This window comes from Massilia frigida (genome assembly GCF_011682175.1).
Taxonomy (GTDB): domain Bacteria; phylum Pseudomonadota; class Gammaproteobacteria; order Burkholderiales; family Burkholderiaceae_D; genus Telluria_A; species Telluria_A frigida.
This window is the reverse complement of sequence record NZ_WHJG01000028.1, coordinates 1-57671: the sequence shown is the minus strand read 5'-3', so window position 1 is coordinate 57671 and position 57671 is coordinate 1. Positions and strand designations below refer to the sequence as shown.

Here is a 57671-nt window from a genome sequence, read left to right as displayed (position 1 = left end):
GCATGAAGCCGGAGATCGTGCGCACCTATAAAGTGGTGCATACCTGGGTCGGCATCGTCAGCGGCGTGATGCTGTTCATCGCCTTTTACGCCGGTGCGTTCACCATGTTCAAGCCCGAGATCGGGCGCTGGGCCGAGGCCGTCCCGAGCGCGCAGCAGGGCGCCAGTTCGCCAATCGATGCGCTGGCCCGGGCATTTTTCGCCACGCGCGACGACGCCATCGGCAGCGCGGTGCTGGAGCTCGACCGCGAGCGCCCGGGTTTCGGCCGCATGCGCTATGCCGACAAGCAGGGCGCCAGCTGGCAGGTGACGCTCGATAATGACGGCCGGCTCCAAACGAGCGCCGCGCAAACCGCGCCGGCCGGCCACTTTGTGGACGAGGTGCACCGCAACGGCGGCTTGCCGCTGGCCGGCGCCGTGGCCGAGCCGATCATCGGCCTGGTGGCGCTGCTGTACGCGCTGGCGCTCATTTCCGGCGTGGTCATCCTGCTGCCGTCGCTGCTCAAGGATTTGCTGCTGCTGCGCATTACCGCCAACGTCAAGCGCTTCTGGCTCGACGCGCACAACCTGATCGGCATCACCAGCCTGCCGTTCCACTTGGTCATTGCCCTGACCACGGCCGGCTTCTGCCTGCACGACTGGGTCTACGACACACAGGACGCCACCATTCACGCCATCGGCAAGCCAGCCGGAGCGGCGCCGGGCGCCAAGGGCAAGGCCGCGCCCGGCGCCAGCGCAGACTGGGTGACGCCATCGCGCCTGCTGGCCAATGCGCGGGCCCAGTCCGCCAGCTTCACGCCGACCGAACTGACCTACCGTGGCCTGAACAGCCCGAAACCGCAAGTGAACATGGGCGGCGAAGACTGGAGCGGCCACATGCGCGCGCCGCGCGCCGGCTTCATGAACTTCAATCCCGCCACCGGCCAGCTGAACAAGGGCATCAGCTTGCTGCCACGCCAGCAAACCAATTGGGAAGCGAGCCTGTCGGCCATCTTCTCACTGCACTTTGGCAGTTTTGGCGGGGTGCCGGTGCGCCTGGCGTATGCCGTGATGGGCGTGCTGGGCGCGATCCTGTTCTACACCGGCAACCTGCTATGGATCGAATCGCGGCTGAAAAAGAACCGCCAGCTGGCCGTTCCGCTCGCACAGCCGCGCCACGTGCGCTGGGTGGCCGCGCTGACGGTCGGGCTGTGCCTGGGCGCCGTCATCGGATTGCCGCTGGGGCTGGTGGCGCTGCGCTGGCAAGCCAGCCTGGGCCTGGACATGGCCGGCATTGGCCTGTCCGTCTTCAATACCGCGCTGGCTGCCGGCCTGCTGGCGGCGCTGGTGAAGGGCGCGGCCTGGGCCGGCTACCGGCTCACGCTTGCCGCCGCGTTGGCGACCCTGCTGGTGCCCGCGACGAGCCTGCTGGCGGGCGTGTTCCCCGGCATGCCGATCGGCAAGCCGTACGTTACCGATTACCTGTTCATCGACGCCCTGTCGCTGCTCGGCGGCCTGGCGCTGCTGTGGATGGCGGCGCGCGTGCGCCGGCGCGGCCGCTCCGGCGAGCTGCACAGCGTCTGGCGCGAGCCGGCACCGCTGGCGCTGTCCCCGCAAACGAATTCAAGCCAAATACCTTCTAACCAAATGGAGCAAATGTAATGCGAGTTGTCCCTGTGTGTGCTTTCCGTGCAATTCCCATGGCCTGTATGACCATGATCGCCACCATGGCCCTGCCGGCCATGGCCCAGGCGCCTGTCGAAACCATGAAGGAAATCACTGTCAAGGCCGCTGCTGAAACAGCCGACAGCCTTCCAGCGGCCGCGCCCGGCGGCAAAGTGGCCAAGGGCGCCCGTCTCGGCGTACTCGGCAACGTGAGCGTGATGGACACGCCGTTCAACATCACCGCCTACACCTCCCAGACCATTGCCGACCAGCAGGCCCAGACCATCGCCGCCGTGCTCAAGAACGACCCGTCGGTACGCACCACCACCAACGAAGGCCACATCGTCGAGAACTTCAATATCCGCGGTTTCGGCGTGAGCGCGGGATCGATGGCGATCAATGGCGCTTACGGCCTGGCGCCTGAGCAAAACACCCCGACCGAACTGTTCGAGCGCGTCGAAGTGCTCAAGGGGCCCGGCGCGATGATGATGGGCCTGCCGCCAGCGGGCGACGTGGGCGGCGCGGTCAACCTGGTGCCCAAGCGCGCCGGCGCCACCCCGCTGACGCGCGTGACGACCACGGTGTCGAGCAAATCGAACGTCGGCGTGCATGCCGACGTGGCGCGCCGCTTCGGCGCGGACCAGGCCCTGGGCGTGCGCGTCAACGGCGTGCTGTCCGGCGGCAAAACCTGGCTCGACCACCAGACCAAGAAGCGCGAGATCGGCCATGTGGCCGTGGACTACCAAGGCAAGGGCTGGAACGTCGACATGGACGCCTATTCGCTGACCAACAAGGTGCGCAAGGGCGCACCGATGCAGCCGATCATCACCGGCTGGACCAGCGTGCCGAAAGCGCCGCATGGCTCGACCAACTTCTTTTACGGCGACGATGTGTACGGCAACACCGAAACCCAGGGCTTGATCGTGCGCGGCCAGGTCGAACTGGGCGCTGGCTGGAGCGCGTTCGCCTCGGCCGGCACGGCCAAGCACTCGTATGACGGTTTCATCTTCGGCACCCGTCCGGTGCTGCCGGTGTCCGGCGGCGACAGCGGCAAGGCCACCGGCACCGCCTACAACTCGTGGGGCGAGTACGAAACCACCACCTTCGAGACGGGCGTGCGCGGCCAGTTCGCCACCGGCGCCATCGCGCACAAGGTGACCGTGGCAGCCAATGTCATGAATTACGAAGGCGGCAGCCGCGGCAACGGCACCGCGCCGATCGTCAGCAACATCTACAATCCGACCCCGATCACCATGCCGGCCGGGAAGGATGCATCGACCTACAGCCAGTTCAACGACGACGTGATGAGCGCCGTCAGCGTGGCCGATTCGATGTGGTTCGCGGACGGCAAGCTGCAGCTCACCATCGGCGCGCGCGCCCAGAAGGTGCACCAGAAGCTGAGCAACTACGAGGAAACCGCCGTCACGCCGCTGGCCGGCGTGGTAGTCAAGCCGTGGGGCGAGAATGTGTCCCTGTACGCCAACTACGTCGAAGGTCTGAGCGCCGGCACCACCGTCAAGGCACCGTATGCCAATGAAGGTGAAACGTTCAAGCCGTACAAGTCCAAACAGGCCGAAGCTGGCGTGAAATGGGCGATGAATACGCTCACCCAGACCTTGAGCCTGTTCCAGATCAGCAAACCGGCGCTGATCGAAACGAACAACCGCATGACGACCGACGGCGAGCAGCGCAACCGTGGCGTGGAGTGGAATGTGTTCGGCAAGGCCGGCAAGGACATCACCTTGCTCGGTGGCGTCGCGTACACCAAGGCCGAGCAGACCAAGACCGCCAAGGGCCTCAACCAGGGCAAGGCGCAATTTGGTATTCCGCGCCTGACGGCCAACATCGGCGTCGATTACGCGGTGGCGGCGGTACCGGGGCTGGAACTGAGTTCGCGCGTGAACTACACAGGTTCGCAGTGGCTGGCGTCGGACAATTCCCTGAAGCTTGATTCGTGGACGACGCTGGACCTGGGCGCGCGTTACGCGACGCGCTTTGGCGCAATGCCTGTGGTGCTGCGTGCCTACGTGACCAATGTGGCCGACAAGGAGTACTTTGAAAGCGCGTGGGGAACGGGGCGCGTGAACCTGGGCGCACCGCGTGCCGTGCGTTTGTCGGCGGCGTTCGATTTCTGATAACGTATGCTGGTGCCACGCCCTGTTGCCGTCTGGTAGACGGCAACAGGGCGTGGCCAGGTAGTCAGGCCCGCCATGCAGCGGGCCTTTTTGCATGTTATCTATCCTCAGTCGAAAGGGCTGGCGCCATGGATGCGAAAATCGAGTTTGTCAAAAATTGGTCGGATGACGACATGTCGCAATTGACGATATCGATCTGCGACGGCACGTCCCGATTCCGTCACGAGGTGTATGTCGGCCATCAGCGCTTGCGCGATGCCGTGCGCGCACTGGATGGTTTCAAGGACGACGTGTACGGCGGAGTGTATGACCTGCGTTTCGGCGTCTTCGGCCCTGCCTATGCCGCAGGCGCGTTCCATGCGCGCTTTCAGTTCGATCAACATGCGGACCTGCTCATCACGGTGCATGCGCAATCGCGGTTCGTTGCGTTCCCCGTCAATGAAGTGGCAAGTGAGGTAACGCTTTACCTCACGGCGCTGCCCAGCCAGCTCGACGATTTTGTCCGGGCCTTGCGCGCCGTGAGCGATGGCCATTCCGATAGCGCCACCCTCGACGCCACCGGGCCCTGTTATTGACACTGCGGGCCCTGCCGGCACGAGGCTGTTGGCGAGTGCGGGTTCCAGCTTCTCCCGTTTCGTTTTCATCAGAAAATCACCAGCAACGCCAGATTCAGCATTGCCGCCACCTATCAAGAAAGAATTTCATGCTCCCTCTGTACTCCCTCATACCCTTGCTGTTTGGCATGCCTATGGCCATGGCTGCCATCCCCGTGGACATTCACGTTCCAGCCATTGTCCAAGCCTGTACGAATGCGATACCATGCCCAGTAGCAATCCTTAGCCCGGGATATGGATTTTCTGGTTCGGATTACTCCTTCGTCACCAATTATCTTAACGGGAAGGGTTATTTGGTTGTCGCCCTGCAAGACAGTGCCGGCGGCGTAAAAATGGACCCGAACGCCCCAGTGTCGAAGCAAGTACAAGCATTGGCCCGGGTGGCCTCGCGGTCGATCTCCACCGCGATCGACGACATCGCGCTACGGTATCCCCAGTTCGATTGGCGCCACCTGCTCCTCGTCGGGCACTCCCTTGGTGGAGACAGTTCGGCTCAGTTCGCCGCTGACTACCCGAACCGCGTTTCCAGCCTGATCAGCCTGGACAGCCGGCGGGTCGCGTTGCCCCGCTCAGCTGGCATCCACGTCCTGACAATTCGTGCCAGCGACACCACTGCGGACCCCGCTGTCCTGCCGAACGAGGAAGAGCGGAGCCGCTACGGTACCTGCGTGATCCGCATCGAAGGCTCCCGCCACAACGATATGCACGATGCTGGCAGTGAACAACTCAAGGCCAGAATGACATCCGCCATCGATACTTTCCTCGCTCCAGCGCCGTATCCGAAATACGCCTGTGGCCAAGACTCCAAGCTGGAATGACGGGCACCCAGTGCGGGAGCGTGGCATGGCATCGATGCCTGCTCCCTCCTGTATTGGAGGTATGTCGAGAGGTTTGCTCAGGCGCGCTTCATCGCCGCCACCGCGCGCCCGAAGCGCCTACGCCTGGATGTACACGAACTCCCCATGCGCAACCCCGACCTCGATGTCGGCCAGTGCGCTGCCTTCCATGGTCCGGGTGAGGAACTGGCGGCTGATATCGGGCAGCATCGAGTTGGTCAGGATCGCATCGATCATGCGGCCGCCCGACTCGCTCTCGGTACAGCGCAGCGTCACCAGCTCGACCACCGCATCGCTGTACCCGAACCGGATCCCGTAACGCTGCTCGACCCGCGCCTTGATGCGGTCCAGCTGCAAGCGGATGATCTGCTCCAGCATGGCCGGCGCCAGCGGATAATAGGGAATGCTCACCAGCCTGCCCAGCAGCGCCGGCGGGAACACGTGCAGCAGCGGGCCGCGCAGCGCCGCCGCCATCGCATCCGGCGACGGCCTGGCGGCGCCGTCGCGGCAAAGCTGCGCGATGGCGTCGGTGCCGGCATTGGTGGTCAGGATGATCAGCGTATTCCTGAAATCGATGACGCGGCCTTCGCCGTCTTCCATATAGCCCTTGTCGAACACCTGGAAGAACATTTCGTGCACGTCGGGGTGGGCTTTCTCGATTTCGTCGAGCAGCACCACGGAGTAGGGCTTGCGCCGCACCGCCTCGGTCAGCACGCCGCCTTCGCCGTAGCCCACATAGCCCGGCGGCGCGCCCTTGAGCGTGGACGCGGTATGCGCCTCCTGGAACTCGCTCATGTTGATCGAGATGAGATTGTGCTCGCCACCGTACAAGGCCTCGGCCAGGGCCAACGCGGTTTCGGTCTTGCCCACGCCCGAGGTCCCGGCCAGCATGAACACGCCAATCGGCTTGTTCGGGTTATCCAGTCCGGCGCGCGAGGTCTGGATGCGCCTGGCGATCATGTCCATCGCATGATCCTGCCCGATCACCCGGCGCGCCAGCACGGACGCGATGCCCAGCGTCGTCTCGAGGTCGTTTTTTGCCATCCGCCCGACCGGAATGCCGGTCCAGTCGCCCACCACAGCGGCGACGGCCTGGTAGTCCACCGTCGGCAAGATCAGCGGCTGCTCGCCCTGCACGGTCGTGAGCTCCTGTTGCAGGGCCTTGAGCTGCGCCGTCATCGCATCGCGTTCATTCTCTCCGGATGGTTGCGCGGCGCCGTCGCGCAAGGTGGCGCGCAGGGCCAGCAGCCGGTCGACCAGCGCGCGTTCGGCGCCCCAGCGTGCCTCCAGCAGCGCCAGCCGATCCCGTTCAAGGCCGAGCAGGTCGTTGGCGCAGTTGGCGCGCATGCCAGTGTCGATGCCGATGGCGCGCTCGCGGCCCACGATGGCCAGTTCCGTCTCCAGCGCTTCGATGCGGCGGCGGCTGTCGTCCACCGCCGCCGGCGTTGCGTGCAGGCTCATCGCCACGCGCGCGCAGGCCGTGTCGAGCAGGCTGACGCACTTGTCGGGCAGCTGGCGCGCCGGAATGTAGCGGTGCGACAGCTTGACCGCCGCCTCGAGCGCTTCGTCCAGGATCTGCACCCGGTGGTGCGCTTCCATGGTTGCGGCCACGCCGCGCATCATCAGCAGCGCGCGCGCCTCGTCCGGCTGGTCGACCTGCACCATCTGGAAGCGCCGCGTCAGGGCTGGGTCCTTTTCGATATGCTTCTTGTACTCGGCGAAGGTGGTCGCGCCGATGGTGCGCAGGGTGCCGCGCGCCAGGGCGGGTTTGAGCAGGTTGGCGGCGTCGCCGGTGCCGGCCGCGCCGCCCGCACCGACCAGCGTGTGCGTCTCGTCGATGAACAGGATGACCGGCCTGGCGCTGCCCTGGATCTCGTCGATGACGGCGCGCAGGCGCTGCTCGAATTCACCCTTCATGCTGGCGCCGGCTTGAAGAAGTCCGACGTCGAGCATCAACAATTGCACATCCTTCAGCGCCGGCGGCACGTCGCCGCGCGCGATGCGCTGGGCGAAGCCTTCCACCACGGCGGTCTTGCCGACACCGGCCTCGCCAACCAGGATGGGATTGTTCTGGCGCCGCCGCATGAGGATGTCGACCAGTTGGCGGATCTCGTTGTCGCGCCCGACAATCGGGTCCATCTTGCCGTCGCGCGCCTGCGCGGTCAGGTCGACGGTGAATTTTTTAAGCGCTTCGTTCTTGCCCAAGGGGCCGGGCGCGATGGCGCCGCTGGTGACGCCCGGCGCCACGTCCACGCCATTGCTGGTGGTGAGGTGCGCCTCCGGCGACTGCGCCAGCAGGCTTGCGAAGGCATCGGCCAGGTCGTCGGCGCGCAGCTTGTCGAACTGGCTGGAGATGGCCAGCAGCGCGTGGCGCAGGTTGGCGGTCTTGAGCATGCCGATGAGCAGGTGGCCGGAGCGGATGTGCGTGTCGCCGAACAGCAGCGTGCCGTAGACCCAGGCCCGTTCCACCGCCTCGTCGAGCCGGGACGACAGGTCCGTCACCGACGTGGCGCCGCGCGGCAGCCGGTCCAGCGCCGCCGTCACGTCGCGTGCCAGGGCCGCCGCATCGAGATCGTCGTGTTCCACGATGCGGCGCAGGTCGCAGTCCTGCTGCAGCAGCTGATGCAGCCAGTGGACCAGTTCCACGTAGGGGTTGCCGCGCAATTTGCAGAACACGGTACTGCTCTCGATCGCCCGGTAGCACAGGGAATTGAGCTTGCCAAACAAGGCAACGCGGCTGATGTCGGCCATGAATTTTCCTTCGTCGGAGTCAGCCCGCGCGGGGCTGGGGGTTGATAAGCAGTTGATCAGGATCGTGCAGGGGCGTGGCGCTGGTGACATAGCTGGTCCAGCCCAGGCGCGTGGCCGCACCCAGGCGCAGGCCCGGCACCTCGTCCCTGGCAAGGATCAGGCGCACGTCCCAGTCGGGCACCGTGCCGGCGTACAGCCTGACCCAGTCGGACAGGCGCCGCATGCTGTCGCCGCCCGGGAGCATGCGTTGGTAATCGTGCAGCGACAGGGGACCGAATACGATGCGGAATTTGTGCTGGCAATCCCACACCTGGCGCCCGAGCACTGTCGACTGCCCCAGGCGGTTGCCGCGTTCGGGCGCGCCGATGCGGGTCTGGCTGTCGTCCGGCAGCGGCATCCAGTGGCCGACGAACTGCTCGATCCGGACCGGCAGGCCGAAATAGTCGTGCAACAGCGTCACCAGGCCGGCCGCCGGACGCGCGCGATTGGCCAGCAGGCCGGCCGCGTGCAGCTTGGCGGCGTCGTCGATGCTGTCGCGCCCCTTCATGGCGGGTGAACCGATGCCGCACAAGCTGCCGACATAATCGGCAAAGCGGTCGCTCTGCGGCCGGTCGAAACCGACCACCGGTTCGGCGCAGGCGCGGGCGCGGTAGAACAGGGCGAGCATCCGGTGATGAAACAGGTCGGCAAACGCCGCCAGGGTGGTATCGCCAGCATTGCGCGCGCGCTCGCGCGCGTGCTCGGTCAGGTGCAGGGGCAGGGCGCCGCCGGGACCGAACATGCCAAAGAAATTGACGGACAGGCGAGGCAGCACGCGCGCACGCGCCGGAACGTAGGCGCCGACGGCGCTCGCCTGGAATGTCAGCACCGGGTCCTGGCCGAAGCGCACCGCGTCGTCGCCGGCGCGCAGCGAGGCGCCGATGCGTGGCTTGTCCGGATGGGCGTTTTCGATCAGGCGCAGGATCTGGAAGAACTCCATCCCGCGTACGCCCGCCTGTAACCGGGCGTCGAGCGCTACAGGATCGCGCATACGCCGCTGCTGGCGGGCCAGCGCATGATCTCCCCGCGCGCCACGGTGCGAATGACCGTTTCGGTGAACGAATTGATCGACACATACTGGGCAAAAAAGCGGTTCAGCACCGCGCCGAGCAGGAAGGCGCCGCTGCCCTCGAATGCGGCGTCGTCCAGCGTCACCGTGATTTGCAGGCCGCGGCCGAAGGCGATGGGGCCGGGCGCGGACAGGCGCCGCGTGACGGTGGCCGTGCTCACCGAACGCAGGCCCTCGATCTGGCGCTGGCCTTGCAGGTCGCCCGGCTGGCAGTACAGCGACAGCAGTTCGCGCAAGGCGACGGCGCCATGTTCGGGATCGCTGTCGACCAGCGACAGGTAGTTCAGCGACAGGTGGTTCATCAGGCGCCAGGTGGTGCTGCCTTCGGCGAACGAGGGAAACGGCCGGCTTGGCCCGGCCACCACGCGCGCCGCCGTCACCGGCGCATCGGTATCGGCCACCAGGTCGGTTTTTCCTAGTCCCAGCGGCATCGACAGCGGCAGGTCGCGGTTGGTGCACCACAAGGTCAGTCCGAGCTGGCGCAGATCGGCGCGGTAGGGCGCCTCGGCCGCATCGACAATCGCGATGTACGTTTCGCTGCCGATGTAACTGGAACGTGGCCCGTACTGCTGTTGGCGCTGCGACAGCGTACGTCTTTCGCGCCGGATCTGGAAGTATGCGCGGCCCTCGCCGCCGCCATCCTTGGCGCAGTAGAAGGGCAGGAAGGCCTGCTCGGCGCCGGCACCGCTGCCGTACCCGGTGACGCGCTCGACGTGGTGCACTTCGTAGTCGAGCGGGCGGGTGCGGTCGACCAGCACGTGGTATTCGAACTTGTCGTCGGCCACGTTGATGCGGTCGGCGCGGCGTGGGAACAGGTTGGCGGCGGGCGTGCAATTGAGTGCGAAGTGGCTGGCGTCGAGCGCTTGCTCAAGGTGGGCATCGGTCCGGTTGAGCAGCACGATGATTTCGATCTCGGTGTCGTCGCAGGAGCGCAGCGCGCCTTGCAGCTGGCCGATTTCGACGAAGTGATAGCGCTGCGGGAAGGCGAAATACTCGCGCAGCAGGCGAAAGCCGTCGAAACTGCGGCCGCTGCCCGGCAGCAGCGCCTCGTCTTCTTCCATTCCCAGCGGGCGCAACGCACTTTTGGGCAGCAGTTTGTGCCAGCGCGCCGGGCGGTTGGCGGGCAGCACGAGGATGCCCTCGATCCCGGCCAGCATCGCTTCGTGAATGCGGGCCGGCATGGCGTCGCTGCCGCGCAGATGCAGCGCCAGGGTGTCGAGCGCCAGGTCCTTGAAAGCGACGCCGCCCGTGGTGCGCAGGCGCAGGCGGATGCCGGCCTTGACGCCGGCCGGCAGCGCCACCTCGGGCATGCCGCTGTGCGTGAAAAAATTCGCGGCCACCAGTTCGATCGGCCACAGGGTCAGCGCATGGGCGCTGCGGTATTCGCAGGCGGTGGCGTCGCCCTTGCCAAGCACGCTACGCATGGGCGTGCCGCGCGCCACCGTCACGCCGGCGGCGAGGGCAGGGTGGGACAAATCGGGCTGCATCTGTACCACCGCCATCGACGGCGTGGGGGCCAGCAGCTGCGGGTACACCAGTTCGGCCAGGTGCTGGGTGAAGCGCGGGAATTCGGCGTCGATCTTCATCTGCACGCGCGCGGCCATGAAGCTAAAGCCTTCCAGCAGGCGCTCCACGTAGGGATCGGCGCATTCGAAGGCATCGAGGCCCAGGCGGCCGGCGATCTTGGGATAGTCGCGCGCGAACTCGCCGCTCATCTCGCGCAGGTGATGCAGCTCCTGGCTGTAGTAGCGCAAAAAGGCGGGGTTCATGATTGGTGGCGGTCTGTACAGCAAATTTTGCATTGCAGCATGGCAGAGCGCTCCTGGATGTTGTTGGGTTTCGATCTCGCGCATTCGCTCACGCACTAGCTCGCCGAATATTTTAAATCCATCCTTCAACTACGGAGTCTTAATTATGCTAATTATTTCTAATGATTCTAATTATTCTTATCATTTTAATTGTGTTTGATATTTGGCGCTGACGCGGATGATAATCGTCCGTGCAAATAAGGGAGGAAGGTGGAAAATTGACTTTTAGCAGCGTAATTCAGTTGGATCTTTTGAGTTTAATGGAATGTCTTGATCAATTTAAATTCGCCGGCGTAAAGAAGATTTTTGTAACGGTGATTGATATATTTATTGCGATATGAAGTGCAATTAATATCTGTGGATCTTAATTTCGGAGAAAATATGGATTTTTTACAAGTACATTTTTTAAAAAAGACGGAAAAAAAGCAGCCGGAAATGATATACAAGGAATGGGGTGGCAAGAATCCTGCAGCGAAAAGCCGGCTCGAAAGCGCTGATCGAACGTACTGCAATTTCGGCTGGCAAACTGGCGATTTCCCTCATTTTTATGCGGCAATCATCTCCACATTGAAAAGCAATACAAAAGTAAATTTTATAATTCCGTTCGAGAAGGAGCATGACAAAGGTGTACTACTCGACTTGAGTTTCGCATTGGAGCGATTCTGTAATCAAGAGCAGAAATTTGTCACAGTTTTGGTATTTGAGAACGTAGGGAGAGCGGCGGATAGAAAACTGTGGGAGATAATTGAGGCGTCCACATCTGGATCGATGGGGCAAAATAAGCAGAAAATATATGGCCCAATGGAGGCTACGGAGCATGCGTCGGAGTTCGTCAAGAAAATGAAAGGCGGATCAACTTTCACGCCGGCGTGGCAACAACTTACACGCGGAAACGGCAATCCACTTTTTCAAGCGTATGCAGACGCTTGCCGGAAATTCTCGGAAGATTTTTTCAAGTCGTCACAATTCAGTAATGACAATTTCAGGGGTAAGGCAAAGTTTGTGTGCATTTGGGACAGAGTTGTTCCTCTAAAGGGTGGTGCGAACCCCCAATACAACTCGTCAGAGGCCGGAAATCAGCAGTTATGTGAAAAGCTCTTGAAAGACATCCCGGATCTGAAAGCTATATTCTTGGTCGGTACGGGTTTTTCTTCCCATACCAAAAAAAATATAAGTAAGGTGTTTGATATGGGGAAATTCTGGGAAGCACTACCGTCAATCAAGGGGCGGCTCAGGCAAAATGGTTTTTTTGATTATATGACAGCAATGTACAACTGCGACGTCGTCCATGTGGGTATGAAGAGCGGTGGGATGGATGCACTGGGTTTGCTTGGGCAAAAGGTGGTATTTATTGAAACTGTGCACGCGCACGAACTAATCCAGGAAAGAATTGAATACTTTCATACAAAACATATTACTTTCGTGGACGTGCATCGGCTGCCGTCTCCCGAGGGAAAAGCCATCGAAAGTATCCGCTATAGCGAGCCGATTCCCGCTCCCCAAAAGGGTTTTCTTAAGCCAATTACATCCACTATTCCGAAGGAGCGGATATCAGAAGTTGAAACTTTGAAAGCGACGAAATCAGATAAATTCGGGCAACGTGATCTTGCAATGATCACGGCAAAAGTAACTGCAATGTTCTCATCATAATCTACGGCGTTCCAGCGCGGAACACACGCATCACGCTGAAAGCGGGCAACGCGCAGCGGATTGTGACTTGTTTCCTGTAGTGTGATAACCGCGAAAAAATAAATGAATCGTCATACAGATGACGCCGGGTAAGGTTGCGTCCGAAATTTAGCAATCGGAATGCGAGCGTATGGGGCCTGTCTACGTGTTTAGTGTCGTGCGCTCAAGTGCTCGCGGTTTTACCGATTCGCTGGGCAGGTCGATGCTTACTGTCCCGTGCGGCAGGGCCGAATATTAATAAGCATTGTTCCGAATTATTCTAATGATTCCTAATCGTTCTAATAATCGTTGGAGGATGCTGCCGCGGCGGATATCGTGGATTCATCGACGGCACGCATTGTGTGCCGACCACTTAACCGAACACTGTGCTTCATCTCCCTCAATGGCTGAATCCGACAACATCGCGACCCACCCAACGCCAGCCGGCGCTACCGGTGGCGCGCATGACGAACGTACGTCATGCGGGCCGAACCTGGAATACGACGCCGACTTTCTTGCACTCGAAGAACTCATGCGCGGTAAGCCAGAGGTCCAGTACGGCAAGACAATCGTGGCGGCCGTGGAGCCGGAGTGGAAGGCGGTCGAGTCGCTCGCCACCGCCTTGCTCGAACGTAGCCGTGATCTGCGCATCGCCTGTCCGCTGCTGCGCGCATCGCTCGCCTTGCACGGCCTGCGCGGCCTGGCGCACGGCGTCACGCTGATCGACAAGCTGTTGACCGAGCACTGGGACGATGTCCATCCCCAGCTCGATCCGGCCGACGACATGGACCCGACCCTGCGCGTCAATTCCCTGGCCACGCTGGCCGATGGCGATGCGGTCGCCGGCGCCGTCAAGGACATGCTGCTTTTGACCCTGCCTGGCGTTGGCGCGCTGACGGTGCGTGAATTGGAAATCGCCAATGGCGACCTCGCGCCAAGGTTGGGCACCGACAAGCACACCATGTCGACCCTGGAACGCGCCATCGCCGAACTGGCGCCGGCACCGCTGGAGCAGGCAGCCAGCGCCTTGCGCCAGGCGCACACCAAGGCGCTGGCGATTGAAGCGCTGTTGATGCACAAGCTGGGCGTCGTCAACGCGCTCAATCTGGCCCCCTTGACCCGGCCCCTCAAACGCGGCCTCGATTTTCTCGATGCCGAACTGGCGCGGCGCGCGGCGCTGCTGCCGCAAGCCGTGGCCGGGCTAGCCGATGCAGTGACGCGAGCTGCGCCCGACGGCGCCATCGCCAGCCGCGCCGACGTGCTGCGCATGCTCGAACGGATCTGCGCCTACTACACGCAGTCGGAGCCATCGAGTCCGGTGCCATTGCTGCTCGACCGCGTCAAGCGGCTGGTGCCGATGAATTTCATGGAGGCGATGCAGGACCTCGCGCCCGATGGCGTAAGGCAGTTGTTGGTCGTCAGCGGTTCGTGCGAAGACGCGGCGGGGCGCTGAACGTTGCAGTGTTTATCTAATCATCAAGGAGTGGACCGTGGGTAGTCAGAGTAGCCAAAAATTCATCGGGCGTAATCGCGCGCCGCGTGTGCAGATCGAATACGACGTGGAGGTGTACGGCAGCGAAAAGACGGTGCGCCTGCCCTTCGTCATGGGCGTGATGTCGGACCTGTCGGGCCAGCCCGCCGAGCCGCTCGCACCGGTGGCCGAGCGCCAGTTCCTTGAAGTCGATATCGACAATTTCGACGAGCGCCTCAAATCCATGAAGCCGCGCGTAGTGCTGCAGGTGCCCAACACCCTGACCGGCGAAGGGAGCATGGCGATCGACATGACGTTTTCCTCGCTCGACGATTTCTCGCCGGCGGCCATCGCCCGCAATGTCGAACCGCTCAAGGCGTTGCTGGAAGCGCGCGCCCAGTTGTCGAACCTGTTGACTTACATGGACGGCAAGACCGGCGCCGAGGAATTGATCGCCCGGCTGCTGCAAGAGCCGGCGCTGATGCAGGCATTGAGCGCGGCGCCCAAGCCGCAAGAATAAACAGACAACGGAGCGACGACCATGGCAGAGACAGACGTAGAAACAAGCGCACCAGCGCAGCAGGGCGGCGCAACGCTCGACATGAGCGACTTTGGCGCCCTGCTGCAAAAGGAATTCAAGCCCCAGTCCGACCGGGCGAAAGAAGCGGTCGACAATGCGGTGCGCACCCTGGCCGCGCAAGCCCTGGCCGGCACCGCCCTGGTATCGGACGATGTGCTGGGCACCATCGAAAGCCTGATCGCGGCCCTCGACAAGAAATTGAGCGACCAGATCAACGCGGTGCTGCACGCGCCGCAGTTCCAGGCACTGGAAGGCGCCTGGCGCGGCCTGCACCACCTCGTCAACAACAGCGAGACCGATGAAAGCCTGAAGATCCGGGTGATGAACGTGTCGAAAAATGACTTGAGCAAAACGCTCAAGAAGTACAAGGGCGTGGCCTGGGACCAGAGTCCGATCTTCAAGAAAATGTACGAAGAAGAGTACGGCCAGTTCGGCGGCGAGCCGTTCGCCACCATCGTGGCCGACTACTACTTCGACAACAGCCCGCCCGACGTCGAACTGCTGGCCGCCATGGCCAAGGTGGCCGCAGCCTCCCACGCGCCGTTCCTGGCCGCCGCCGCACCATCGGTGATGCTGATGGAATCGTGGCAGGAGCTGGCCAATCCGCGCGACCTCACCAAGATTTTCCAGACGCCGGAGCATGCCGCCTGGCGCCTGTTCCGCGAAACCGAGGATGCCCGCTACGTCGGCCTGGCGATGCCGCGCTTCCTGGCGCGCCAGCCGTACGGCGCCAAATCCGACCCGGTCGAGGAATTCGATTTCGAGGAAGACACCAGCGCCCCGGGCAGCAAGAACTACACCTGGGCCAACGCGGCCTATGCGATGGCGGTCAATATCAATCGCAGCTTCAAGGAATACGGCTGGTGCTCGCGCATTCGCGGCATCGAATCGGGCGGCGCGGTCGAGGGCTTGCCGGTGCATACCTTCCCGACCGACGACGGCGGCGTGGCCATGCAGTGCCCGACCGAGATCGCCATTTCCGACCGGCGCGAGGCCGAACTGGCGGCCAATGGCTTCATGCCGCTGGTGTACAAGAAAAACACCGACTTCGCCGCCTTCATCGGCGCCCAGTCGCTGCACAAGCCGGCCGAATACGACGATCCGAATGCGACCGCCAACGCCAACCTGGCGGCGCGCCTGCCATACCTGTTCGCCACCTGCCGCTTCGCGCACTACCTCAAGTGCATCGTGCGCGACAAGATCGGTTCCTTCAAGGGCCGCGACGAGATGGAGCGCTGGCTGAGCAACTGGATCAACCGCTATGTCGATGGCGACCCGGCCAATTCCAGCGAGCGCACCAAGTCGCAGAAACCGCTGTCGGACGCCGAGGTGATCCTGGAAGAAGTCGAAGGCAATCCGGGCTACTACACATCCAAGTTTTTCCTGCGCCCGCACTATCAGCTGGAGGGCTTGACCGTGTCGCTGCGGCTGGTCTCCAAGCTGCCATCGGCGGCAGGCGCATAAGGTTTGGCAGGGAGCGTGAACCGGGCATGGCGCCTGGTCCTTTTGTAGCACAACGCCGGCAAGCGCCGGCATCATAAGGAGTGAAAAATGGCTGTAGATATGTTCCTGAACCTGGGCGATAACATCAAGGGGGAGTGCCACGACAAAGTGCAGGGCCCCTTGGGCGACGTCGACATCCTGGCGTGGGGCTGGGGACTGCAGAATTCCGGTTCCTTCCACGGCGGCGGCGGCGGCGGCTCCGGCAAGGCGTCGGCGCAGGACCTGTCGTTCACCAAGTACCTCGATACCGCATCGACGGGACTGATGATCGCGCTGACCAAGGGCTCGCACATCCCCGTGTGCACGCTGCTGGTGCGCAAGGCCGGCGAGGGCCAGAAGCCTTATCTGAAAATCACCATGTCCAGGGTACTGGTCACGTCGATTTCGACCGGCGGCAGCGGCGGCGAAGACCGCCTGACCGAAAACGTATCCTTGCACTTTGGCGAAGTCAAGGTCGAGTACTTCGTCCAGGATCAGAAAGGCGATACTAAAAATAAAGGCGAATTGACCTGGAATATCGCCGGCAACGACGCGAACGGAAAAGCGGCAGCATAAGGAGAGCGCACTCCCGGGCCACCCGGTCCCGGGAGTGCGGCTGAAGTGGCATCTGACCTGTTGGGAGCACCGAACCATGCCTGAACTGGCACCCCGCGAGCGCTTGCAGCCCTCGCTGCTCGACCGCCTGACCGACCTCGCGCCGGACCAGGCATCCGAGCCGCGCGAGCAGCGCGTACTGTGCATGGCCGGCCTGCGCCGCGCCGTGCTGCGCGACCTGACCTGGCTGCTCAACGCCAGCCGCCTGTTCCCGCGCGCCCAAAGCGGCGTGCCGCGCCATGTGCACGACAGCGTCCTCAATTACGGCATTCCCGATATTTCCGGCGTCAGCGTCGACGGCCTCGATCTGGCCGGTCTTGAACAAGGCATCCGCCAGGCGATCTGGGATTTCGAGCCGCGCCTGCTGCGCAATTCGGTGTCGGTCAGCGCGGTCGCTTCCGCCGCCAACGCCAGCAACACCATCCTGTTCGACATCTGCGCCGAACTGTGGGGCCAGCCTTTTCCCGAACACCTGTTCCTCAAGACGGAGCTCGATCTCGAACGCGGCACCGTCCATTTGATCGAAAGAAGCTGATGGCAAGCCAGGTTTCCATGGGCGCGATGATGACCTGCACCTTCGGCGTCGCGCCGTCGACCCTCGTGGTACTCCCCAAGAACAAGGTGCTGGCCGAAGGTCCGCCGGCGGCCAACATCATGGACCACATCCCGATCGTGAACATTCCGCCTTTCGGCATGTGCAATTCGATGGCCAACCCGATGGTGGCCGCCGCCACCGCCGCCGCGCTGGGCGCACTCACGCCCATGCCCTGCATCCCCGTCACCAGCGCGCCCTGGGTCACGGGCGCACCGACGGTCTTGCTGGGCAATATGCCGGCGCTCGACAACTTGTCGAAGTGCCTGTGCAACTGGGGCGGGGCGATCGCCTTCACCACCGCCGGGACCATCAAGACGATGATTCCCTAGACGCGCGAGCGCACCGACTTCGCAAAGGACCCCATGCTCGACACGCAAGAGAACCGAGACGTTTCCGTCAGCACCCCGCTGGGTGCCGACACGCTGCTGTTCCATCGCATGAATGGAACCGAGCGGCTGGGCCGTCTGCCGGAATACCGCTTGCAGCTGTTCAGCACCAATCACGCCATCAGGATCGATGAAGTCCTGGGCAAGTCGCTCACCGTGCGCCTCAAACTTGCGGGTGGCAAGACGCGCCACTGGAACGGCATCGTCACGCGCTTCGGCATGAGCGGCTGGAACGACAAGTTCGCCGTCTACGAAGCCACCGTCCACCCCTGGCTGTGGCTTCTCAAGCGCTCCTCGAACTGCCGCATTTTCCAGAACCGCAGCGTCATCGAGATCGTCAAGGAAGTCTGCGGCGCGGCCGTCTATGGCGGCCTGGCCGACCTGTCGTCCAAGGGCTTGAGCGGCGAGTACGCCAAGCTGCCGTTCTGCGTGCAATACCGCGAAACCGACTTCGATTTCGTCTGCCGCCTGCTCGAACACGCCGGCATCTACTTCTACTTCACCCACGCTAGCGGCCATCACACGATGGTACTGGCCGACTCCTATGCCGCGCATAGCACCATCGCCGGCTATGGCGCGCTGGCCTTTTGCGGCGAGAGCGGCGCCAACGCCGCCGACCGCGAAAGCGTGCAGACCTGGTCGGCGGCGGGCGAAATCGCTTCCGGCGCCTATGTGCTCAACGACTACGACTTCGAAAAGGCCGCCGCCAGCGCCAGCGGCAGCCTGCTGGTGCGGGCGCGCGCGGCCGCCTCCACCCAGCCCCTGTACGAATTGTTCGACTATCCCGGCACCCACGCCACCGCCCAGGAAGGCGAAGCACTGGCGCTGGGGCGCATGGAAAGCGTGCACGGGCAGGGCGAGCAAGTGAGCGCGGCGACCAATGCACGGGGCCTGTACCCGGGTGGCTTGTTCGGTTTGAGCGGCCATCCGCGCGCGGACCAGAACCGCGCCTACCTCGTCACCGCGACCGACTTCACCATCGAAGGCGACGACTACGCTTCCTCCGCCATCTCGCGTCCGCTGCGCGCGCTGTGCCGCTTCAGTGCCATCGGCGCCGATCAGGGCTACCGCCCGCTGCCGCACATCGCCAGGCCGCGCGTGCAAGGGCCGCAGACCGCCATCGTGGTCGGCAAGCCGGGCGAGGAAATCTGGACCGACAAATACGGCCGCATCAAGGTTCAGTTCCACTGGGACCGCGACGGCCAGGACGACGACAAGAGTTCATGCTGGGTGCGCGTATCGCAGGCGTGGGCCGGCAAGGGCTGGGGCGCGATGTTCATTCCGCGCGTGGGCATGGAGGTCGTGGTCGACTTTCTCGAGGGCGATCCGGACCGCCCGCTGGTCACCGGCTGCGTCTACAACAGCGACGCCATGCCGCCGTACACCCTGCCGCAGCAGCAAAGCCGCTCGACCATCAAGTCGCACAGCATCGATGGCAGCGGCTTCAACGAGATCCGGCTGGACGACAAAAAGGACGCCGAGGAGATTTTCGTGCAGGCCGAAAAAGACTATCTGCGCGTGGTCAAGAACAACGACACGCTCAAGGTCGGCTTTGATAAGAAGGACAAGGGCGACCAGTCGATTTCGATCCACAACGACCAGCAACTGGAGATCGGCCACGACCAGCAGTGCAAGGTCGGCAACGACCAGCGGCTGGAGATCGGCAAGGACCAGTGCGTGAACATCAAGGCCGACCAGAAGCTCGACGTCGGCGGCAAGCAGGCGGTCGACATCGGCGGCGACCAGACCGTGTCGGCGGGTAAAAGCATCGTCCTCGAAGCCAATTCCTCGATCGAACTGAAGGTCGGCGCCAGCAGCATCAAGATCGAACCGGGCAAGATCACGATCAAGGCGCCGGAAGTGCTGGTGCAGGCCGACGCCAACCTGACCGTCAAGTCGGGCGCCATGGCCAGCATCAAATCGGGCGCGATCATGTCGATCGAAGGCGCTTTGGTCAAGATCAATTGAGGCGCCCAAGATGCCACTGACCTTGCGCATTCTCAGCCACCACGGCCAGCCTCCCGTGCCGCCGGCCACGTTTTGCATCGGCCACGCCGGCGCCAGCGTGGGCCGCGCGCCCGGCTGCGCTGTGGCGCTGCCCGACCCCGGCCAGACCATCTCGCGCGAGCACGCCCGCATCGTTGTCGAGTCCGGCCGCTACAGCCTGACCGACGTGGGCCGCAACCCGAGCGCCATCAACGGCCGCCCGCTCGCCAGCGGCGAATCCGCGCCGCTCAATGATGGCGACCAGTTGGCCATCGGCGACTACGTGCTCGCTGTCGAACTGGCGCCGCCAGCCAACTTCGCCATGCCCATGCTGGACGGCGCCGAGCAGGCGGCCGCCAGCACCAATATCCTGGACCTGATCGGCGCGTCCTCAGTGGCCGATGGCGACGACCCGCTTGGCCTGCTGACCGACGGCTGGCGCACCCCCGACAGCGGCGCCGCCGAATTCGACCACGTCGCCGCGCATGCGATCCCGATGGACCAGGTGCGCTTGTGCAGCGCGCCGCGCATGCTGATCCCCGACGACTACGATCCGCTGGCCGATGTGACGCCTCCCGCCGATGGCGGCGCGCAGGCCGTACTCCATGCCCTGTTGACCGGCATGGGCCTGTCCGACACCGCAACGGCGGCGGCGCCGGCCGAACTGGCCCACCTGGCCGGCGTGATGCTGCGCCAGGCCACCGCCGGTGCGATGGCCGTGCTCAAGGCGCGCGCCGCCAGCCGCCGCGACGCGCGCTACGAGGTGCAATCGCCGCCGCAAGACACGCGCAATCCCTTGCTGGCCTGTCCCGATGCCGAGAGCGCGCTGGCGCACCTGCTGTTCGCGCCCGACATTGGCGCCATGGGCGCCGACAAGGCCATCGCCAGCGCCTTCGACGGCGTGCGCTGCCACGAGGCGGCGATCGAGGCCGGCCTGCGCGCCGCCCTGGCGGGCGTGATCGCCCGTCTCGACCCGGTGCGCATCGCCGCCGACGCCGGGCCATCCGGCGCGCTCGCCCGGCTGCTGCCGTCGCAGTGCGAGGCGCGCCTGTGGACGCACGCCGTGCACGCCCACGACAACCTGGCGCTGGCGGCGCGGCACGACTTCGAGCAGCTGTTCGGCGCGCCGTTCGCCGCCGCCTACGATGCGCGGCTGCGCAAAATGCAGGGCGACCGCTGAACGGCGCCCCTTCCACACGACTACCCTGGAACCTGAACCATGTCATGCAACCGTAAAGTCGTCTGGTCCGAGGGCATGCTGCTGCAACCGCAGCATCTGCAACAGCACGACCGCTATCTGCAACACCAGCTCGACGCCCGCGTGCGCGCCCTGGGCCCGTATGGCCATGGCTTCTCGCGGCTGGCCATCGACGTCACCCAGCTCGCATCCGGCCGCATCGCGCTGAGCTCCTGCGCCGCTGTCATGCCGGATGGAACCGTGTTCAGCTTGCCCTGTGACGAAGACCTGCCGCTGCCGCTAGACATCCCCGAGGATGCGCGCGACCTGCTGGTGGTGCTGGCCGTGCCCCTGCGCCGCCCAGGCGTCGACGAAGTCACCATGGACGGCGCCGGCGCCGACAATTACGCGCGCCATGCCACGGCCGGGCAGGAAGTGCGCGATAGCACCGGCCTGGACAGCAGCGCGCTGGTCCAGGTCGGCAAGCTGCGGCTGCGCCTGATGCTGGCATCGGACGCAGCCAGCGCCCATGCCTGCCTCGGCGTGGCGCGCGTGATCGAGCGCCGCCCCGACAAGCAGCTGGTGCTCGATCCCGATTACCAGCCGCCGTCGCTCGATCTGCGCGTGGCGCCTTATTTGCGCGGCTTTGCCGACGAGCTGCTCGGCTTGCTGCGCCAGCGCGGCGATGCGCTGGCCCAGCGCTTGGGCCAGCCGGGCGCGGCGGGCGCGGCCGAGATTGCCGACTTCCTGATGCTGCAAGTGATCAACCGCGCCGATCCGCTGTTCGCCCACCTGGCGGCGACGCCGCTGCTGCACCCGGAAGCATTTTACCGCGCCGCGCTGCAACTGGCGGGCGAATTGCGCAGTTTCGGGGCAGGGGAGCGGCGCGCGGCACGCTACCCGGCCTACCGCCACGACGATCTGCACGCCAGTTTCGCGCCGCTGATCGAAGACCTGCGCCAGGCGCTGTCGCTGGTGCTGGAGACGCAGGCGGTGGCGCTGGCGCTCGACGAGCGCCAGTACGGCATCCGCGTGGCCTTGCTGCGCGACCCGGAGCTGGTCAAGTCGGCCACCTTCGTGCTGGCGGTCAACGCCCAGATGCCGGCCGAGACGCTGCGGCTGATGCTGCCGCGCCAGATCAAGATCGGCTCGGTGGAAGGCATCCGCGACCTGGTCAACCTGCAATTGCCCGGCATCGGCCTGCGCCCGCTGGCGGTAGCGCCGCGCCAGTTGCCCTTCCACGCCGGTTTTACCTACTTCGAACTGGAGCACGGCAGCGACTCCTGGCAGCAGTTGAGCAGCTCGGCCGGCTTCGCCATGCATGTGGCGGGCGACTTTCCCGGCTTGCAGATGGCGTTCTGGGCGATCCGCTCCTGAGAAAGGCATACCGTGTTGCAAATCGATAGAGAGGGCGCAACGCCGCCCGACTGGGAACAGACCGTCTTGCTTGGCGACGAGAGCGCACCGCGGCGCGTGCGCATGGCCAAGGCCGCCGTGGCGGGGAAGCAGGCGCCGCTGGCGTTCGCGCCGGGCACGCGCGCGTTCGATGCGCCGCGCTGGCCGAATGCCCTGGTCGGGCTGGCCACGCCGCTGCTGGCGTTCGCACTCCAGGCGCGCGCCGCCACGGCCCATGTCGACCTGCCCGCGCTGCGCCAGCAATTGCTGCAAGCGATGCAGCGCTTTACCGCCGAGGCCGCGCGCCACGGCAGCGCGCCGGCCACGGTGGCGGGGGCGCAATATTGCCTGTGCACCTTGCTCGATGAAACGATCTCAAGCACGGCGTGGGGCGGCAATGGCGTCTGGGCCAGCCAAAGCCTGCTGGTGCACTTCCACAATGAAGCGTTTGGCGGCGAAAAGTTTTTCCTGATTTTGCAGAAGCTGTGCCAGGACCCGGACGCCAACCTGGACTTGCTGGAATTGATGTACCTGTGCCTGGCGCTGGGGCTGGAAGGGCGCTACCGCGTCATCGATGGCGGGCAGGCGCGGCTCGACACCATCCGCCAGCGTTTGCAGCTCTTGATCCGCAAGCAAAGAGGCGCCGGCGAGATGGCCTTGTCGCCCGACTGGCAGGCGCAGGCTGTGGCGCGCCCTGCGGCGCGTCCGGGCGTGCTGGCGCTCACGCTGGCGGCGATGCTGGCCACGCTGCTGGTACTGGGCGTTGGCGCCCGCCTGGCGCTCGAGCGTAGCGCCGATCCGGTCGCGGCCAGCCTGGCCGCGCTGAACGTGCCCGATGGCGCGCCCCCGCCGCCTGTTGCAACGGTCGCGGCCGCGCCGCGCCTGGCCGCCTTGCTGGCGCCCGACGTCGAACGCGGCTTGATCAGCGTCACCGATGGCGCCGGCCAGTCGACCATCGTGCTGCACGGGGAGGGCGTGTTCGGCTCCGGCAGCGCCGACGTCGCCGCGCCATTCCTGCCGTTGCTCGACCGCATCGCCGGCGCGCTGGCACCCTTGCCGGGGCGGGTGCTGGTGATCGGCCATACCGACGACGTGAAGAGCGCCTCGCCGCGCTTTCCGTCGAACCAGGCGCTCTCGGGCGCGCGCGCGGCCACGGTCGCGGCGCTGCTGGCGGCGCGCGCGGCATCGGCGGAGCGCTTCACGGCCCAGGGGCGCGGCGATAGCGCGCCGCTGGTGCCCAACGACAGCGCGGCCAGCCGCGCCCGCAACCGGCGCGTGGTGATCATCCTGTCGCGCGACCACCAGGAGGGAACCCGATGAAACGATTGCTGCGCTTTCTTGTCTCGCCGGCTGGCCTAGCGCTCATCGCGCTGGTGCTGGTAGGCGTGCTGATCTGGACCCAGGCGCCGCTGCTGGCATTCAATGGCGCCGTGCCGTTCGCATCGGCGCGCTCGCGGGCGCTGGCGATCGTGGCGCTGCTGGCCGCCTGGCTGGTCTGGCTGGGCGTGCGCTGGGGCCGGGCGGCGCTGGCGCGGCGCGCGCAAGCGAGTCCGCCGGAACCCGGGCAACTGGCCGCCGAGGCCGATCGGCGCCTGCTGGCACAGCGCTTGCGCGCGGCCCTGGCCCTGGGCCGCAAGGGGCGCGGACGCTGGGCGGCGCCGCTGCCATCGTACGTGCTGCTGGGCGGCCCCGGTAGCGGTAAAACCAGCATGCTGGAACAGTCGGGCCTGACCATGGCGCTGGCACAGGCACGCGCCGGGCGCACCCTGGCGCCGACCGCGCGCTGCGAATGGCGGGTCAACGGCGCCGCGCTGCTGCTCGATACCCCCGGCCACTACAGCACGGACGATGGCGCCGCCTGGGCCGGCGTGCTCGATCTGCTGCGCCGCAAGCGCCGCCAGTGTCCGCTGGGCGGGGTGATCGTGGTGCTGAGCGCCGCCGCCATGCTGGCCCAGGGCGCGGCGGCCAGGCGCACGCAGGCGCACGCGATCCGCGCGCGCGTCGATGAATTGCAGCGCCAGCTCGGGGTCGTGGTGCCGCTGTATGTGGTGGTCAGCAAGTGCGACCTGCTGCCCGGTTTCGGCGCCTGGTTCGACGCGCTGGGCGAGCACGACCGCACCCAGGTGTGGGGCATGAGCTTCCCGCTCGGGGCGGAAGCGGCCGGCGTGGATGCCGGCGCGCGCTTCGGCGCGCTCGAACACCAGATCCGTTCGCGTCTGATCGAACGCATGCAGGGCGAAGGCGACGACACGCGGCGCGCGCTGCTGTTCGGCTTCCCGCAGCAGTTTTCCGCCCTGGGCGACGCGCTGCACGCGTTCCTGGACGAGGCCTTCCAGCCCAGCGAGTTTGGCGACGAACTGATGCTGCGCGGGGCTTATTTTGCCAGCGCGGCGCCGGCCGATGCCGGCTTCGGTCCGGGCGCGCGCAGCTATTTCCTGACGCGCCTGCTGCGTGACCTGGTATTCCAGGAGAGCGGCCTGAAGGCGCACAGCGCCGCGCGCGCCCGCCGCCGGCGCTTGCACGGGCGCATTGCGCTGGCGGCCAGCGCCCTGATCCTGCTCGCGGGCACGGCCGGCCTGGCGCGCAGCTTCACCGGTAACCGCGCCTACGTGCAGCAGGCGGCGCGCCAGGCCGTGCAGGCGCAGCGCGCGGCGCGTGCCGTGGTTGCGGCCGACCGCACGCTCCAGGCGCCGTTGGCGCTGCTCGATGCCGTCGGCACCGTGCCGGACGCCGGCGCCGGCATCCCGCCGCTGATGCGGCTCGGCTTGTATCAGGGCGAGCGCCTGGGCGCGGCGGCGGACCAGGCCTACCGCCGCCTGCTGCGCAGCGCCTTGCTGCCGCGCGTGCAGGAGCGCATGGAAACCGAACTGCGCCGTGGCGCCGCGCAGGACAGCGCCGCGCAGGATAGCGCCGCGCAGGATAGCGCCGCGCAGGATAGCGCCGCGCAGGATAGCGCCGCGCAGGAAAGCGAGGCCCGCTACGACTTGCTGCGCGCCTACCTGATGCTGGGCCAGCCCCGCCAGCGCGATCCGCTGGCCCTGCGCGGCTGGGCCGAACGCCATCTCGACGGCGCCGCGCCGGCCGCGCGCCACTTGGCCGCCTTGTTCTCGGCGCGCACGCTGGACGGCGCGTCGGTGCGGCTGGACCCGCAACTGATCGCCGCCACCCGCCAGTCGCTGGACGCGCTGCCGCTCAGCGAGCGCGTCTACAAGCGCCTGCGCCAGGCGCCGGCCCTGGCCGGGCTGCCCGACCTGGACCTGGCCGCGCTCGGCGGTCCGGGTTTGAGCCAGGTGCTGGTGCGCCGCAGCGGCTTGCCATTCACGCGCGGCATCGGCGGGATGTACACCGTGGCCGGCAACACGGCCTTCCTGGGCCTGCTCGACCAGGCCGTGGCTGCCGAAGCGGCCGACGGCTGGGTGCTGGAGCGGCGCGAGGCCGGCTTGAAGGCCGCCGTGCTGCGCCTGTATGCCGACGACTACATCGCCCAGTGGGACGCGCTGCTGGCCGATATCGCCCTGGCGCCGGTGGACAGCGTCGACGCCGCCGTGCGCAGCCTCAACGCGCTGGCGGGGAGCGAATCGCCGCTGCGCAAACTGTTGCAGGCCGCGGCCACCCAGACCCGCCTGGCGGGCGCCGGGCGCGGCGTCGCCACCCCCGCCGCCGGCTTCGCCCTGCAACAGGTGGTGCGGATGACCAGCACGCGGGTCCAGGCGGCGCTGTCGGCCGCGCCGGCGCCCTTGGCCGCCACGCCGCCGGCGCACCCGGTCGACTTGCATTTCGCGCGCCTGCAGCGCCTGCTGGCAGCGGGCGCGGACAAGGTCAGCGAGTTCGAGCGCCTGATGGAATCCTTGAAACAGGCATCCGCCGAGCTGGCCGCGGTCGGCCTGGCGCAGCAAAGCGGCCAGCCGATGCCGGACGGCCCCGCGCTGGCCGGGCTGCGCCAACAGGGGGAGGGCTTGCCCACGCCCATGGCGGCCCTGCTGATGACGGCGCATGCCAGCGCGGCCGGCCTGACGCTCGACAACGAACACGCGCGCCTGAACGCCTTATGGCAAGCCGGGCCGGCGCAGCTGTGCCGCAGCGCGATCGAGGGACGCTACCCGCTGGTGCGCGGCGCCAGCGTCGACGCCAGCGCCGAAGACTTCGGCAATTTTTATGGCGCCGGCGGCCTGGTCGACAGTTTCTTCACCACGCATCTGGCGCCGCATGTCGAGACCGGGTCGGGGCGCTGGCGCCTGCGCGCGGGCGCCAGCAGCCGCCTCGGGCTCAGCCAGGCGGTGCTGGACGAATTCCAGCGCGCGGCGCGCATCCGCGATACCTGGTTTGCCGACGGCGGCACGCGGGTGGCGATGCGCTTTTCGCTGCGCCCGCTCGACGCCGACCCGGCGCTGGCCAGGGCCGTGCTCGATATCGAGGGCCAGGTTCTCAGTCACGGGACAGCCGCGACGGGCGCCGCGATGCGTTTCCAGGTGCTTGGGGGCAAAGGCAGCGAGCAGGTGCGGCTGCTGGCCGGCGCGGCCGCAGGGAGCGGCTTGCACACCGAGGGATCATGGGCCTGGCTGCACATGCTCGACCTGGGGCGCCTGGAAAAAACCGCGCAGGCCGACCGTTTCCAGCTCAGTTTCGACATCGATGGGCTGGCCTTCAGGTACGAGCTGAAGGCCAGCAGTGTCAACAACCCGTTTCGGCGCGAGATTGTCGAGGCCAGCCGCTGCCTGACGCGGCTGTGAGCGGAGCGCCGTACTGCTGCGCGGCGCGGCCGCTGGTGTGGCGCAGGGCGTAGCCCTGGCGGTAAATGCTGACCAGGCCCAGCGCGGAGCCGCTCAGTTGTTCGAGTTTCAGGCGCAGCTCAAAAATCCCCACGCGAATATTGCTGCGCGTGTCGGCCTTGCCGTGGGTCTGGAAAAATTCGGATAGTTCCCCGAAGGAAACCACACCGCCCGTGCGGCTGAGAAACAGGTCGATCAGCATGAATTCGGTGCGGCTCAGGCGGATCGAGCGGCCCTGGTAACCCACCGACAGCGAGGCCGCATGCAGCGACAGCGCCGGTCCGGCCGGGTATGCCGGCTGCGGCGTGGGCGTGGGCGTCTCGGGCGCGCTGCCGGGTGGCATTTGCAAGCGGTGCAGCAGCAGCGCGGCGCGGCGCAGCAGGTCGGTCGGACTGACCGGCGCGAACACCCAGTCGGCGGCCAGCATGCCCGCATCGGTGGCGCTGGGCGGGCTCTGGTGGGCGTCGACCGCCAGGATCAGGGGTGCGGGCCACAGGCGGCGGTCGGCCATGCCGCGCGCCATGCGCTGGGCCGGGGCCAGGGCGTCGAGCAGACGATATTCGCGGCTGTCGACCAGCACCACGTTGGACAGGCTGGCATCGCACAGGAAGTCGGCGCTGCCGCCGTGCGGGTTCAGCGCCGAGATGTCCAGCCCGCTGAAGGCGAGCAGCTCGTTGCTCGTGGCAGCCGACCGAAACTCACGGATGTTCACCATGCAGTTCTCATATAGTTGTTTTCCGCCAACATGTATATGTATACGCATAAATACTCCTTGTCATGATTGTGGCTTCGGCGGCTGTCTCTTGGCCGACGCACCGGGCACGAAAGGCGCCGGTCAACACATCAAAGCATGAAGCGGGAGGCTGGCTACCTATCGAAAGTTAGGTTCGTTCTTGCCAATCGGTCAAATCGATTCCCGGTGAAAATGTATGTGTTTATTAAGAATTTTTCTTCTGAGAAATTAAGCGTGCCAAGCACGCCGGGGCAGTGAAAAAGTAACAATCCACGCTATTCATTAGATGCTTTTCGGTTAATATGTAATGCAATTGTCACAAAACCAGACGTGATTGTTCACGTTTTTGCTGTGGCGAGACGCGCCGTCCGACTTGTGTTTTTGCACGCCCTTTTCATGCCAACAGACGCAAAATTCCATCCGCCGGTGCTGCCCGTCCGGTTTCTTCCCGTTCCGCGTTTGCACCAGCGCATCGCGGCGGTTGCTGGCGCCCGTATCGTGTGCCTGGTCGCCCCGGCCGGTTTCGGCAAGAGCACCACGATGGCGCATCAGATGGCGGCGCTGGCGGCGCGTGCGGTGGGCAGCTGCTGGATCAATTTGGACGAAGCCGATAACGATGTCGAGCGCTTCCTGCAGCACCTCACGACCGCGCTGGCAGCCGCCCATCCGGCCGGCGCGAGCGCCACGGCGCACGCCAGCGGGCGCGGCCAGCTGCTGGCCATGTGCAACCGCCTGACCCACCAGAGCTGCGACGTGGCCCTGTTTTTCGACGACTACCATGTCATCGCCAATCCGGCCGTGCACGAGCTGATGGACTGGCTGCTGGCGGTCAGCCCGGTCCAGCTGACCTTGTATATCGGCTCGCGCAGCCGGATTCCCCTGAAACTGAGCCGCTTGCGCCTGTGCGGCGGCGTGGCCGACCTGGGCGCGGCCGACCTCAGCCTGACGCGCGAGGAAACCTGCGCCTTCATGGACGTGGTGGGCGCCGGCGCGCTCGATGGCGCCGCCTGCGGCGTGCTGTACGAGCGCACCGAAGGCTGGGCGGCCGGACTGCAGCTGGCGGCGATCGCGCTGCAAAACGCCGCCGACCGCGAACGCTTCATCCACGATTTTTCGGGCAGCGCGCACGATATCGCGTCCTACCTGATGGAAGCGGTGCTGGCGCGCCTGCCGCCCCAGGTCGACCAGTTCATGTCGCGCACCGCGCTGTTCGACCGTTTTTCGGGCCGCCTGTGCCAGGACGCGCTGGGGCTGCGCGACGCGCCCGAACTGATCGACTGGATCGCCGCGCACAATCTGTTCCTCATTGCGTTGGACCGGCGCGGCGAGTCGTTCCGCTATCACCACCTGCTGGGCGAGTATCTGCGCACGCGCTACCTGAACGCCGATGGCGCGGCCGCGCGCGCCGACTACCGCGCCGCCAGCCACTGGTGCGAACGGGCCGGTGAGAACGATGAAGCGATCCGCTACGCCCTGGCCGGCGACGACAGCACGCGCGCGGTCGACCTGATCGCGGCCTGCGTCGATGAACTCATTCGGGCCCGCGCCGGTTTCGATACGCTGCTGCGCTGGATGTCGGCCGTGCCTTACCGCCTGCTGGCCCAGCGCGTGCAGCTGCGCCTGACCTTCATCCGGTCGAGCATCTGGAACAACCGCTTCGAGCAGGCCGAAAGCGCGCTGGCCGAACTGGAATACGACCTGGGGAGCGGCCCGCCGGTGGCCGCTGCCGCCGCCACCCTGTGCACCATGGAGATGCTGTGGTGCCTGCTGTACGCATTCCAGGACAAGACCGCGCTGGCGGCCAGCCGCAGCCGCGCGTGGCTGGTGCGCTGGGGGCCGTCGGCGCAGCCGTCCGACATCGCGCGCGCGCACATCGCGATCGGCTACAGCGCCTTCGTGGCGCACGATTACGCCGTCGCCGAACAATCCTGCCAGAGCGCCGAAACCTTTTACGCGGCCGCCGATTTTTATTCGGGCGTGGTGTGGACCGAGCGCTTCATCAGCATCATCCGGCTCGAACAGGGGCAGGCGCGCGAGGCCGAACGGGTGCTGGCGGCCTTGTACGTCGCCAACCGCGACCGCCTGGGCGCCGACTCCATGGTGTCCTCGCACACCGGGGTGCACCTGGCACAGGCGGCGTATGAACTCGACAAGATCGACGCGGCCGCCGCGGCGCTCGACAGCGCGCTGACGATTCCCACCGATGCGGTCGCGCTGGCGCAGGGCGAGGGCGGCGTGATTCCGCACGGCTTCGGCCTGCTGGAAGACTACATGGCCGCGTATCTGACCCGCGCGCGCCTGCTGTGCGTGCAGGGCCAGCCCGGCGCCGCCGACGCGGTGCTGGCCAACGGCGTCGCCAGCGCGCTGCACTGCAAGCAGGTGCGCCTGGCGCGCAACCTGATGGCCGAGCGCATCCGGCTGGCGCTGCGCCAGGGCGAGGTGGCGCTCGCCGCCAGCCACGAGTGCGCGCTCGACGCCATCGATGCCGTGGCCGGGCCGGCCGCGCACGGGCGCGCCGAGGCCGAGGAAGTCGCGGTCGGCATCGCGCGCATCCGCCTGCGCCTGGCGCAGGGCGGCACCGATGGCGGCGCCATCGCCGCGCGCATGCAGGAATTGAGCGCGCGCGCGCGCTCGCAGGGCCGGCTGCGCATGCTGGTCAAGCTCCTGTGCCTGCAAGCGCGCTACCATGCCGCGCGCGCCGAGCACGAGGAAGCGGGAGCGGCGCTGCATGAAGCGCTGCTGATCGGCGAGGAGGGCGGCTTGTGCCGCTCGATTGCCGACGAGGGCGAGCCGGTGCGCGCCATGGTCGCCGGGCACGGCGCGTGGCAGTCGCATGCGCGCCGGCGCGATGTGCGGCTGGTGTCGCCGGACTACCTGGCGCAGCTGCTGGCCGCTTGCGGCGCACCGGCGCAGCATGCGCCGCCCGAAGCGCCCGAGCCGGCCGCGGCGCCCGAGGCGCATGCCTTGTCGCCGCGCGAGGTGCAGGTGCTCAAACTGGCCGAACGCGGACTGGCCAACCGCGAGCTGGCCGCGCTGCTGTTCGTCTCGGAAGGGACGGTCAAGTGGCACCTGCATAATATCTTCGCCAAGCTCGCCGTGCGCAACCGCAGCGGCGCCGTGGCGCGGGCGCGCAGCCTGAACCTGCTCTGACCACGATGGCCGCGCCCGATCCCGCCCCGACGATGCCGTGCGCGCCGCGAGCGGACGGGCGCTTCATCGAGACCAAGTTCCGGCGGCCGCAGGTGGCGGGCGAACTGGTGGCGCTGGCGCGCCTCGACCTGGTGCTGGCGGCGGCCCTGGAGCGCCGCGTGGTGTGCCTGAGCGCGCCGGCCGGCTTCGGCAAGACCACCTCGCTGCTCAAGCTGGCGCGCGCGCTCGACGCCGACGGCTGCGCCACCTGCTGGGTGAGCCTGGATGCGCAGGATAACGAGACGGCGCGCTTCCTGCAGTATGTGATCGAAGCGCTCCAGCGTGCGCTGCCCGGCCTGGGCCAGTGCCGGCTGGCCGACGTGAACGAGGCCAATGTCGACGCGCTCAAGGCGATTCTGTGCTCGGTGTGCGAGGACCTGGCGGCGCGCGCCACGCCGCTGGCGCTGTTCCTCGACGATTATCACCTGATCGACAACCCCGCTATCCACGCGCTGCTGGCCTGGCTGCTGGGCGTGAGCCCGGATTGCCTGCGCGTGCTGGTCGCCAGCCGCTACTGCCTGCCGGCGGCCATGGATGGCTTGCGTCGGCAGCAGGTGCTGGCCGACATCGGCAGCGCCGAACTGAGTCTGACCCTGGACGAAACGGCGTGCTTCCTGCACGCCGCCCGACTGCCGGCGCTGAGCGCGGAGCAGGTGCGCACCCTGTTCGAACGCACCGAGGGCTGGGCCGCCGGCTTGCAGCTGGTGGCGATGGCCCTCCAGGCCGATGGCCGCGGCGCCGGCTTCATCGACGACTTTTCCGGCACCGACCGCGACGTCAGCGCCTACTTGCTCGAAGCGGTGCTATCGCAGGTGCCCGCTGGCGTCATGCGCTTTTTGAGCCTGACCGCCTTGTTCGACCGTTTTTCGCTGGCGCTGTGCAGCGAAGCGCTCGGCCAGCACGATGCCGGCGCGACGCTTGCGTGGATCCGCGCGCACAACCTGTTCTTGATTGCGCTCGACGATGGCGGGCAGTGGTTCCGCTACCATCATCTGCTGTCCGACTATCTGCGCGGCGCCACCGCCGCCGGCGCGCCCGACCAGGCCTGCCTGGCCAACCGCGCGGCCAGCGCCTGGTTCGCGCGCCATGGCTTGCGCGACGAGGCCATCGGCTGCGCCTTCCAGTCGGGCGACCTGGCGCTGGCAGCCGACCTGATCGAGCGCTGCGTCGAAGATGTTACCCAGCGCCGTGGCGACCACGATCAGTTGATCCGCTGGTATCAGCGCCTGCCGGAGGAGACCCTGTTCGAGCGCATCACGCTGCGCCTGTCGTACGTGCGTTCGGTGATGTGGAGCGGGCGCCTGCGCGAAGCGCAAAGTGCGCTGCTGGCGATCGAGTCGGACCTGGCGCTGCGCTATGCGGTCAGCATCTACGAAGGCAAGGATGCGATCGATGCCGCCATCCTGGGCGACTTGCAGATCTGCTGGTATATGTTCCATGTGTTTAGCAACCGGGTCGAGCGCGTCCGCGAAAGCAAGCGGACCTGGAGCGCGCAATGGGAGCGCAGCGGCAACCCGATCGACGTCGCGCGCGTCAAGCTGGCGGCGGCCTGTTTCGCCTTTATCGAACACGATTACCGCGAGGCGCTGGCGCTGGGCGCGAGCGCGCAGGCATTTTACGAGCGCTGCGATTATTATGCGGGCGTGGCCGGCTGCCGCCGCATGCGCGATGTAATCGCGCTCGAACGCGGCCAGGCGCGCGAGGCCGAACAGGGACTCGCTTGCCTGTACCAGGAAAACTGCCGCGAGCTGGGGACGTATTCGATCATCGCCGCCAATACCGGCATCCAGCTAGCCGATGCGGCCTATGAATGCGGCCATGTCGACCTGGCGCGCAAGGTGCTGGCCAGCGCCTTCGGCATGTCGTCCAAGTACGGCCTGGTGACCAATTTCGTGGCCGCCTTCCTGACCTCCTCGCGCGTGCTGCGTTTCGATCACCAGGGCGACGCCGCCGATGCCTGCCTGGGCGATGGCATTGCGCTGGGCCGCGAGCGCGGCCTGCCGCGCCTGACCGTGGCCTTGCAGGCCGAGCGCGTGCGCGTCTACCTGCAGGAAGGGCGCATCGACGAGGCGCTCAAGGTCGGGCGCGGCGCCGGGATCGATCCGGCGCAGCCGGGCGAGGCGGGTGCTCTCGCGCGCTCGTCCGAGCTGGTGCTGATCGAACTGCGCCTGCGCCTGGCCACCGGCCGCTTGCAGGGGCTGGGGCTGGCTATTGACGACTTGCTGGCGCAGACCCGCAAGCAGCAGCGCGTGCGCCTGACGGTGCGGCTGCTGGCGCTGAAAAGCGTGTTGCTGCAGCAAACCGGAAGGATGGACGATGCTTGCGCCGTGCTGGAAACGGCGGTTGCCCTGGGCGCCGCCGGTGGCCTGTCGCGTTCGATCGTGGACGAGGGGCCGGAGGTGCGCGCGGTGCTGGAGCAATTGCGCCGGCGCGGCAGCTGGCCGGCGGCGCAAGACTATCTGGACGCCTTGTTCAGTGCCTGCAATGCCGCCCCGGCCAGCAATCCGCCATTTTGCGGCGGGCTCGGCACGGCCGTGAAAATGAGCCAGCGCGAAGTCGAGATCCTGAAACTGTTGCAGTGCGGGCTGGACAACCGGCATGTGGCCGTGCAGCTGGCCATCTCGGAGGGGACCGTCAAATGGTATCTGCGCAATATCTATCAAAAACTGCTGGTCAGCAGTCGCACGGCCGCGATCGCCCGCGCGCGCGAATTGCGGCTCATCTGAGGCCGCTGCCGGCTGGCCCCAATGCCGCTATGTGTTCTTCCTTGCTCCGTGCAAGGCAAAGCCTGCGGTGGCCCCGCCGTACGGCGCCATCTCCAGGTCGCCAATCCATGGCGCGTAGACGGCCGACAGGCGGCGCTCGCCAGGCCCGGTCTGCGCCATGGGCTTTGATATCTCCTTGTGTATCTGAGAAATTGCCGTCCGCAACAGCAGCTCGGCCAGCGCCACCGTTGCCTCCTGCTCATCCGGAAGATCCAATAAGGTGAACGCGAACGACATCCGGAGCGGCGCGCCCGTTGCCGTGATTTCCACCACCCCCAAGCCAGCCCCGTCAAAGTTCACCGCCCCTATCGCCCTGCCAATTCGCTGGGATACGAAGTGGCGCTCATAGCGTTCCATGCCGCCTCCTCTATAACCAAAAGTCGCCAATTTATCATTGCCACATCAAGCTCGCCAACACAGTTGCGCAACAATCCGGCGCTCAACGGAACCAATGGTGTCAAGAAAACTGTTGTGCATTTCGAATCGGGAAAACATCAATAGCAAAGCACTATTTGTGAACGCGATCAATCTCGGTTACTGTAAAAAAGGGTAGTCAAATCCGACCAGAAAGGCTGACCATTGAATGCTCCCGATCGCCGCCAGTGTGACAACAGCGGTTTGTCTTTACTGGTCGACCTTGGCGTCACCTACGACCGCACCCTCAGCCGCCAGGTGGCGCTGGCGTATTTCCGCGCCTCGGACATTCCCGCCGCCGTGGCCGAGCGCGTGCTCCAGGGCGCGGCCACGCGCCGCCTTACCGATTGGGAGCAGTTCCATTTAAACAACAGCGCCAAGGATGCTTGCGACTGAGCCGGGGGGCGCGCCGTCGTATGCCAATGTGACCGGCGCGACACAAAAACGGATGACCGCAAGTTACGAAGGTACGTTCGCTAACAGACAAAAAAGTGCACTCTGGATAAAGTTAGCGTCCACCCAAGCCGAGTCGACATCCATGGACGCACACACCACTGCGGCGCGCACGCCGGCCGCCGCCACTTATCCGATCAGCCTGCGCATCAATGGCGAGCAGCGCCAATGCGAGGTCGAAGCCTGGGTCACCCTGCTCGACCTGCTGCGCGAGCGCCTGGGCCTGACCGGCACCAAGAAGGGTTGCGACCACGGCCAGTGCGGCGCCTGCACCGTGCTCGTTGGCGGCAAGCGCATCAATGCCTGCCTGACCCTGGCGGTCATGCAAAACGGTAAGGACATCGTCACGGTGGAAGGGCTGGCCGATGGCGACCAGCTGCATCCGCTCCAGCAAGCCTTCATCGATCACGACGCCTTCCAGTGCGGCTACTGCACGCCGGGCCAGCTATGTTCGGCCATCGGCCTGATGCGCGAAGGCGAGGCGCGCACGGTGGCCGAGGTGCGCGAACTGATGAGCGGCAACCTGTGCCGCTGCGGCGCCTATCCGCAAATTGTCGCCGCCGTCACGCAGGTGATGGGCCTGGCCGAACAGCAGGACCATCCCGAGCGCCCCTACATTCCCGGCACGGTGCCCGCATGAACCCGGTCACCTTCCACGCGCCGCAGGCCAGTGCGGATGCGCTGCGCCTGGCCGCCGGCAACGCCGCCTTCATCGCCGGCGGCACCAACCTGATCGACCTGATGAAAGAGGGCGTCATGCGCCCGGCGGCGCTGGTGGACATCAACAGCCTGCCGCTGGCCGCCATCGCGCCCACGGCGCAGGGCGGCCTGCTGCTCGGCGCCACCGCACGCAATGCCGACACCGCCTACCACCCGCTGGTGCGCAGCGGCTACCCGCTGCTGTCGGCGGCGATCCTGGCCGGCGCCTCGCCCCAGATCCGCAACATGGCCACCGACGGCGGCAACCTGCTGCAACGCACGCGCTGCCACTATTTTTACGATACCGCCGTGCCCTGCAACAAGCGCTTGCCGGGCAGCGGCTGCTCCGCCATCGGCGGCCTGACGCGCCAGCACGCCATCCTGGGCGCGAGCCAGCACTGCATCGCGACCCACCCGTCCGACATGTGCGTGGCACTGGCGGCCCTGGGCGCCGTGGTCCACGCCGGATCGGAGCAGGGCGAACGGCGTATCGACTTTGCCGATTTCCACCGGCTTCCGGGCGCCAATCCCGAGCGCGACAACACGCTCCTGCCCGGCGAACTGATCACCGCCATCGAACTGCCGCCGGCCGGCCAGTTCGCCGCTCACTCGGCCTACCTCAAGTTCCGCGACCGCGCCTCGTACGCGTTCGCGCTGGTCTCCTGCGCCGCGGCGCTCGACATCGGTCCGGACGGTGCCGTGCGCGCCGCGCGCGTGGCCCTGGGCGGCGTGGCCCACAAACCGTGGCGCGTGGCGGCCGCCGAGGAGCTGCTGCTTGGCCAGCGTCCGGGCAGCGCCGCCTTCGACGCTTGCGCCGGGCTGCTGCTGGCCGGCGCGCGCGGCCATGGAAAAAACGATTTCAAGATACCGATGGCGCGCCGCGCCGTGGTGCGCGCCCTCGAACAGGCCGCCGCCGGCACCATCGACAACATGCATGCAGCGGCCGCCAGCGCCGGCAAGGAGCCACTGTGACCGATCTCATTGCCGCACTGCGCACCCCGGCCGCCGACGAAGGCACCGGCCCGGTTACCATCGGCATGGCCGTCTCGCGCGTCGATGGCCGCGACAAGGTCACCGGCCAGGCGCGCTACGCCGCCGAACACCCGGCCGACGCTTTGCTGTACGGCGTGGTCGTCAGCGGCACCATCACCAAAGGGCGCATCGCCGCCATCGACGCGCGCAAGGCGCTCGCCGTGCCCGGCGTGATCGAGGTGATCACCCACGAAAACCGTCCGCGCATCCGCTCCTTCGACCTGTTTTACAAGGATATGACGGCGCCCGGCGGCTCGCCCTTCCGCCCGCTCTACGACGACAAGATCCACAGCAGCGGCCAGCCGGTGGCGCTGGTGGTGGCCGCCACGTTCGAGGCGGCGCGCTACGCGTCCTCGCTGGTCGAGATCGCGTACGAGGCTGAAGCGCACGAAACGTGCCTGCTCGACCATCTCGAACGCAGCCACAAGCCGAGCCGCCTGAAGGCCGGCTACACGCCGCCGCCCGAGCCGAAAGGCTTCGCCGATGAAGTCTGGGACAGTGCGCTGGTGAAGATGGAAGGCGACTATTACAGCGGCGTCGAACACCACAACCCGCTCGAAATGTTCGCCTCGACGGTGGTGCGCGGCGTTGACGGCCACCTGACCATCTACGACAAGACCCAGAGCTCGCAGAACAGCCGCTGGTATGTGTCGCACGTGTTCGGGCTGTCCAAGGACAAGGTCACGGTGCGCAATCCGTACGTGGGCGGTGCCTTCGGTTCCGGCCTGCGTCCGCAGTACCAGCTGGCGCTGGCCGTGATGGCCGCGCTCAAGCTGGAACGCTCGGTGCGGGTGGTGCTCACGCGCCAGCAGATGTTCAGCTTCGGGCACCGTCCCGAAACCGTCCAGCGCGTGCGCCTCGGTGCCCGTCCGGACGGCACCCTGACGGCCATCATCCACGAAGCGCTGGCTGAAACCTCGCGCAACGAGGATTACGTGGAAGCGGTGGTCAACTGGTCGGGCCAGCTGTACGCCTGCGAGCATATCCGCCTCGGCTACAAGCTGGTGGCGCTGGACCGCTTCAGCCCCATCGACATGCGCGCGCCGGGCGCCGCCCACGGCGTGCATGCGCTCGAAGTGGCGATGGATGAACTGTCGTACGAACTGACGATGGACCCGCTTGCGCTGCGCCTGCGAAACTACGCCGACCTCGATCCGACCGACGGCTTGCCGTATTCGACCAAGGAACTGCGCGCCTGCTACGAGCAGGGCGCGGCGCGCTTCGGCTGGCACCAGCGGCCGGGCGAGGTGCGCTCCATGCGCGAAGGCCACGAATTGATCGGCTGGGGCATGGCGAGCGGCATGTGGGACGCGATGCAGATGTTCGCGCGCGCCAGCGCCGTGCTGCACGCCGACGGCAACCTGGTGGTGAGCAGCGCCGCCACCGACATCGGCACCGGCACCTACACGGCGATGTGCATCATCGCCGCCGACGCCATGGGCATGCCGCTCGAACGGGTGCGCTTCCAGCTGGGCGACTCGACCCTGCCGGTCGCACCCGTCGAAGGCGGTTCCTCGCACGTGGCCACGGTCGGTTCGGCGGTGCAGGGCGTGTGCGGGAAGCTGCAAAAGAGCTTGTTCAAGCTGGCCCGCAAGATGCCCGATTCGCCGTTCGCCAAGGCGCGCTTCGAGGATGCCGAATTCGCCGGCGGCGCGCTGCGCCTGCGCGCCCACCCAGGCCATGCGTTGCCGCTGGCGGCGATCGTGGCGTTCGATGGCGCCGGGCGGCTGGAAGAAAAGTACATGATGCTGCCGAATGTGCTCAAGCAGAAAAACTACCTGCGCGCCACGCACTCGGCGGTGTTTGTCGAAGTGCGCGTCGATGAAGCCTTCGGCACGGTGCGCGTGACGCGCGTGGTCAGCGCCATCGCGGCCGGGCGCATCATCAACGCCAAGGCGGCGCGCAGCCAGATCATTGGCGGCGTGGTGTGGGGGATCGGCCAGGCGCTGCACGAAGAAACCCAGTCCGATGACCGCCTCGGCCGCTTCATGAACCACAACCTGGGCGAGTATCAGGTGCCGGTCAACGCCGACATCCACGACATCGACGTCGTGTTCGTGCAGGAGGACGACCGCATCGTCAGCCGCCTGGGCGCCAAGGGCGTGGGAGAAATCGGCCAGGTGGGCGTGGCGGCGGCGGTCTGCAACGCGATCTATCACGCCACCGGCCGCCGCGTGCGCAGCACGCCGATGACGCCGGACAAGGTGATGGCCCCGTAAGCCCACGGCCAAGGGCAAGCGTCAGCGCGCGCGCCGTTTGGTTCGGCCGCGCACCTTGATGCCGCTCAAACCCTCGCTTGATCCACGTCATACAGTGATGGTGGGCCGTGCCGTTGCGGCAGGGGAGGTTTCATCATGAGTTACAAGCCGGTCCTGGTGCACGTTGACGACGTGCAAAATGCCGGGGTAGGCTACGCGTTCGCGGCCGAGCTGGCGCAGGCGGAACAGGCCCACCTTATTGGCCTGGCCAGCAGCGGCGTGTCGCGCTTCCTGCGCCAGACGGTCACGGTGAACGACGCCGGTCCGTCCATGGCCCCCTTTCTGGACACCCTGCGCGGGCGCGCCGCGCGCGTGCTCGACCAGTTCGAGCGGGTGGCGGCCGGGTTCACGCTGGCAGGCAGCGAACGGCGCGCCGTCGACGACGAGCCGCGCTACAGCCTCAGTGCGCTGGCGCGCTACTGCGACCTGTGCGTCCTGAACCAGGCCGACGCGGTGCAGGGCGCCTCGCTGCCGTCGCCCCGGCTGGCGGCCGAGGTGGCCAAGAACAGCGGCACGCCGGTGCTGATGGTGCCGCGCGCGCAGGCGCCGGCCTGGCCGCTGCGGCGTATCCTGCTCGGCTGGAACGGCAGCCGTGAAGCGGCGCGCGCCATGCGCTTCGCACTGCCGCTGCTGCGGCGTGCCAGCGCGGTCGACGTGGCGATCTTCGACACTGTGGCGCTGGAGTCCGACGCCGGCGGCGAGCTGCGCCCGGTCACGGCCATCGGCCAGACCCTGGCGCGCCACGGGGTACGGGCCGAGCTGCTACAGCGCGACAGCGCCGGCGACGCGGGCGCGGCCTTGCTGGCGCTGGCCGGCGAGCGCGGGGCGCAGTTGCTGGTCATGGGTTGCTACGGCCACTCGCGCCTGCGCGAACTGCTGCTCGGTGGCGCCACCCGCACGGTCCTCAAGTCCATGACGCTGCCGGTATTCATGGCGGCCTGACCCGGGGAGCCATGCCATGCAACGACTCGCCCTGGTCACCGGAGGCACGCGCGGGCTGGGCCGGGCCATCGCGCTGGCCCTGCGCGACGCCGGCCACCGCCTTGCGGTGGTTTGCCTGCGCGACGCCGACGCGGCGCAGCGCTTCACCGACGAGACCGCGATCCCCGCCTACCAGTGGAACGTCGGCGATTTTCACGCCTGCCGGCTGGGCGTGCTGAAAGTGGCGTACGAGCTTGGGCCGGTCGATATTCTGGTCAATAACGCCGGCGTGACGGCCGACGCCATGCTGCACAAAATGACCTCCGAACAATGGTGGAACGTGGTCCACACCAATCTGGGTTCGATGTTCAACATGACGCGCCAGGTGGTCGGCGGCATGCGCGAGCGCCGTTTCGGCCGCATTATCAACATCAGCTCGGTCAACGGACGCAAGGGTCAGGCGGGCCAGACCAACTACGCCGCCAGCAAGGCGGGCGTGCTCGGCTTTACCAGGGCGCTGGCGCTGGAAAATGCGTCAAGAAATGTCACGGTCAATGCCATCGCCCCCGGTTACTGCGATACCGGCATGGTCGCCGCGCTCGCGCCCGACACGCTGCACGCCATTGTCGCCGGCATTCCTGTTGGCAAGATCGGCGCCCCGGCCGATATTGGCCGCATGGCGGCGTTTCTCGCGTCCGACGACGCCGGATTCATCACCGGCGCCACTTTCGACGTCAATGGCGGGCAATTCATGGGCTAGGGTGTGTCTGACTGAATCGAAGAGAAAGCCGCAATTTTCCCGTCGTCTCTGGCATTGCCAGACCCGACTTCCCGCCTGCGCGGGAATGACGCTACAACGTTATCGAAATAGATCCTCTCCGCGCCGATCAGTCAGACACACCCTAGCGCACGGTGGCATGGCGGCATGCATGCGCATGTCGTGGAACGGCCAGCCACGCGCGGTGATGGTGCGTTCGCAGCCATGGCCTGTCCGATTGCCGTATTGCGCGGGCGTAAAAGCGCAGCACGACGAAGTGGCACGCGTTTGAGCTGGCTCAGATAGCGCGACGATAGCGCGCTTATGATCGGATACCTGACGCGGCGTGGCGGCAGCAGAAGCGCGGTCGCCGGGTCGCAATCCGAACAACCCAACTGAAGGAGAACGCGATGGCCAGTCATCTCACCCGTTTCGACCCCGTGGGTCCAAGCAGTCGGATGGACCCGTTCCGCAGTTTCGACAGCCTTTTCAACACCTTCGACCTGATGCGTCCCCTGCGCGCGTTTGACAGCGAGCGCATCCGCATGGATGTGACCGAGACCGACCAGGCTTTCGTGGTGCGGGCCGACATGCCCGGTGTCAAAAAGGAAGACGTCAAGGTGTGCATCGATGGCAATGAAGTCACCATCAGCGCCGATGTCAGCCAGGAGCACGAGCACACGGAAGGCAGCAGCGTGTGGCGCGAGCGTTTCCAGGGGCAGCAATACCGCAGCTTCACGCTGCCCCAGCAGGTGGACGAAGAGAAAGCAAGCGCCACCTGCCGCGACGGCGTGTTCGAACTGAGCCTGCCCAAGAGGCCGGGCAGCGGCGGCAAGCAATTGACCGTCCAGTAAAAACGGCCGGCGGGCAGCTGGCTCGCCGGTCCTGCGCCGCTCGCGCCGCGACGCCACGGTTTGAACGCGGCGGCGCATCGTTCAGCGCCACGTTCACGCCTTGAAGGTCAGCAACGGGGACAGCTTGGCGATCGGGCGTACCAGTCCTTCTTCCACCTGCGATTCGATCACCGGCCCGATCGGCTTGTAGGCGCCCGGCGCCTCTTCGATGCGGCGTTCCTCGCGCAGCGTGATGCACTCGAACTGGCGCGCACTGCCCGTGCCCGCGTCATGTTTCGACTTCCACGCCATCTCCATGCGCGACACCGCGCGGCCGGCGCCATGGCTGGCCGAACTGGCCCAGCGTTCATGACCGAGTCCGTCGAGCAGATACGAATCGTCGCCCATCGAGCCGGGAATGAGCAGCGGCTGCCCCGCATGCGCCGGCGTGGCGCCCTTGCGGTGCACATTGCCGCCCGCTTCGCTGAGCACAATATTGTGCGGCACGTCGCACACCAGCGGCATCGACTGGTCGCCGAACACCTGGCGGATGCGCTGGCGCACCAGTTCCACGATCAGCGCCCGGTTGGCATCGGCGTAGTGGGCGGCGGCGTGCATCGCCGTCAGGTATTCGGCGGCCAGCGGCCCGCACAGGCCATACAGGCCGGACTCCGGATGCTTCACGCCGGAGGGCCACTCGGCCTTGGCGCGGTCCATCCAGCGCGTGCCAATGTACGACCCGACGTCGCGCGAGCCACTGTGCACCATCAGCGCAAGTTGGCCCGGGCGCACGCCCAGTTCAAAGGCGCGGTGGCGGTCCAGCACCTGCGACACATATTGAAACTCGCAGAAGTGATTGCCGGCGCCGAGCGTGGCCAGGCCGGGGTCGCGCAGCAGGCCGCGGCGCGTATCCTGCAGTGCTTCCGGCGCATAGTGCGCGTTGCCGGCGATGTGCGAGGCCGCGAACAGGCGCCCCGTCTCCGCTTCGACCTGGGCGAAGTCGATGTGCGCGAACAGGCCTTCGCGCGTGTTGCGCATGGCGCGCCAGAAGGCACCCAGGCCGTCGGAAAACAGCGCCGTCATGGCCGCCGGCGTGGTCGGCACGTTGCGCGCCGCTTCCAGCAGGTCGCCCCTGAGCAGCGCCACCAGGCGCTCCTTGTGCGCCAAAAAGCGTTCGAGCGGCACGTCGAGCACGTGCAGGCGCATGCCGCAGTTGATGTCGCGCCCGATCGATTCGGGCACCACGAAGTCATGGTTGGTGACGAGGATGCTGCCGACCGGGACCGGCGCGCCGGGGTGGAAGTCGGGCGTGGCGCAGGCGCGGCAGACATGCCCGCCATGCGGATGGCGCATGCCGGCGAACGCCAGCAGCTGGCTGACCGCCTTCGCTTCGAGCGGCAGGCTGTCGGGCAGCAGGATTTCGGCGCGCACGTCGGAGCGCAAGGTCGACTGCACGCGCAGGATATTGCCTTCGCGTTCGGCGAAGATATGGTGGGAGGCAAGGGCTTTGGCCAGGCGTTTGGCCGATACTGTAGTGCTCATTTGGCTGCTTTCAAGGGACGAAGAAAAACGCACCTTCGAAAAGGTGGTTTCTTCAGAGGCAGCAGCCAATACAACGAAGAGGGGAAATTATAGCAGGATGCCGGCAACCATGGTCATTTCGATATGATCGAGGTGAAAACGAAATCATAGTTGCAGCAAGTCATCGCCCTGTCATACCTGTTGCGTACCATCGCGGTTTTCACCCCCGAGAGTCGACCGTGAAGTCCTGTATCCGTGCCCTGTGGCTGGCAATGAGCGTCTGTTTAACCCTGCTGGCGACAAACGCCGGCGCCGCCGGGCAGATCGTGATCGGCCACGCCATCGATTTGTCCGGTCCGAATGGCAGTATCGGCCGCGATTACGTGGCCGGCATCACCACCTATTTCGACAGCATCAACGTCAAGGGCGGCATCAACGGCAGGAAGATCGTCTACACCGTGCGCGACGACCGCGGCGTGGCGGCCGAATCGGCCAGGCTGGCCGCTACCCTGATCCAGCAGGACCGCGCCCACTACCTGCTCGGCGCCATCGGACCCGAATCGACCCAGGCGATCCTGGCCGCGCCGGCCTTTGCCGACTCGCGCCACGTGCTGTTTGCACCGCTGACCGACGCTTTCGCCGCGCCGCGCGGGCGCGTGATCTTCTGGCGTCCGAGCATGGAGCGCGAGTGCCAGTTCATCCTCGGTTACTTCGACAAGCTGGGACTTAAAAAAATCGGCATCGTCCTCCAGGACACGCCGCAAAACCAGAAAACCTACCAGATGGTGGCCGAGGAAGTGCGCAAGCGCGGCATGACCCTGGCCGGCACCGTGCGCGTGTCGGCCAATATCGAGGCCGACGCCAGGCAGTTGAGTGCCTCGGGTGCGAAGGTGGTACTGATGATCGCCGATACCATCGGTGCCTCGCAGTTCCTCAAGGCTTTCCGCAAGCATGATGCGAGCACCTTTGTCGCCGGTACCTCGCTGATCAACCTGGCCACGCTGAGCGAAATCGCCGGTGCCCGCGCCACCGAGTGGACCGTGTTTTCGCAGGTGGTGCCCAATCCGGGCAGTACCGCATCGAGGCTTCAGTCCGAGCACATCGACATGATGAAAAAATTCCGCGACGAGCCGGTATCGGCCATCACGCTCGAAGGCTTCGCCGTCGCCAAGACGCTGGTGAAGGTGATCCAGATGGAGGCGGCCGGGCGCGGCGGCCTGCAGACGATGGCTGCCAGCCATACCCCGTTCGACATCGGCGGCATGACGCTCCAGTCGTCCGACCGCAAGAGCACCATGTCCGAATTCGTCGACATCGCCTTATTCAAGCGGGACGGTCGCCTGATGTACTGATGGCGCGGGAGCAGGCGCAGCCGCAGGCGAATCGACGTAGCGCGCCGTTTCGCGCAGCGCGCTGGCGCTTGATCCGCAGGCGAATACCAGCACGTCGCCCGGCTGGCAGCGCTCCATCGCCGCCGTGAAGGCATCGCTGACCGGCACGATGGCGTGCAGCAGGTGTTCTTGTTTCCCGGCGCGGCGCGCGCCATCGAGAATGGTGCGCGCCGTCTCGCCGCTGGCGCGTCCGCGCGGATCGGCTTCGTACACGAACAGTTCGTCGAATCCTTCGGCGCAGGTGTGGCCGATGTCGAGCAGGTCGGCGTCGCGCCGGTCGCCGGGGCAGGTGAGTACGGCGATGCGGCGTCCGCTAGAGAGCGACTGCGCCATCGACGCCATGGCCGCGTAGGCCGCCGGGTTGTGTGCGTAATCGACCACGATGGTCACGCCGCGCGCGCTGTAGACGTTCGAGCGCAGCGGATTGCTGTCGCGGTCGGACACGAAGGTGGACAGCGCCGCGACGGTCTGCGCAGGGGTGAAGCCGGCCCCCATCAGGGCGGCGGCCGCCGCCAGCGCATTGGCGACGTTGTAGCGCGCGTGGCCGTGCAGGCTGGCCGGCATGCGCTCGGCGCGCAGCAGTTCCAGCCTGCGCGAGCCGTCTTCCAGGATCAGCGCATTGTCCTGGAAGTACGCGGCGCGTCCGCCGTTGCCGAGGTGGCGCAGCAGGACCGGGTTGTCCGGGTCCATGGAAAAGAAGATGCGTTCCACATCGGCCGATACCTGGGCGCTCATCGCCACGCACAGGTGGTCGTCGGCATTGAGCACCACTGCACGCGCGGCGCTATTGGCCACCACCGCCTTGATTGCCGCCAGTTCGGCCACCGTCTCGACGCCGTCGAGCCCCAGATGGTCGGCCGAGACGTTGAGCACCACCGCCACCGCGCAGCGGTCGAAGGCCAGGCCGCGCTTCAAGATGCCGCCGCGTGCCGTTTCCAGCACGGCGATATCGACGCCCGGGGTGGCGAGCAGGGTGCGCGCCGAATGGTAGCCGGCGCAGTCGCCGTCGATGATCCGGTGGCCGTCGATGAAGACGCCCTCGGTGGTGGTCACCCCGGTGCGCAGGCCGGCCAGCCGCGCGGCGTGCGCGATCATCAGCGAGGTCGTGGTCTTGCCGTTGGTGCCGGTGACGGCGATGACGGGAATGCGGCCGTCACTGTCGCCGAACATCGCCTCCACGATCGCGTCGCCGGCGTTGCGCGCCTGGCCGTGGCTCGGGTATTCGTGCATGCGGATGCCGGGAGCGGCGTTCACTTCGATCACGGCGCCGCGCTGCTCGCGCAGGCACAGCGAAATGTCAGCGCAGATCACGTCGATGCCCGCCACGTCCAGTCCGATGAGTTGGGCGGCGCGGATGCACATCTCGCGGGTGGATGGGTGCACCTTGCCGGTGACGTCTTCGGCGGTGCCGCCGGTGGACAGGTTGGCGTTGCCGCGCAATCGCACCTCGGCGCCGGCCGGCACCACCGAATCGGCTGTGAAGCCCTGTTTCGCCAGCAGTGCCAGCGCCAGTTCGTCGAGGCGCAGGCGGGTGAGGATGTTGGCATGGCCCTCGCCGCGCGCCGGATTGCGGTTTTCAAGATCGACCAGTTCGCGCACGGTCGAGGCGCCGTCGCCGGTGACCGAAGGAGGGCGGCGCAGCGAGGCGGCGGCGAGCTTGCCGCCGGTGACCAGCAGCCGGTAGTCGCGCCCTTCGATGAAGCGTTCGACGATGACGCGGCGGCCGTACTGGCGCGCGAAATCGAAGGCGGTGCGCACCGTGGCGGCATCGGCGCATTCGGTGGTGACGCCCTTGCCCTGGTTGGCGTCGAGCGGTTTGACGGTGACGGGAAAGCGCAGGCGCGTTGCCAGCGCCAGCGCGTCATCGGCCGTGGTGGCCACGCCACCCTTGGGCACCGGAATACCGCCCTGGTCGAGCAGGGACTTGGTCAGCTGCTTGTCGCTGGCGATGCCGACCGCGATGGTGGAGGTGTCGCCCGTGACGGTGGCCTGGAGGCGCTTCTGGCGGCTGCCCCAGCCAAGCTGGAACAGATTGGCTTCGTCGGTCAGGCGTAGTGCCGGAATGCCGCGCGCGAGCGCCGCGTTGACCACGGCGGCCGTGCTGGTGCCGATGGCGCCGCGTTCGGCCACTTCCCGCAGCGCTGCCAGGCGTTCGCTCCAGTCGTGCGCTTCGCCGCGCGCCATTGCCCGCACCATGTCGAGCGCCAGGGCCATCGCCTCGACGGCGACCTGCTCGCGCTGGTAAGCGACTACGATGCGCCACTGGGTCGCATCGACTTTGCTGGTCAAGCCAAGGCTGACCGGCGTACCGGCCATGTTTTGCAGTTCCAGCGCCACCTGTTCGACCGCGTGCGCCAGGCTTGCGTAGCCGCGCCGGGTGGCCATGCCGGGCAATTGTGCATGCAGTGCATCGGCAAGATGGGGAATGTCAGTGGGGACGATGCCCGCCAGTTCGCCGGCATCGACGATGGTTTGCAGGCAGGCCAGCCGGGACCAGCGATTGGGGCCGCGCAGGATGCGCTGTTCGATGATGTTCATGTTGTTTACGCGATGTTGGTAACGATGTTCAAAAAGTCGCTGAAGGCGGCTGGTGTGGCGCTGTCGCCCGCCGCGCCGTAGCGGGAACCGGATGGCAGCAGGTGGAGGCGCACATCCACCATTTCGGGCACCGCGCGGTTGCGGATGTCGGCCACGTTCGAGACCATGTGGCGGCCATCGACGACGGTGACGGCGCCGGCGCCCAGGATCTCGATGCTGCCGCCGGCCTCGATCAGCAGCGCCGTGTCTTCATCGATGCCCACGCCGAGCAGATACGGGTTTTGCGCGACCACGGTCAGCAGGCGCGCCAGCCGGTGGCGCTGCGAGAAGTGCTGGTCGATCACCACGCGCGGCAAGAAGCCGAGGCCGGCGCCCAGGCTGACCGCGCCTTTTTCCGGATGCAGGTCGGCTTTGCCGTCGGCCAGCATGTGGGCCGACATGGCAGACGCCCCTGCGCTGGTGCCGGCGATGCAGGCGCCGCGCGCAAGGGCCGCGTGCAGCGCTTCGTCCAGCCGGGTTCCGCCGGCCTGGGCCAGCAAGCGTTTCTGGTCGCCGCCGGTCAGGAAGATGCCGTCCGCCATGGCCACCTCGGCGGCCATGGCGGCGTCGTTGGCCTCAAGGCGGCTGGCGACGTGCACCGGCTTGCGGCTGCCGACGTTCATGCCGCCGAACGCGGCGTCGTAGATGGTCCACATTTTGGCGGGCACGCGGCTCGCCGCCGTCAGCACCACGATGCGCTTGTCCGGCCCGCCGCACAGGGCGACGAAGCGCTCCAGGATCTGCATGTCGTGTTCGCGGTCTTCGCCGCCGCCGATGATCAGCAGGCTGGCGCGACGCGTGCCGGCTTGGGCCGGCCCGCTCATGCGCCGCCGTCGGGACGGGTGGCGCACAGCCACACCGCCGCGATCCGGTCGGCGTACGCGTACGGCGCTTCGTCGAGTTCTTCGCCAAACACGTCGGGGTCGATTTCGTCGTAGGTCCAGTGAAAACCGGCGGCGCGCAGGCGCGGTTCGGCCGCCTGGCGGAAGGGATCGGCATTGGCCACGATGGCCGCGCCGGTGTACAGCATCAGCGTGCCGCCGGGCGCGAGGCGCTTTATGGCCTCGTCGACGATGGCCACCGACAGCCCGGCGCCCAGGTCGCCGCCGCCGTGGCGGTAGGCGCGCTGTTCGCGGTCGATCAGGTAGGGCGGGTTGGCGACGATCAGGTCGAACTGGCCGTCGACGCTGGCCAGCAGGTTGCTCTCGACGGGGGTGAGGTTGTCGACGCCGGCGATGCGCGCATTGATGTCGGTGAGCACCAGCGCGGCCGGGTTGATGTCGGCTGCGAATACGCTGGCGCCCGGATGGGCCAGGGCGATCGTGATGGCGCCGGGTCCCGCGCCGCAGCCGATGTCCGCCGCGCGCTTGACCGGGGCGCTGCGCGCCGCCAGCGAGGCACGCATGGCGCGCACGAAGCGGTAGGTGTCGGGGCCGAAGAACACGGCGTCGGCGGCATTGGTCGGGTAGGCCGAATGCAGGTACAGCTGGCCGTCGAGGGTGGAGGCGCGCAGCACGCTGCGCAGCATGCCGTTGTCGTGGTTGAGCACGTCGGCTTCGTGCATCAGGTCCATCAGGGTGGCGTTGACCACGGCCGGCTTGAAGGCGCGGCTCCAGCCGAAAATGCCGGACAGGTCATGCGCCCAGCCGTTGGCAAGACGCGCGTTGACGCGGCTGTGCGTGAGCGGGGTGACGGTGGTGAAGGCGTAGCCGTGCTGCTTCAGGCCGCAGCCCAGCGCGTGCAGCGCGGCCCTGCGCCGCTCGCTGGCGATGGCGATCGGCGGCGCCTGGTCGAGCCGGTGGCCGTCGATGGAGATAATGGAGGCGCTCATGCGGTTCCTGTGGGTGTGTTGGTCAGCCGAGCAGGCGCACGAACATGCGCGTTGCCATCAGGCCGGTGGCGGTGTGGTGTCTGGACGGCGCCATGTGCGCCACCAGCAGTTTCATGGCGGCGCTGGTCGATGGCGCCAATGCGACGGCTTGTTCGAGACGGCGCAGCTGGTCGTTTTCGGCCTCGTGCTCGCCGGCCTGGCCGGCGTACGGATAGCGGATCAGGGCGCGCGCGCCATGGGCTTTCGGCGGCGCACTGCGGGCCGGCGCCAGTGCGCGCTGGCGCGCGCGGAACGAGGCTACGCGCGGCGCGGCGCTGGCGCCGTCGGCGGCGTGCGCGGGGAAGGCGATCCAGTCGGCCAGCACCTGCTGCTCGTAGCTTGAAAAGACCCCGAACATCTCGGCATGGTCGCCTTGCAGCAGGCCCCAGAAGCGGCTTTCCCCGGGCGCGGCGCCGCGTTTTATCCAACCGGTGCTTTCGAAGGCGCGCAGCAGGCCGGCAATCTGTTCCGGGTCGGCCAGCCAGGCGTTGATGGTCTTGCCGGCCACGCGGCAGTAGTCGCTGTGCATATTCTGTCCGGTCACGGCCTTGGCCGCGAGGATGCGCACCAGTTCTTCTTCGAGGTCGAAGGAGGCGATCACCGAGTTGGTGTTTTCGCCCAGCTCATTGAGCTTGTAGCCTTCGCGCACGCGGCGATAGAACGCGGCCGGCTCGGCGGCGCGCGCCATGAGCCGTTGCAGCGCGTCGACCGCGTCGCGCGCGTGTCCGGTCGAGCCGTTGTCGACCGTGATGTGCAGGGTGAAGTAATACGGATCGATTCCCAGCTCGTTCAATTCGTAGGCGGTGATGAGCAGGTGCAGGGGCAGTTGTTCGTAGCCGAGGTTATAGCCGATCATCTCGGGCAGGAAGCTCTCGCCCGCGTGCGCCAGCGCCAGTTGCAGCGCGCCCTGGGTGAAGTGGGCGCCATCGAGGTCGCCCCATTCGGCGCAGCCGTGGTTGTCGAGCAGGCGCTGGTACAGCACCACGTGGTTCTTGTCGGGCAGGCCGTCGCCCAGTTCTTCGACGTAGGTCTTGACCAGCGGACGGAAGTCGATTTCCTGCCAGCGTAGCAGGGCGCCATACAGCCAGGCGCCGTCCACCAGTTTGGTCGGCGCCACGCAGCGCAGGAAGTACAGCGCGTGCGCCTTGCTGGTGAAGAAACGGCGCGCGGCCCCATCGCGGCGGCCGGCCAGGTATTGCTGGTACTGCGCGCCGATGGCGGCGTTGCGCGGCGCGATCCAGGCGTCCAGCCCGGCCGGCGAGTCGGGCAGGTCGCAAGGCTGCGCGGCGGCGCGGGCCAGCTGGCCGACCAGGTAGGCCTGGGCGTCGGCGCTGGCGCTGGCAGGCACCTCGGCCTGCGAGAGGGTATCGTACAGCGCGCGGCAACTGGTCGTGGCCGGCGCGCAGGGGCGCGCGGCGATGACGGGTGGCGCGGCGAACGCAGTGTTTTGTATCGTGGACATGGGCGCGGGTAAGGTGCTTTTGAGAGAGGCCTCATTATCGCTGCCGCCCCACGCGCCTCGTATCGGTGGCCGAGCTGTGCTTGTGTAAGACAACGATTACGCGGCTGTTCCGCTCATGGCGCACCTTGCGGCAGTGGCCGCTTTGCCTTACACCAATGGTATGTGAAACACTTGGAAAAATGGTTATGTTTGCGATTCGTCAAGATGGGAAAATGGGCGTATGCTTGGTATTCAGGTCACTTGCGGCCACCTACCGGGAATGGCATGACACTCTCCGAGATTATTGTTACCGAGCAACTTGAGCGCCGCCCGCGTGGGGTGGCGCGGATGGCAACGCGCGCTGAGCCGCGTGCAGTGCCGCAGGATGGCGCAAGCCTGCGCGACATCCTGCGCGCGCGTTGCGAGGAGGCGCTGCTGCGCTGCTCGGCACAGTCGGCCGGCATCAGCATTTTCGACAATGACGACCTGGACGAGCTGACCTGGGCCGCCACCGTGGGCGTGCTGGGGCCGTTTGAAGGCCGGCGCTTTCCCCGCTCCGACAGCCCATGCGGGCTGTGCTTTTCGTACCGCAAAACCCAGTTGCTGCTCAAGCCGCACCGGTATTTTGCGTGGATGGCGCAAACCGGCGTTCCCGTTAACGAAGCGCTGGTGGCGCCCCTGATCGGCCAGTTCGGCGCTTTTTTCGGGACCATCTGGGTGATGAGCCATGACGACCTGGATATCCATTTCAACCTCGACGATGCCGACACCCTGGCGGACCTGAGCCGTGGACTGGCGACCACGATCCGGCTCAACGATAGCGGCCGCGCGGCGGGCGCGGGCAAGTCCTGAACGGTTTGTTCCCCTGATTCGGCACTCTGTCGCTTGGTGATTCCGGCACGACGCCCGCGTTGCGATAATGGCGTTCTCATCAATAACGCCCAGGTCGATTCATGAAAAAAACCGCAGTATTGCTTGCCATCTTGCTGGGGGCGGCGCTGGCCGGCCCGGCGCGGGCGCAAACGTCCGGACGCGCCTGATCCAACGCGGGCGATGTGGCGCGCGACAAGCAGGACCATCAGGCAGCGCTGGACGCCTATCGCAAGGCGGCCGACAGCGGCTACGCCAGCATGATGATGGACTATGCGTATGCAGCCAGCGCCGCCCGGCTCGGGCGCACGGAGCAGGCGTTCGCCATCCTTGAGCAGGGCGTTGCGCAGCGCCGCTTGCGCATGCTCGACGTGCTGGAAGAAGATGCCGATGTTGCGCCCCTGTGCGCCGATCCGCGCCGGGCGCGCGTGGTGGCCGCCGCCCGCGCCAATGACCTCGCTTACCGCGCCGCCCATGCCAGTCCCGACACGTTCCGCTACATCACCAGTGATATTGCGCGTTTCTGGTCCGTCGACGATCGGCTTGGCATGGCCGCCGACCCGGCCGCGCTGATGGAGCGCGAGTATCTCGACAGCGGCACTGTCGGCCTGCATGGCTTTGTGCACAGGCGCATCGGCAGCGGCGAGCAACTGGTGCGCCGCATCGGCAAGCATCCCGCATATGACCGCGCCATCCGCGCCACCACCTCGCGCGCCGCCGCGTTCGAGCCGGAAATCCGCGCCGGCCTGCGCCGCTTCCAGGCGCTGTACGCGGCGGCGGTGTTTCCCGACATTTACTTTGTGATCGGCGGCCTGCGCTCCGGCGGCACCGCCTCGCCCGACGGCCTGCTGATCGGGACCGAGATGTACGGGCGCGGCCCGGATGTGCCGGTCGGCGAACTCGACGCTTGGCTGAAAACGGGCACGGCCGACATCGACATGCTGCCCTCGATCGTCACGCATGAACTGATGCACTTCCAGCAGCAGCTCGATCCGCAAACCCTGCCTGGTCATGCCATCAAAGAAGGTTCCTGCGATTTCCTCGCCTCGCTGGTGGCGAAAGGCAATTTCAATGCCCATCTTTATCGCTACGGCTACGCCCACGAAGCGCAGCTGAAAAAAGAATTCCTGGCGGCAATGGATGGCGTCGATGTCAAGCGCTGGCTGTACAGCGGCGCACCGGATGGCGAACGCCCGGCCGACCTGGGTTACTTCATGGGCTTCCGGATTACCGAAGCTTATTACCAGCAGGCCAAGGACAAGCGCCAGGCGATTGTCGATATTCTCAACATCAAGGATGTCAAGCGCTTCCTGGCCGACAGCGGCTACGCCAGCGCGCCTTGACGGGCGGCGCCGGCGCGCAGGAAGCCTTCCAGCGCGTCGACGATGCTGCGTTCGATGTCGGCGCCGGCAAAGCGCGCCGGCGCATCCATCACGGCGGCGTGCACCAGCGACTCCATCATGCGCAGCAACATCCAGGTGGCCAGGTCGGGGTCGGGCTGGCCGATCTCGTCCTTGTGCCGTTCCAGCAGGCCCAGGATGCGCTGGAAGGAATTATTGTCCGCTGGACTGTCCTGGGTCGGTGCATCGAAGAAGGGAAACTCCTTTTCCAGCACCTTGTGCAGTTCCGGTTCGACCTGGTGCGCCACCAGCCACGCGTGGACCATGGCCGCCAGGTGCCCGCGCAGGGTGCGCGGCGCTTCACCGTCGAGGATCGCGTCGATGGCGGCGTACATCTGGGCACCATGGCGCTCGTGCAGCGCCGTGATCAGCGAATCCTTGTTCGGGAAATACTGGTAGAGCGATCCCACGCTCACCCCGGCGCGCCCGGCCACCGCGTTGGTGTTCATGCCGGCGTAGCCGCGTTCTTCGAGAATGCGAGCCGTGGCCTGCAAAATCTGCTCGACCATGTGCTGGGAACGCGCCTGGCGCGGCGCTTTGCGGGGCGTGGGAAGAGGGCGCATGGTGCTCCTTGGAATGCGAGTTTTCAATATGAGTAATTGCTCGTATTCTCTCATATCGCGAGCATTTACTCGTTTTTATGTGAGGCATCTCCATGCAATCCCCTTCGAATGCGGCGGCCAGCGCGCCGCGCAGCCTGTTTCTTGAATTATTACCGATTACGCTGACGGTGTTCGTCGGCTTCCTGACCCTGGGGCTGGCGCTGCCGGTGTTGCCGCTGCATTTGCAGTCGGCTTTGTCGATGAGCCCGCTGGTGATCGGGACCGTCATCGCCAGCCAGTTTGTCGCCGCGCTGCTGACGCGCGCCTGGGCCGGCAGCATGGTCGACACGCGCGGCGCCAAGCGCGCCGTGGTGATCGGCCTGGGCCTGGGCGCCTGTTCGGGCCTGGCGTATCTCGCGTCGCTGGGCGCGCCGGCAGGCTACGGCGCGGTGGCGATCCTGATTGGCGCGCGGCTGCTGCTCGGCTGTGCCGAAAGCCTGGTGGTGACCGGGGCGCTGGGCTGGGGCGTGGGCCTGGCCGGGCCGCAGAATGCGGGCAAGGTCATGGCCTGGGTCGGCATCGCCATATATGGCGCGTATGCCGCCGGCGCGCCGCTGGGCGTGTTCGTGTACGGCCGTTTTGGCTTTGGCGGCATTGCGCTGGCCAGTGTGATCATTCCCTTGCTGGCGCTGGCCATTATGGCGCGTGTGCCGGCGCTGGCGCCGTCGCACAGGGTGCGGGTGCCGTTCTATAAAGTGCTGCGCGCGGTGTGGCTGCCCGGCCTGGGACTGGCGCTGTCGAGCATGGGCTTTTGCGCGATCACGGCGTTCGTGGCGCTGCTGTTCTCGGCCAAGGGCTGGGGCGATGCCGCGCTGGCGTTCACCTCCTTCGGCGCCGCCTTTATCGGTGCGCGGCTGCTGTTCGGACACCTGCCCGATCAGCTTGGCGGCGCCAGGGTGGCGCTGGTGTGCGTGCTGATCGAAGCGGCCGGCCAGCTGCTGATGTGGAGTGCGCCGACGGCCTTGCTGGCCTGCGTTGGCGCCGCCATCACCGGGTTTGGCTATTCGCTCGCGTTTCCCGGCTTTGGCGTGGAAGCGGTGCGCCGCGCCCCGCCCGACAGCCGCGCCTCCGCCATGGGGGCATACGTTGCCTTCCTCGATATCTCGCTGGCCGTCAGCGGGCCGCTGGCGGGGCTGGTGGCCATGCGCTGGGATGTCGGCAGCGTGTACCTGGCGGGCGCGCTGGCGGTGGCGTCATCGGCCTGCGTGGCGCTGCGCCTGCTGACCACGCGTCCTGCCTGATTATCTTTTTACTTTAACGGAGTCATATTTTATGTTGGACCATACTGCTACCTTTCCTGCCAGCGCCCTGGCCAACCGCATCCATGCCGCGCTTGAGGCCATGCGTACTGGCGTGCCGGTGATCCTGATGGACGATCACGATCGCGAAAACGAGGCCGACCTGATCGTGGCAGCCGAGCGGCTGACGGTGGAAACGATGGCGCTGATGATCCGCGAATGCAGCGGTATCGTGTGTCTGTGCCTGCCGCCGGAAACGGTGGGCGCACTGGCGCTGGTTCCCATGAGCGCGCGCAACGGCAGCCGGCATGGGACCGCGTTCACCGTGTCGATCGAGGCGAGGGAAGGGGTGACGACGGGGGTGTCGGCGGCGGACCGGGTGGCCACCATCCGCGCGGCGATTGCGCTGGATGCGCAGCCGGGGGACGTGGTCAGCCCGGGCCATGTGTTTCCGCTGGCGGCGAAGGCCGGTGGCGTGCTGGCGCGGCGCGGCCATACCGAGGGATCGGTCGACCTGGCGGTGTTGGCGGGCTTGCGCCCGGCCGCCGTGCTGTGCGAACTGATGAACGCCGACGGGAGCATGATGCGCGGGGCGCAGATCGAACGGTTTGCGGCGGACCGGGATTTGCCGGTGCTGTCGGTGGCCGATATCGTGGCGTGGCGTAGCGGTGAGGCGTAGGAACTGGCTCATCCGAACTGTCTGGTGCCCATATTCTTGAAGGGCGCCAAGGGCGGGCAAACTCGACGGCCAGGAAGGCGGGCGCGCACGCTTTCTGATGACGGAGCGCGCGCCGGTTTCTATCGTGAAGTGTGCGAAGCGCACCTGGCGCGCATCGTCCGGGTGGACCTGATGAGCGTTGTTCACGTACCCGATCGACGAGCGCGCGCTGACGCATGCGCGCCTGATGGCCGGCGCACTGAAAGCCGCCGGCGAGGAGCAAACGCAGTCGAGTACAATCGATAAAAACCGGCCCGGGGTGGACTGCCGAGATCGAGATCGGGACTGCGCGTCTGGTAGCGATTATCGACGGCTCATGGCCATATCGTTATACACATTTTTTTTCATGAATGAAATCAGTGACTTGCAGTGGTCTTGCATGGGTCGTCCCCGGCACGCGCCAACGCAGAAGTGGCGAGTCTGATGGCCAGTAGCCACGTTTTTGCTTAATTTTCGAGCAAAACTCCATGCACAGTGCCGCTCCGGACTCAAGTACCGCTGAGGGGAAAAAGATGTGTATAACGATATGGCTCATGGCAGTTGCACGACCTGCACCACCGCGCATGACTTGGCGCCGCCCGAACCAAAGAAACCCACGTGCTGAGTGAGTATGCTTTTCATGGAATCCTTGCGCCATAACGAGTGCCTGGCTCAGGTCGCCGCCCTATTTCAAGTTCATCCAAGAAGGCACTAGCATGCAAGATACGAAAGAATATGTTGTTGCGCCTAAGCTGGCACATCATTTGATTGGAATTCTTTTCACTGGCGCCATCGCAGGCACCTGCGCCTATATGGCGATGACGAATACGTCGGGCATAGCGACGCGGCGCACCAACTTATCGCCGGAAATGCTCAATATCATATTGTGGGTGCTGTCGGTGGCTGCGGGTCTGCTAGGCTTGATCTTTTTAGCGGAGCTGGTCCTGACGCAGATACGAGCTGTACCAAAAATCAGATTGACGCCGACAGAAATCTCGATTCCGATGATTGCCGCGTTCAGAAAGCAAACCGTGACCGCCAGTTATGCACAAATTACGCAGGTGATGGTTGAACTAAGCGCACCCAACCGCCTGCTACGCATCCACACCACCGCAGGAAACGCCACAGTCGCTGAGCTAAATGTGGGCGCAGGGGTATTTGAAGAAATCTACGCGACGCTCCTGCAACGTGCGCCACGCCTGGAAAATCGATCGGCGATCAACTGATATTCGGCCTGAATGCCGCCAGCAAGTCTCGCTGGTGGCCCGAGTTCGATAGTTGGCCGCATAAGCTATTGATTTCTATGAGAGCGCCGTTGAAAGATGCCACGACAAGAGGGCACCTCGAATTACCGGTAAATTCCGCCTAACTGCCGGTCGCGATGTCGGCGGACGAGGTTCTTGATGTCAGGCCGGGCCGCTTCCCAACCGTTTTATAGGCACCCAACCATATTTTGGGCAGTCCGGACGGACTGCGGGCGTCAGAACGCCTCGACGGATCGCGTAGAGTGCGGACGTGGCAGGTGCCACGCCAGGATGGCGACTTGGACATGCAGGCCGGCGTATCCGGGCGGTTCCGCTTGCGCGCCGTTGACTTGACCGGTTGGGGCGCCTCATCGGCGGCTTCGGCGAACTGCTTGGTGAACCTGCTTTGGGAGGGCACCATGGCGGGCGTCCATTCTTAAGCCTTCCCCGGGTTGGGCTCACTTACGGTTGAGGATGGATCGGCTAGTCGGTGTTCATACATTCGCTCAAGTTCGTTGATGCCTGATTCATCATCAAGGTCGGCTTCAATTGCCTCTCTCAGGGAATTCTTTACCTTTGCAATTTTATTTCCAATATCATTTTCGATAAAAAAATCCAGCAAGGATGCGGCAATTTCGGCTCTATGACGTTTTCGGTGAAACTTGACGACCGCCACGGTATCGCCTAATTGAAACCGACCGCTTCACGGCGGCCTGCAAGGGATTGACGGGTAAATGAGCGAGTTTGGACATGCGCAGATAGGCGATAGCGATGAAGTTGGCGGCGGTCCGGAAGCCGCGCGCTGCTCGCTTGGCTTGCTGAAGCATGCCGTTCATCGCTTCGACATAGGCGTTGCTGCGGCCATCGAGCATGCCGCGCACGACGCCTGGCAGGCGCTCGCGCAGCGTCAGCGCCAGTTTCTTGAACGGCTCGAGTCGGCTTCGGCGGGCCCACGATATCCAACGCTCCAGCGCCGCCTGCGCCGCTTCCGCGCTGTTGGCGGCCACGGCGTGCTGATAGGTGTCCCGCAATGCTTCTTTCAGGCGCCACGCCCTTGCGGTCTTGAGCCGGGAACGCTGCAAGAGATACATCGTGTCGCGCTGGAGCGCCGTCCAGCTGTGCGCGTCGCGGCGCATGCCCCACATCAACGCACGGACGGTCTTGCGTTCGGTGCCCAAGGCGCTGCGAACAACGCGCGGCTGCTCCGCCATTTCCAGCTTGCGTACCTTGTCCATCGCTTCGTTGGCCAAGGCGATCACGTGAAAGCGGTCGAAGCTGATCTGGGCCTGCGGCAATTGCTCAGTGACGCCCTTGATGTAGGCCTGGCCCATGTCCATGCAGATGCAGACGTGCTCGATCCGCTGCGGCTGCCCTCCATGGGCGATCAGATCGGCCTTGAAAGCGCCCACCGTCTCGTGGTCGCGGCCTTCGGTGGCGAACAGCAGGCGCTTGGCATCGAAGTCGTGAACGACCGTTACGTACTGGTGACCGCGCCGAAGGCTGGTCTCGTCGATTCCGATGAGATTCACCTCGCTCATGTCATCCTTGCCGCGCGCCACCGCGACGTAATGGCCGGCGCTGCGCCACAGGCGATGCGCCGTCACACGCAGCAGCCGGGCAGTCTCGGCCACGGTCATTGTTTGGCACAAGGACATGGCCAGAGCCTCGAACAGTAGAGTGAAATGACTGCCAGGGCGCGACCATGGGACCTCGATGCGCGAGGTCTTTCCGCAGGAGCGGCAGCGCA

At 66.1% G+C, this 57671-nt stretch carries 45 protein-coding genes (1 of these 45 running past the window's edge); 32 read left to right on the top strand and 13 right to left on the bottom strand.

Annotation, left to right across the window (positions count from 1 at the left end; translation table 11 throughout):
- The 5 genes from F2P44_RS23225 to F2P44_RS23205 form a co-directional block, all read left to right on the top strand.
- Positions 1 to 6 carry the final stretch of a hypothetical protein gene (locus F2P44_RS23225; RefSeq protein WP_167089801.1) on the top strand. It extends 300 nt beyond the left edge of the window, so only the last 6 of its 306 coding nucleotides appear in the window; its start codon lies beyond the left edge, outside the window; its stop codon occupies positions 4 to 6.
- Positions 3 to 1640, top strand: coding sequence for a PepSY-associated TM helix domain-containing protein (locus F2P44_RS23220; RefSeq protein ID WP_167089799.1), 1638 nt, complete (start codon positions 3 to 5; stop codon positions 1638 to 1640). The genes F2P44_RS23225 and F2P44_RS23220 overlap by 4 nt, the downstream gene beginning before the upstream one ends.
- Before the next feature lie 38 nt (positions 1641 to 1678).
- Entirely contained in the window at positions 1679 to 3778 is a 2100-nt protein-coding gene (locus F2P44_RS23215) for a TonB-dependent receptor (protein ID WP_229423701.1), read from the top strand.
- Positions 3779 to 3906: 128 nt separating this feature from the next.
- The gene (locus tag F2P44_RS23210; protein ID WP_167089795.1) at positions 3907 to 4353 is read left to right on the top strand and encodes a hypothetical protein; all 447 of its coding nucleotides are present in this window, start codon (positions 3907 to 3909) and stop codon (positions 4351 to 4353) included.
- A gap of 173 nt (positions 4354 to 4526) precedes the next feature.
- On the top strand, positions 4527 to 5210 hold the full coding sequence (locus F2P44_RS23205; protein WP_167089793.1) for an alpha/beta hydrolase: 684 nt from the start codon (positions 4527 to 4529) through the stop codon (positions 5208 to 5210).
- A gap of 117 nt (positions 5211 to 5327) precedes the next feature.
- Here F2P44_RS23205 and tssH read toward each other — a convergent pair whose 3' ends face one another.
- Genes tssH through tssF form a run of 3 tightly spaced genes read right to left on the bottom strand, consistent with a single transcriptional unit; the run spans position 5328 to position 10856 of the window.
- Positions 5328 to 7979 carry a type VI secretion system ATPase TssH gene (gene tssH, locus F2P44_RS23200; RefSeq protein WP_167089791.1) on the bottom strand — a complete coding sequence of 884 codons (2652 nt, stop codon included), beginning with the start codon at positions 7977 to 7979 and terminating at the stop codon, positions 5328 to 5330.
- A 19-nt stretch (positions 7980 to 7998) separates the two neighbouring features.
- Complete coding sequence (tssG, locus tag F2P44_RS23195) at positions 7999 to 9009, bottom strand: type VI secretion system baseplate subunit TssG (protein ID WP_167089789.1); 1011 nt, start codon at positions 9007 to 9009, stop codon at positions 7999 to 8001.
- Complete coding sequence (tssF, locus tag F2P44_RS23190) at positions 8994 to 10856, bottom strand: type VI secretion system baseplate subunit TssF (protein ID WP_167089787.1); 1863 nt, start codon at positions 10854 to 10856, stop codon at positions 8994 to 8996. The genes tssG and tssF overlap by 16 nt, the downstream gene beginning before the upstream one ends.
- Before the next feature lie 420 nt (positions 10857 to 11276).
- Between tssF and F2P44_RS23185 the strand changes: the two genes are divergently transcribed.
- From F2P44_RS23185 to tssM, 12 genes are all read left to right on the top strand, one after another.
- A complete protein-coding gene (locus F2P44_RS23185) occupies positions 11277 to 12545 on the top strand; it encodes a hypothetical protein (RefSeq protein WP_167089785.1) in 1269 nt (422 codons plus the stop codon).
- Between the two features lie 421 nt (positions 12546 to 12966).
- Entirely contained in the window at positions 12967 to 14016 is a 1050-nt protein-coding gene (gene tssA, locus F2P44_RS23180; protein WP_167089783.1) for a type VI secretion system protein TssA, read from the top strand.
- 37 nt (positions 14017 to 14053) lie between these two features.
- A complete protein-coding gene (tssB, locus tag F2P44_RS23175; RefSeq protein WP_167089781.1) occupies positions 14054 to 14554 on the top strand; it encodes a type VI secretion system contractile sheath small subunit in 501 nt (166 codons plus the stop codon).
- 21 nt (positions 14555 to 14575) lie between these two features.
- Positions 14576 to 16078, top strand: coding sequence for a type VI secretion system contractile sheath large subunit (gene tssC / locus F2P44_RS23170; protein WP_167089779.1), 1503 nt, complete (start codon positions 14576 to 14578; stop codon positions 16076 to 16078).
- Positions 16079 to 16165: 87 nt separating this feature from the next.
- The gene (locus tag F2P44_RS23165; RefSeq protein WP_167089777.1) at positions 16166 to 16672 is read left to right on the top strand and encodes an Hcp family type VI secretion system effector; all 507 of its coding nucleotides are present in this window, start codon (positions 16166 to 16168) and stop codon (positions 16670 to 16672) included.
- A gap of 76 nt (positions 16673 to 16748) precedes the next feature.
- Positions 16749 to 17246: a type VI secretion system baseplate subunit TssE gene (gene tssE, locus F2P44_RS23160; RefSeq protein WP_167089775.1), complete on the top strand. Its 498-nt coding sequence runs from the start codon at positions 16749 to 16751 to the stop codon at positions 17244 to 17246.
- Positions 17246 to 17635: a DUF4280 domain-containing protein gene (locus tag F2P44_RS23155; RefSeq protein WP_167089773.1), complete on the top strand. Its 390-nt coding sequence runs from the start codon at positions 17246 to 17248 to the stop codon at positions 17633 to 17635. The genes tssE and F2P44_RS23155 overlap by 1 nt, the downstream gene beginning before the upstream one ends.
- A 33-nt stretch (positions 17636 to 17668) precedes the next feature.
- Positions 17669 to 19660, top strand: coding sequence for a type VI secretion system Vgr family protein (locus F2P44_RS23150; RefSeq protein ID WP_167089771.1), 1992 nt, complete (start codon positions 17669 to 17671; stop codon positions 19658 to 19660).
- Positions 19661 to 19670: 10 nt separating this feature from the next.
- Positions 19671 to 20858 carry a type VI secretion system-associated FHA domain protein gene (locus F2P44_RS23145; RefSeq protein ID WP_167089769.1) on the top strand — a complete coding sequence of 396 codons (1188 nt, stop codon included), beginning with the start codon at positions 19671 to 19673 and terminating at the stop codon, positions 20856 to 20858.
- 39 nt (positions 20859 to 20897) lie between these two features.
- On the top strand, positions 20898 to 22232 hold the full coding sequence (tssK, locus tag F2P44_RS23140; protein WP_167089767.1) for a type VI secretion system baseplate subunit TssK: 1335 nt from the start codon (positions 20898 to 20900) through the stop codon (positions 22230 to 22232).
- Between the two features lie 15 nt (positions 22233 to 22247).
- The gene (tssL, locus tag F2P44_RS23135) at positions 22248 to 23570 is read left to right on the top strand and encodes a type VI secretion system protein TssL, long form (protein WP_167089764.1); all 1323 of its coding nucleotides are present in this window, start codon (positions 22248 to 22250) and stop codon (positions 23568 to 23570) included.
- Positions 23567 to 26980: a type VI secretion system membrane subunit TssM gene (tssM, locus tag F2P44_RS23130; RefSeq protein WP_167089763.1), complete on the top strand. Its 3414-nt coding sequence runs from the start codon at positions 23567 to 23569 to the stop codon at positions 26978 to 26980. Before tssL ends, tssM begins: the two co-directional genes overlap by 4 nt.
- On the opposite strand, the gene F2P44_RS23125 is transcribed toward tssM, so the two are convergent.
- Positions 26922 to 27734 (bottom strand): helix-turn-helix domain-containing protein, encoded by an 813-nt coding sequence (locus F2P44_RS23125; protein ID WP_167089761.1) that lies wholly within the window; start codon positions 27732 to 27734, stop codon positions 26922 to 26924. The two genes, tssM and F2P44_RS23125, sit on opposite strands and share 59 nt — an antisense overlap.
- Before the next feature lie 414 nt (positions 27735 to 28148).
- Between F2P44_RS23125 and F2P44_RS23120 the strand changes: the two genes are divergently transcribed.
- A complete protein-coding gene (locus tag F2P44_RS23120) occupies positions 28149 to 30902 on the top strand; it encodes a winged helix-turn-helix domain-containing protein (RefSeq protein WP_167089759.1) in 2754 nt (917 codons plus the stop codon).
- Positions 30903 to 30907: 5 nt separating this feature from the next.
- Positions 30908 to 33667: a winged helix-turn-helix domain-containing protein gene (locus F2P44_RS23115; RefSeq protein ID WP_167089757.1), complete on the top strand. Its 2760-nt coding sequence runs from the start codon at positions 30908 to 30910 to the stop codon at positions 33665 to 33667.
- Between the two features lie 27 nt (positions 33668 to 33694).
- Here the strand turns inward: F2P44_RS23115 and F2P44_RS23110 are convergent, their stop codons facing one another.
- Positions 33695 to 34063: a hypothetical protein gene (locus F2P44_RS23110; protein WP_167089755.1), complete on the bottom strand. Its 369-nt coding sequence runs from the start codon at positions 34061 to 34063 to the stop codon at positions 33695 to 33697.
- A gap of 222 nt (positions 34064 to 34285) precedes the next feature.
- Between F2P44_RS23110 and F2P44_RS23105 the strand changes: the two genes are divergently transcribed.
- From F2P44_RS23105 to F2P44_RS23075, 7 genes are all read left to right on the top strand, one after another.
- Positions 34286 to 34516, top strand: a complete 231-nt coding sequence (locus F2P44_RS23105) for a hypothetical protein (protein ID WP_167089753.1) — start codon at positions 34286 to 34288, stop codon at positions 34514 to 34516.
- Between the two features lie 142 nt (positions 34517 to 34658).
- A complete protein-coding gene (locus F2P44_RS23100) occupies positions 34659 to 35213 on the top strand; it encodes a (2Fe-2S)-binding protein (RefSeq protein WP_167089751.1) in 555 nt (184 codons plus the stop codon).
- Entirely contained in the window at positions 35210 to 36244 is a 1035-nt protein-coding gene (locus F2P44_RS23095) for an FAD binding domain-containing protein (protein WP_167089749.1), read from the top strand. Before F2P44_RS23100 ends, F2P44_RS23095 begins: the two co-directional genes overlap by 4 nt.
- Positions 36241 to 38523 (top strand): xanthine dehydrogenase family protein molybdopterin-binding subunit, encoded by a 2283-nt coding sequence (locus F2P44_RS23090; protein ID WP_370662740.1) that lies wholly within the window; start codon positions 36241 to 36243, stop codon positions 38521 to 38523. Before F2P44_RS23095 ends, F2P44_RS23090 begins: the two co-directional genes overlap by 4 nt.
- Positions 38524 to 38658: 135 nt before the next feature.
- A complete protein-coding gene (locus tag F2P44_RS23085; protein WP_167089747.1) occupies positions 38659 to 39504 on the top strand; it encodes a universal stress protein in 846 nt (281 codons plus the stop codon).
- A 16-nt stretch (positions 39505 to 39520) separates the two neighbouring features.
- The gene (gene phbB / locus F2P44_RS23080) at positions 39521 to 40243 is read left to right on the top strand and encodes an acetoacetyl-CoA reductase (protein ID WP_167089745.1); all 723 of its coding nucleotides are present in this window, start codon (positions 39521 to 39523) and stop codon (positions 40241 to 40243) included.
- Between the two features lie 407 nt (positions 40244 to 40650).
- Positions 40651 to 41094, top strand: coding sequence for an Hsp20/alpha crystallin family protein (locus F2P44_RS23075; RefSeq protein ID WP_167089743.1), 444 nt, complete (start codon positions 40651 to 40653; stop codon positions 41092 to 41094).
- A gap of 93 nt (positions 41095 to 41187) precedes the next feature.
- Here the strand turns inward: F2P44_RS23075 and F2P44_RS23070 are convergent, their stop codons facing one another.
- Positions 41188 to 42615 carry an RtcB family protein gene (locus F2P44_RS23070; protein ID WP_167089741.1) on the bottom strand — a complete coding sequence of 476 codons (1428 nt, stop codon included), beginning with the start codon at positions 42613 to 42615 and terminating at the stop codon, positions 41188 to 41190.
- A gap of 251 nt (positions 42616 to 42866) precedes the next feature.
- Between F2P44_RS23070 and F2P44_RS23065 the strand changes: the two genes are divergently transcribed.
- Positions 42867 to 43946 (top strand): ABC transporter substrate-binding protein, encoded by a 1080-nt coding sequence (locus F2P44_RS23065; RefSeq protein WP_167089739.1) that lies wholly within the window; start codon positions 42867 to 42869, stop codon positions 43944 to 43946.
- Here the strand turns inward: F2P44_RS23065 and cphA are convergent.
- Genes cphA through F2P44_RS23045 form a run of 4 tightly spaced genes read right to left on the bottom strand, consistent with a single transcriptional unit; the run spans position 43914 to position 49894 of the window.
- Positions 43914 to 46523, bottom strand: a complete 2610-nt coding sequence (gene cphA / locus F2P44_RS23060) for a cyanophycin synthetase (RefSeq protein ID WP_167089737.1) — start codon at positions 46521 to 46523, stop codon at positions 43914 to 43916. The two genes, F2P44_RS23065 and cphA, sit on opposite strands and share 33 nt — an antisense overlap.
- Positions 46524 to 46528: 5 nt before the next feature.
- On the bottom strand, positions 46529 to 47386 hold the full coding sequence (locus F2P44_RS23055) for a cyanophycinase (protein WP_167089735.1): 858 nt from the start codon (positions 47384 to 47386) through the stop codon (positions 46529 to 46531).
- On the bottom strand, positions 47383 to 48393 hold the full coding sequence (locus tag F2P44_RS23050; protein WP_187363401.1) for a methyltransferase: 1011 nt from the start codon (positions 48391 to 48393) through the stop codon (positions 47383 to 47385). Before F2P44_RS23050 ends, F2P44_RS23055 begins: the two co-directional genes overlap by 4 nt.
- 22 nt (positions 48394 to 48415) lie before the next feature.
- Complete coding sequence (locus tag F2P44_RS23045) at positions 48416 to 49894, bottom strand: iron-containing redox enzyme family protein (RefSeq protein ID WP_167089733.1); 1479 nt, start codon at positions 49892 to 49894, stop codon at positions 48416 to 48418.
- A gap of 264 nt (positions 49895 to 50158) precedes the next feature.
- On the opposite strand from F2P44_RS23045, the gene F2P44_RS23040 reads away from it, so the two are divergent.
- Positions 50159 to 50725, top strand: a complete 567-nt coding sequence (locus F2P44_RS23040) for a hypothetical protein (RefSeq protein WP_167089731.1) — start codon at positions 50159 to 50161, stop codon at positions 50723 to 50725.
- Positions 50726 to 50928: 203 nt separating this feature from the next.
- Positions 50929 to 52086 carry a hypothetical protein gene (locus F2P44_RS23035; protein ID WP_229423700.1) on the top strand — a complete coding sequence of 386 codons (1158 nt, stop codon included), beginning with the start codon at positions 50929 to 50931 and terminating at the stop codon, positions 52084 to 52086.
- Here the strand turns inward: F2P44_RS23035 and F2P44_RS23030 are convergent.
- Positions 52068 to 52706: a TetR/AcrR family transcriptional regulator gene (locus F2P44_RS23030; protein ID WP_167089729.1), complete on the bottom strand. Its 639-nt coding sequence runs from the start codon at positions 52704 to 52706 to the stop codon at positions 52068 to 52070. The genes F2P44_RS23035 and F2P44_RS23030 overlap by 19 nt on opposite strands.
- Before the next feature lie 92 nt (positions 52707 to 52798).
- Between F2P44_RS23030 and F2P44_RS23025 the strand changes: the two genes are divergently transcribed.
- From F2P44_RS23025 to F2P44_RS23015, 3 genes are all read left to right on the top strand, one after another.
- Positions 52799 to 53986, top strand: coding sequence for an arabinose transporter (locus tag F2P44_RS23025; RefSeq protein ID WP_167089727.1), 1188 nt, complete (start codon positions 52799 to 52801; stop codon positions 53984 to 53986).
- A 31-nt stretch (positions 53987 to 54017) separates the two neighbouring features.
- On the top strand, positions 54018 to 54662 hold the full coding sequence (gene ribB / locus F2P44_RS23020) for a 3,4-dihydroxy-2-butanone-4-phosphate synthase (RefSeq protein WP_167089725.1): 645 nt from the start codon (positions 54018 to 54020) through the stop codon (positions 54660 to 54662).
- Between the two features lie 734 nt (positions 54663 to 55396).
- Positions 55397 to 55906, top strand: a complete 510-nt coding sequence (locus F2P44_RS23015) for a hypothetical protein (RefSeq protein WP_167089723.1) — start codon at positions 55397 to 55399, stop codon at positions 55904 to 55906.
- A gap of 454 nt (positions 55907 to 56360) precedes the next feature.
- On the opposite strand, the gene F2P44_RS23010 is transcribed toward F2P44_RS23015, so the two are convergent.
- Both F2P44_RS23010 and F2P44_RS23005 read right to left on the bottom strand, forming a co-directional pair.
- Positions 56361 to 56600 carry a hypothetical protein gene (locus F2P44_RS23010; RefSeq protein ID WP_167089722.1) on the bottom strand — a complete coding sequence of 80 codons (240 nt, stop codon included), beginning with the start codon at positions 56598 to 56600 and terminating at the stop codon, positions 56361 to 56363.
- The coding region (locus tag F2P44_RS23005) for an ISL3 family transposase (protein WP_167089720.1) at positions 56566 to 57671 on the bottom strand (1106 nt) is incomplete at its 5' end. The genes F2P44_RS23005 and F2P44_RS23010, both read right to left, overlap by 35 nt.

Coding starts and splice junctions, on each gene's coding strand:
- tssF (WP_167089787.1), bottom strand. CDS start 10,856: ATGAACCCCGCCTTTTTGCGCTACTACAGCCAGGAGCTGCATCACCTG.
- F2P44_RS23120 (WP_167089759.1), top strand. CDS start 28,149: ATGCCAACAGACGCAAAATTCCATCCGCCGGTGCTGCCCGTCCGGTTT.
- phbB (WP_167089745.1), top strand. CDS start 39,521: ATGCAACGACTCGCCCTGGTCACCGGAGGCACGCGCGGGCTGGGCCGG.
- tssG (WP_167089789.1), bottom strand. CDS start 9,009: ATGCGCGATCCTGTAGCGCTCGACGCCCGGTTACAGGCGGGCGTACGC.
- F2P44_RS23030 (WP_167089729.1), bottom strand. CDS start 52,706: ATGCGCCCTCTTCCCACGCCCCGCAAAGCGCCGCGCCAGGCGCGTTCC.
- F2P44_RS23145 (WP_167089769.1), top strand. CDS start 19,671: ATGCCACTGACCTTGCGCATTCTCAGCCACCACGGCCAGCCTCCCGTG.
- F2P44_RS23070 (WP_167089741.1), bottom strand. CDS start 42,615: ATGAGCACTACAGTATCGGCCAAACGCCTGGCCAAAGCCCTTGCCTCC.
- F2P44_RS23045 (WP_167089733.1), bottom strand. CDS start 49,894: ATGTCCACGATACAAAACACTGCGTTCGCCGCGCCACCCGTCATCGCC.
- tssH (WP_167089791.1), bottom strand. CDS start 7,979: ATGGCCGACATCAGCCGCGTTGCCTTGTTTGGCAAGCTCAATTCCCTG.
- F2P44_RS23015 (WP_167089723.1), top strand. CDS start 55,397: ATGCAAGATACGAAAGAATATGTTGTTGCGCCTAAGCTGGCACATCAT.
- ribB (WP_167089725.1), top strand. CDS start 54,018: ATGTTGGACCATACTGCTACCTTTCCTGCCAGCGCCCTGGCCAACCGC.
- F2P44_RS23075 (WP_167089743.1), top strand. CDS start 40,651: ATGGCCAGTCATCTCACCCGTTTCGACCCCGTGGGTCCAAGCAGTCGG.
- F2P44_RS23025 (WP_167089727.1), top strand. CDS start 52,799: ATGCAATCCCCTTCGAATGCGGCGGCCAGCGCGCCGCGCAGCCTGTTT.
- F2P44_RS23150 (WP_167089771.1), top strand. CDS start 17,669: ATGCTCGACACGCAAGAGAACCGAGACGTTTCCGTCAGCACCCCGCTG.
- F2P44_RS23040 (WP_167089731.1), top strand. CDS start 50,159: ATGACACTCTCCGAGATTATTGTTACCGAGCAACTTGAGCGCCGCCCG.
- tssA (WP_167089783.1), top strand. CDS start 12,967: ATGGCTGAATCCGACAACATCGCGACCCACCCAACGCCAGCCGGCGCT.
- F2P44_RS23065 (WP_167089739.1), top strand. CDS start 42,867: ATGAGCGTCTGTTTAACCCTGCTGGCGACAAACGCCGGCGCCGCCGGG.
- tssC (WP_167089779.1), top strand. CDS start 14,576: ATGGCAGAGACAGACGTAGAAACAAGCGCACCAGCGCAGCAGGGCGGC.
- tssE (WP_167089775.1), top strand. CDS start 16,749: ATGCCTGAACTGGCACCCCGCGAGCGCTTGCAGCCCTCGCTGCTCGAC.
- tssK (WP_167089767.1), top strand. CDS start 20,898: ATGTCATGCAACCGTAAAGTCGTCTGGTCCGAGGGCATGCTGCTGCAA.
- F2P44_RS23085 (WP_167089747.1), top strand. CDS start 38,659: ATGAGTTACAAGCCGGTCCTGGTGCACGTTGACGACGTGCAAAATGCC.
- F2P44_RS23165 (WP_167089777.1), top strand. CDS start 16,166: ATGGCTGTAGATATGTTCCTGAACCTGGGCGATAACATCAAGGGGGAG.
- cphA (WP_167089737.1), bottom strand. CDS start 46,523: ATGAACATCATCGAACAGCGCATCCTGCGCGGCCCCAATCGCTGGTCC.
- F2P44_RS23100 (WP_167089751.1), top strand. CDS start 34,659: ATGGACGCACACACCACTGCGGCGCGCACGCCGGCCGCCGCCACTTAT.
- F2P44_RS23155 (WP_167089773.1), top strand. CDS start 17,246: ATGGCAAGCCAGGTTTCCATGGGCGCGATGATGACCTGCACCTTCGGC.
- F2P44_RS23185 (WP_167089785.1), top strand. CDS start 11,277: ATGGATTTTTTACAAGTACATTTTTTAAAAAAGACGGAAAAAAAGCAG.
- F2P44_RS23110 (WP_167089755.1), bottom strand. CDS start 34,063: ATGGAACGCTATGAGCGCCACTTCGTATCCCAGCGAATTGGCAGGGCG.
- F2P44_RS23210 (WP_167089795.1), top strand. CDS start 3,907: ATGGATGCGAAAATCGAGTTTGTCAAAAATTGGTCGGATGACGACATG.
- F2P44_RS23125 (WP_167089761.1), bottom strand. CDS start 27,734: ATGGTGAACATCCGTGAGTTTCGGTCGGCTGCCACGAGCAACGAGCTG.
- F2P44_RS23050 (WP_187363401.1), bottom strand. CDS start 48,393: ATGAGCGCCTCCATTATCTCCATCGACGGCCACCGGCTCGACCAGGCG.
- F2P44_RS23095 (WP_167089749.1), top strand. CDS start 35,210: ATGAACCCGGTCACCTTCCACGCGCCGCAGGCCAGTGCGGATGCGCTG.
- F2P44_RS23115 (WP_167089757.1), top strand. CDS start 30,908: ATGGCCGCGCCCGATCCCGCCCCGACGATGCCGTGCGCGCCGCGAGCG.
- F2P44_RS23220 (WP_167089799.1), top strand. CDS start 3: ATGAAGCCGGAGATCGTGCGCACCTATAAAGTGGTGCATACCTGGGTC.
- F2P44_RS23205 (WP_167089793.1), top strand. CDS start 4,527: ATGGCCATGGCTGCCATCCCCGTGGACATTCACGTTCCAGCCATTGTC.
- tssM (WP_167089763.1), top strand. CDS start 23,567: ATGAAACGATTGCTGCGCTTTCTTGTCTCGCCGGCTGGCCTAGCGCTC.
- F2P44_RS23055 (WP_167089735.1), bottom strand. CDS start 47,386: ATGAGCGGGCCGGCCCAAGCCGGCACGCGTCGCGCCAGCCTGCTGATC.
- F2P44_RS23215 (WP_229423701.1), top strand. CDS start 1,679: ATGGCCTGTATGACCATGATCGCCACCATGGCCCTGCCGGCCATGGCC.